The 46,645-nt window shown below is 70.6% G+C and carries 44 protein-coding genes, 1 rRNA gene and 1 riboswitch; of the genes, 31 read left to right on the top strand and 14 right to left on the bottom strand.

Features of this window, described 5'->3' with window-relative positions:
* The 11 genes from rrf to ABT127_RS36710 all read left to right on the top strand — a co-directional run.
* A 5S ribosomal RNA gene (gene rrf, locus ABT127_RS36660) occupies nucleotides 1-91 on the top strand; the annotation flags it as partial.
* Nucleotides 92-224: 133 nt separating this feature from the next.
* A complete protein-coding gene (gene clsA, locus ABT127_RS36665) occupies nucleotides 225-833 on the top strand; it encodes a cardiolipin synthase ClsA (RefSeq protein ID WP_351460054.1) in 609 nt (202 codons plus the stop codon).
* A gap of 115 nt (nucleotides 834-948) precedes the next feature.
* Nucleotides 949-3,444 (top strand): sugar phosphate nucleotidyltransferase, encoded by a 2,496-nt coding sequence (locus ABT127_RS36670; RefSeq protein WP_351460057.1) that lies wholly within the window; start codon nucleotides 949-951, stop codon nucleotides 3,442-3,444.
* A gap of 87 nt (nucleotides 3,445-3,531) precedes the next feature.
* The gene (locus ABT127_RS36675; protein WP_351460060.1) at nucleotides 3,532-4,434 is read left to right on the top strand and encodes a DUF881 domain-containing protein; all 903 of its coding nucleotides are present in this window, start codon (nucleotides 3,532-3,534) and stop codon (nucleotides 4,432-4,434) included.
* A complete protein-coding gene (locus ABT127_RS36680; RefSeq protein WP_111663691.1) occupies nucleotides 4,431-4,763 on the top strand; it encodes a small basic family protein in 333 nt (110 codons plus the stop codon). The genes ABT127_RS36675 and ABT127_RS36680 overlap by 4 nt, the downstream gene beginning before the upstream one ends.
* A gap of 5 nt (nucleotides 4,764-4,768) precedes the next feature.
* Complete coding sequence (locus ABT127_RS36685) at nucleotides 4,769-5,647, top strand: DUF881 domain-containing protein (protein WP_502971839.1); 879 nt, start codon at nucleotides 4,769-4,771, stop codon at nucleotides 5,645-5,647.
* A gap of 82 nt (nucleotides 5,648-5,729) precedes the next feature.
* Nucleotides 5,730-6,674, top strand: coding sequence for a zinc-ribbon and FHA domain-containing protein (locus tag ABT127_RS36690; RefSeq protein WP_351460158.1), 945 nt, complete (start codon nucleotides 5,730-5,732; stop codon nucleotides 6,672-6,674).
* Nucleotides 6,675-6,701: 27 nt separating this feature from the next.
* Nucleotides 6,702-7,436, top strand: a complete 735-nt coding sequence (ftsR, locus tag ABT127_RS36695) for a transcriptional regulator FtsR (protein ID WP_351460066.1) — start codon at nucleotides 6,702-6,704, stop codon at nucleotides 7,434-7,436.
* 86 nt (nucleotides 7,437-7,522) lie between these two features.
* Nucleotides 7,523-7,996, top strand: a complete 474-nt coding sequence (locus tag ABT127_RS36700) for a bifunctional nuclease family protein (protein WP_351460068.1) — start codon at nucleotides 7,523-7,525, stop codon at nucleotides 7,994-7,996.
* Between the two features lie 206 nt (nucleotides 7,997-8,202).
* Nucleotides 8,203-8,823, top strand: coding sequence for a MerR family transcriptional regulator (locus ABT127_RS36705; RefSeq protein ID WP_351460071.1), 621 nt, complete (start codon nucleotides 8,203-8,205; stop codon nucleotides 8,821-8,823).
* A 46-nt stretch (nucleotides 8,824-8,869) separates the two neighbouring features.
* Nucleotides 8,870-10,252 carry a DNA polymerase IV gene (locus ABT127_RS36710; protein WP_351460074.1) on the top strand — a complete coding sequence of 461 codons (1,383 nt, stop codon included), beginning with the start codon at nucleotides 8,870-8,872 and terminating at the stop codon, nucleotides 10,250-10,252.
* A 55-nt stretch (nucleotides 10,253-10,307) separates the two neighbouring features.
* Here ABT127_RS36710 and ABT127_RS36715 read toward each other — a convergent pair whose 3' ends face one another.
* Nucleotides 10,308-10,685: a PRC-barrel domain-containing protein gene (locus ABT127_RS36715; RefSeq protein ID WP_351460077.1), complete on the bottom strand. Its 378-nt coding sequence runs from the start codon at nucleotides 10,683-10,685 to the stop codon at nucleotides 10,308-10,310.
* A gap of 114 nt (nucleotides 10,686-10,799) precedes the next feature.
* Nucleotides 10,800-10,896: riboswitch (glycine riboswitch) on the top strand.
* Between the two features lie 185 nt (nucleotides 10,897-11,081).
* On the opposite strand from ABT127_RS36715, the gene gcvP reads away from it, so the two are divergent.
* Complete coding sequence (gene gcvP / locus ABT127_RS36720; protein WP_351460080.1) at nucleotides 11,082-13,970, top strand: aminomethyl-transferring glycine dehydrogenase; 2,889 nt, start codon at nucleotides 11,082-11,084, stop codon at nucleotides 13,968-13,970.
* A gap of 71 nt (nucleotides 13,971-14,041) precedes the next feature.
* Here gcvP and ABT127_RS36725 read toward each other — a convergent pair whose 3' ends face one another.
* A complete protein-coding gene (locus tag ABT127_RS36725) occupies nucleotides 14,042-14,242 on the bottom strand; it encodes a DUF5999 family protein (protein WP_351460083.1) in 201 nt (66 codons plus the stop codon).
* Between the two features lie 358 nt (nucleotides 14,243-14,600).
* Nucleotides 14,601-15,188, bottom strand: coding sequence for a hypothetical protein (locus ABT127_RS36730; RefSeq protein WP_351460085.1), 588 nt, complete (start codon nucleotides 15,186-15,188; stop codon nucleotides 14,601-14,603).
* A 531-nt stretch (nucleotides 15,189-15,719) separates the two neighbouring features.
* On the opposite strand from ABT127_RS36730, the gene ABT127_RS36735 reads away from it, so the two are divergent.
* A complete protein-coding gene (locus ABT127_RS36735; protein ID WP_351460087.1) occupies nucleotides 15,720-17,240 on the top strand; it encodes a glutamate-cysteine ligase family protein in 1,521 nt (506 codons plus the stop codon).
* Between the two features lie 13 nt (nucleotides 17,241-17,253).
* Here ABT127_RS36735 and ABT127_RS36740 read toward each other — a convergent pair whose 3' ends face one another.
* Nucleotides 17,254-19,026 (bottom strand): substrate-binding and VWA domain-containing protein, encoded by a 1,773-nt coding sequence (locus ABT127_RS36740; protein ID WP_351460090.1) that lies wholly within the window; start codon nucleotides 19,024-19,026, stop codon nucleotides 17,254-17,256.
* Nucleotides 19,027-19,215: 189 nt separating this feature from the next.
* On the opposite strand from ABT127_RS36740, the gene ABT127_RS36745 reads away from it, so the two are divergent.
* Entirely contained in the window at nucleotides 19,216-20,016 is an 801-nt protein-coding gene (locus ABT127_RS36745) for a CPBP family intramembrane glutamic endopeptidase (RefSeq protein ID WP_351460092.1), read from the top strand.
* A 42-nt stretch (nucleotides 20,017-20,058) separates the two neighbouring features.
* On the opposite strand, the gene ABT127_RS36750 is transcribed toward ABT127_RS36745, so the two are convergent.
* Nucleotides 20,059-20,874 (bottom strand): PhzF family phenazine biosynthesis protein, encoded by an 816-nt coding sequence (locus ABT127_RS36750; protein ID WP_351460093.1) that lies wholly within the window; start codon nucleotides 20,872-20,874, stop codon nucleotides 20,059-20,061.
* Between the two features lie 176 nt (nucleotides 20,875-21,050).
* Between ABT127_RS36750 and ABT127_RS36755 the strand changes: the two genes are divergently transcribed.
* The gene (locus ABT127_RS36755) at nucleotides 21,051-21,662 is read left to right on the top strand and encodes a PadR family transcriptional regulator (RefSeq protein WP_351460096.1); all 612 of its coding nucleotides are present in this window, start codon (nucleotides 21,051-21,053) and stop codon (nucleotides 21,660-21,662) included.
* A gap of 171 nt (nucleotides 21,663-21,833) precedes the next feature.
* Here ABT127_RS36755 and ABT127_RS36760 read toward each other — a convergent pair whose 3' ends face one another.
* Both ABT127_RS36760 and ABT127_RS36765 read right to left on the bottom strand, forming a co-directional pair.
* On the bottom strand, nucleotides 21,834-22,262 hold the full coding sequence (locus ABT127_RS36760) for a type II toxin-antitoxin system Rv0910 family toxin (RefSeq protein ID WP_111663677.1): 429 nt from the start codon (nucleotides 22,260-22,262) through the stop codon (nucleotides 21,834-21,836).
* Between the two features lie 109 nt (nucleotides 22,263-22,371).
* Nucleotides 22,372-22,560, bottom strand: a complete 189-nt coding sequence (locus ABT127_RS36765; RefSeq protein WP_351460099.1) for a hypothetical protein — start codon at nucleotides 22,558-22,560, stop codon at nucleotides 22,372-22,374.
* A 199-nt stretch (nucleotides 22,561-22,759) separates the two neighbouring features.
* On the opposite strand from ABT127_RS36765, the gene ABT127_RS36770 reads away from it, so the two are divergent.
* From ABT127_RS36770 to ABT127_RS36780, 3 genes are all read left to right on the top strand, one after another.
* Nucleotides 22,760-23,272, top strand: coding sequence for a Clp protease N-terminal domain-containing protein (locus ABT127_RS36770; protein ID WP_351460101.1), 513 nt, complete (start codon nucleotides 22,760-22,762; stop codon nucleotides 23,270-23,272).
* A gap of 97 nt (nucleotides 23,273-23,369) precedes the next feature.
* Nucleotides 23,370-24,392, top strand: a complete 1,023-nt coding sequence (locus ABT127_RS36775) for an EamA family transporter (RefSeq protein WP_351460104.1) — start codon at nucleotides 23,370-23,372, stop codon at nucleotides 24,390-24,392.
* Between the two features lie 292 nt (nucleotides 24,393-24,684).
* Nucleotides 24,685-25,614 (top strand): DMT family transporter, encoded by a 930-nt coding sequence (locus ABT127_RS36780; RefSeq protein WP_351460160.1) that lies wholly within the window; start codon nucleotides 24,685-24,687, stop codon nucleotides 25,612-25,614.
* Nucleotides 25,615-25,616: 2 nt separating this feature from the next.
* On the opposite strand, the gene ABT127_RS36785 is transcribed toward ABT127_RS36780, so the two are convergent.
* Together ABT127_RS36785 and ABT127_RS36790 are read right to left on the bottom strand one after the other, a co-directional pair.
* Nucleotides 25,617-26,258 (bottom strand): FMN-binding negative transcriptional regulator, encoded by a 642-nt coding sequence (locus tag ABT127_RS36785; protein ID WP_351460106.1) that lies wholly within the window; start codon nucleotides 26,256-26,258, stop codon nucleotides 25,617-25,619.
* Nucleotides 26,258-26,947 carry a pyridoxamine 5'-phosphate oxidase family protein gene (locus ABT127_RS36790; protein ID WP_351460109.1) on the bottom strand — a complete coding sequence of 230 codons (690 nt, stop codon included), beginning with the start codon at nucleotides 26,945-26,947 and terminating at the stop codon, nucleotides 26,258-26,260. Before ABT127_RS36790 ends, ABT127_RS36785 begins: the two co-directional genes overlap by 1 nt.
* 37 nt (nucleotides 26,948-26,984) lie before the next feature.
* Here ABT127_RS36790 and ABT127_RS36795 point away from each other — a divergent pair, with 37 nt between their 5' ends.
* Nucleotides 26,985-28,316, top strand: coding sequence for an aminotransferase class I/II-fold pyridoxal phosphate-dependent enzyme (locus tag ABT127_RS36795; RefSeq protein WP_351460111.1), 1,332 nt, complete (start codon nucleotides 26,985-26,987; stop codon nucleotides 28,314-28,316).
* 206 nt (nucleotides 28,317-28,522) lie between these two features.
* Nucleotides 28,523-29,440, top strand: a complete 918-nt coding sequence (locus ABT127_RS36800; RefSeq protein ID WP_351460114.1) for a LysR family transcriptional regulator — start codon at nucleotides 28,523-28,525, stop codon at nucleotides 29,438-29,440.
* Between the two features lie 9 nt (nucleotides 29,441-29,449).
* Here ABT127_RS36800 and ABT127_RS36805 read toward each other — a convergent pair whose 3' ends face one another.
* Complete coding sequence (locus ABT127_RS36805; protein WP_351460117.1) at nucleotides 29,450-29,917, bottom strand: pyridoxamine 5'-phosphate oxidase family protein; 468 nt, start codon at nucleotides 29,915-29,917, stop codon at nucleotides 29,450-29,452.
* A 144-nt stretch (nucleotides 29,918-30,061) separates the two neighbouring features.
* Between ABT127_RS36805 and ABT127_RS36810 the strand changes: the two genes are divergently transcribed.
* Nucleotides 30,062-30,694, top strand: coding sequence for a cysteine hydrolase family protein (locus tag ABT127_RS36810; RefSeq protein ID WP_351460120.1), 633 nt, complete (start codon nucleotides 30,062-30,064; stop codon nucleotides 30,692-30,694).
* A gap of 33 nt (nucleotides 30,695-30,727) precedes the next feature.
* Here the strand turns inward: ABT127_RS36810 and ABT127_RS36815 are convergent, their stop codons facing one another.
* Nucleotides 30,728-31,201, bottom strand: a complete 474-nt coding sequence (locus ABT127_RS36815) for a Rieske (2Fe-2S) protein (RefSeq protein ID WP_351460123.1) — start codon at nucleotides 31,199-31,201, stop codon at nucleotides 30,728-30,730.
* A gap of 515 nt (nucleotides 31,202-31,716) precedes the next feature.
* Here ABT127_RS36815 and ABT127_RS36820 point away from each other — a divergent pair.
* Nucleotides 31,717-34,266, top strand: a complete 2,550-nt coding sequence (locus ABT127_RS36820; protein ID WP_351460126.1) for a pectate lyase-like domain-containing protein — start codon at nucleotides 31,717-31,719, stop codon at nucleotides 34,264-34,266.
* An 88-nt stretch (nucleotides 34,267-34,354) separates the two neighbouring features.
* Here the strand turns inward: ABT127_RS36820 and ABT127_RS36825 are convergent, their stop codons facing one another.
* Complete coding sequence (locus tag ABT127_RS36825; protein ID WP_351460128.1) at nucleotides 34,355-36,541, bottom strand: CLIPPER-2 domain-containing protein; 2,187 nt, start codon at nucleotides 36,539-36,541, stop codon at nucleotides 34,355-34,357.
* A 241-nt stretch (nucleotides 36,542-36,782) separates the two neighbouring features.
* Between ABT127_RS36825 and ABT127_RS36830 the strand changes: the two genes are divergently transcribed.
* Nucleotides 36,783-36,974: a DUF6417 family protein gene (locus ABT127_RS36830; protein ID WP_351460131.1), complete on the top strand. Its 192-nt coding sequence runs from the start codon at nucleotides 36,783-36,785 to the stop codon at nucleotides 36,972-36,974.
* A gap of 109 nt (nucleotides 36,975-37,083) precedes the next feature.
* Here the strand turns inward: ABT127_RS36830 and ABT127_RS36835 are convergent, their stop codons facing one another.
* A complete protein-coding gene (locus tag ABT127_RS36835) occupies nucleotides 37,084-38,664 on the bottom strand; it encodes an aspartate:alanine exchanger family transporter (RefSeq protein ID WP_351460134.1) in 1,581 nt (526 codons plus the stop codon).
* 270 nt (nucleotides 38,665-38,934) lie between these two features.
* On the opposite strand from ABT127_RS36835, the gene ABT127_RS36840 reads away from it, so the two are divergent.
* From ABT127_RS36840 to ABT127_RS36870, 7 genes are all read left to right on the top strand, one after another.
* On the top strand, nucleotides 38,935-39,747 hold the full coding sequence (locus tag ABT127_RS36840) for a HipA family kinase (protein ID WP_351460136.1): 813 nt from the start codon (nucleotides 38,935-38,937) through the stop codon (nucleotides 39,745-39,747).
* Nucleotides 39,744-40,136, top strand: a complete 393-nt coding sequence (locus ABT127_RS36845) for a DUF3037 domain-containing protein (RefSeq protein ID WP_351460138.1) — start codon at nucleotides 39,744-39,746, stop codon at nucleotides 40,134-40,136. The genes ABT127_RS36840 and ABT127_RS36845 overlap by 4 nt, the downstream gene beginning before the upstream one ends.
* 135 nt (nucleotides 40,137-40,271) lie before the next feature.
* A complete protein-coding gene (gene fabG, locus ABT127_RS36850; protein WP_351460141.1) occupies nucleotides 40,272-41,033 on the top strand; it encodes a 3-oxoacyl-ACP reductase FabG in 762 nt (253 codons plus the stop codon).
* A 17-nt stretch (nucleotides 41,034-41,050) separates the two neighbouring features.
* Nucleotides 41,051-41,806 (top strand): SDR family oxidoreductase, encoded by a 756-nt coding sequence (locus ABT127_RS36855; protein ID WP_351460143.1) that lies wholly within the window; start codon nucleotides 41,051-41,053, stop codon nucleotides 41,804-41,806.
* A gap of 127 nt (nucleotides 41,807-41,933) precedes the next feature.
* Nucleotides 41,934-43,517: an ABC transporter substrate-binding protein gene (locus ABT127_RS36860; protein ID WP_502971840.1), complete on the top strand. Its 1,584-nt coding sequence runs from the start codon at nucleotides 41,934-41,936 to the stop codon at nucleotides 43,515-43,517.
* Between the two features lie 119 nt (nucleotides 43,518-43,636).
* The gene (locus tag ABT127_RS36865; protein WP_351460149.1) at nucleotides 43,637-44,320 is read left to right on the top strand and encodes a uracil-DNA glycosylase; all 684 of its coding nucleotides are present in this window, start codon (nucleotides 43,637-43,639) and stop codon (nucleotides 44,318-44,320) included.
* 90 nt (nucleotides 44,321-44,410) lie between these two features.
* The gene (locus tag ABT127_RS36870; RefSeq protein WP_351460152.1) at nucleotides 44,411-44,968 is read left to right on the top strand and encodes a hypothetical protein; all 558 of its coding nucleotides are present in this window, start codon (nucleotides 44,411-44,413) and stop codon (nucleotides 44,966-44,968) included.
* A 25-nt stretch (nucleotides 44,969-44,993) separates the two neighbouring features.
* On the opposite strand, the gene ABT127_RS36875 is transcribed toward ABT127_RS36870, so the two are convergent.
* Nucleotides 44,994-45,461 (bottom strand): hypothetical protein, encoded by a 468-nt coding sequence (locus ABT127_RS36875; protein WP_351460154.1) that lies wholly within the window; start codon nucleotides 45,459-45,461, stop codon nucleotides 44,994-44,996.
* A 163-nt stretch (nucleotides 45,462-45,624) separates the two neighbouring features.
* Between ABT127_RS36875 and ABT127_RS36880 the strand changes: the two genes are divergently transcribed.
* Nucleotides 45,625-46,521 (top strand): Gfo/Idh/MocA family protein, encoded by an 897-nt coding sequence (locus tag ABT127_RS36880; RefSeq protein ID WP_351460156.1) that lies wholly within the window; start codon nucleotides 45,625-45,627, stop codon nucleotides 46,519-46,521.
* The last annotated feature ends 124 nt before the right edge of the window (nucleotides 46,522-46,645 follow it).

Consider the following 46,645-nt stretch of genomic DNA (forward strand, 5'->3'; position numbering starts at 1 on the left):
GCCCGGTTACATTCCGAACCCGGAAGCTAAGCCTTACAGCGCCGATGGTACTGCAGGGGGGACCCTGTGGGAGAGTAGGACGCCGCCGAACAAATCTTGAGAAAACCCCCGTGCATTGCGCACGGGGGTTTTCTGCGTTCAGGGGGGACCCCTCGCGTCCGTCGGGCAGCGCTGAGGGTAAAGTCAGGGGGCATCGTTGGCTTAATTACCCAGGAGGCCCCCGGGTGGAGGTCCAAGAGACCCGTGTCCAGACAGACCGGGTCCTCACCATCCCGAACATCCTCAGCATGGCGCGGCTCGTCGGCGTACCCCTGTTCCTGTGGCTGATCCTCAGGCCGGAGTTCGGTGGGCCGAAGAGTGATGGATGGGCGCTGCTCGTGCTCGCGCTGAGCGGCGTCAGCGACTATCTCGACGGGAAGCTCGCGCGTCGTTGGAATCAGATCAGCAGCCTCGGCCGGCTGCTCGATCCCGCCGCCGACCGGCTCTACATTCTGTCCACCCTGGTCGGATTGACCTGGCGCGACATTCTGCCCATTTGGTTGACGGCTGCACTGCTTGCGCGAGAACTGGTTCTTCTGGTGATGGTGGGGATCCTCAGGCGGCACGGCTATCCGCCGCCCCAGGTGAACTTCCTCGGCAAGGCGGCCACCTTCAACCTGATGTACGCCTTCCCGCTCCTGCTGCTCAGCGATGGAAGCGGCTGGATCCATGAACTCGCTGCTATTTTCGGATGGGCGTTCGCTGGATGGGGTACAACGCTGTATTGGTGGGCAGGGATCCTCTACGTGGTCCAGGTCCGCCGCCTTGTCACAGCGGACTCCACGGCCGATTGAGCTCGCCATCCAGCGTTGGGTGAGGACGGGTCGCTCCCGCTGTTCATCCTGGTGAGCGATACTTGACGAGCACAGTCGGCTAGACCGTCGTCTCTTCAAGGAGGACGCTTCCGACATGAAGGCCGTCGTGATGGCCGGAGGCGAAGGCACACGCCTTCGCCCCATGACCTCGAGTATGCCCAAGCCGCTCCTGCCGGTGGCCAATCGGCCGATCATGGAGCATGTGCTGAGGCTGCTCAAGCGGCATGGGCTCAGCGAAACCGTAGTCACCGTTCAGTTCTTGGCGTCGCTCGTCAAGAACTACTTCGGAGACGGCGAAGAGCTCGGAATGGAGCTCACCTATGCCAACGAGGAGAAGCCACTCGGCACCGCCGGCAGCGTGAAGAACGCTGAGGAGGCGCTGAAGGACGATGCCTTTCTCGTGATCTCCGGTGATGCTCTGACCGATTTCGACCTCACCGAGCTCATCAACTTCCACAAGGAAAAGGGCGCGCTCGTCACCGTATGTCTGACGCGTGTGCCCAACCCCCTCGAATTCGGCATCACGATTGTCGATGAAGAGGGCAAGGTGGAGCGGTTCCTGGAGAAGCCGACGTGGGGGCAGGTCTTCTCGGACACCGTGAACACGGGCATCTACGTCATGGAGCCCGAGGTCTTCGACTACGTCGAAGCCGATGTGCCCGTCGACTGGTCCGGTGACGTCTTCCCGCAGCTGATGAAGGAAGGCAAGCCGGTCTACGGCTACGTGGCCGAGGGGTACTGGGAGGACGTCGGCACCCACGAGAGCTATGTGAAGGCCCAGGCCGACGTGCTCGAGGGGAAGGTCGACGTCGAGCTCGACGGGTTCGAGATCTCGCCGGGAGTGTGGGTCGCCGAGGGCGCCGAAGTGCATCCCGACGCCGTGCTCCGCGGGCCGCTGTACATCGGCGACTACGCCAAGGTCGAAGCCGATGTGGAGATTCGCGAACACACCGTCGTGGGCTCCAACGTCGTCGTGAAGAGCGGGGCCTTCCTGCACAAGGCCGTCCTCCACGACAACGTCTACATCGGGCAGCACAGCAATCTGCGCGGCTGCGTCGTCGGGAAGAACACCGACATCATGCGGGCCGCCCGGATCGAGGACGGTGCCGTCATCGGCGACGAATGTCTCGTCGGTGAGGAATCGATCGTCCAGGGCAATGTGCGGGTCTATCCGTTCAAGACGATCGAGGCCGGCGCCTTCGTCAACACCTCGGTGATCTGGGAGTCGCGCGGGCAGGCCCACCTGTTCGGGGCCCGTGGCGTCTCCGGAATCCTCAACGTCGAGATCACTCCGGAGCTGGCCGTGCGGCTCGCGGGGGCGTACGCCACGACCCTGAAGAAGGGGTCCACCGTCACGACCGCCCGTGACCACTCCCGTGGCGCGCGGGCGCTGAAACGCGCCGTCATCTCCGCCTTGCAGGCCAGCGCCATCGACGTACGCGACCTGGAGAACGTGCCCCTGCCCGTGGCCCGGCAGCAGACCGCCAGAGGCAGCGCCGGCGGGATCATGATCCGGACGACACCCGGGGTACCGGACTCCGTCGACATCATGTTCTTCGACGAGCGCGGAGCCGACCTCTCGCAGGGCAGCCAGCGCAAGCTCGACCGCGTGTACGCACGTCAGGAGTACCGTCGCGCGTTCCCGGGCGAGATCGGGGATCTGCACTTCCCCTCCAGCGTCTTCGACTCGTACACCGGATCGCTGCTCAGGAACGTCGACATCACGGGGATCGCCGACGCGGGCCTCAAGGTCGTCGTCGACGCCTCCAACGGCAGTGCCGGGCTCGTGCTGCCCAGTCTCCTGGGGCGGCTCGGCGTCGACTCGCTGACCATCAACCCGGGGCTCGACGAGTCGCGGCCCACGGAGACCGCCGACGCACGACGGTCCGGGCTCGTCCGGCTCGGGGAGATCGTCGCCTCGGCACGGGCCGCCTTCGGCGTCCGGTTCGACCCGGTCGGCGAGCGGCTCTCGCTCGTCGACGAGAAGGGCCGGATCGTCGAGGACGACCGGGCGCTGCTCGTGATGCTCGACCTCGTGGCCGCCGATCGCCGCAGCGGACGCGTCGCGCTGCCCGTCACCACCACCCGGATCGCCGAGCAGGTCGCCGCGTACCACGGGACGCAGGTGGAGTGGACGACGACCTCGCCCGACGACCTCACCCGCGTGGGGCGCGACGACGGGACCATCTTCGGCGGCGACGGGCGCGGCGGATTCATCGTGCCCGAGTTCAGCAGCGTGTTCGACGGGACCGCCGCGTTCGTCCGGCTCATCGGTCTTGTCGCCCGGACCCAGCTGACCTTGAGCCAGATCGACGCGCGGATCCCGCGGGCGCACGTGCTCAAGCGGGACCTGGCGACCCCGTGGGCCGTCAAGGGACTCGTCATGCGGCGGGTCGTCGAGGAGGCCGGTGACCGGTTCGTGGACACCACGGACGGGGTACGGGTCGTCGAGGCCGACGGACGCTGGGTCATGGTGCTGCCCGACCCGGCCGAGGCCGTCACCCACCTGTGGGCCGAGGGCCCCGACGACGCCTCCGCACAGCAGCTCCTCGACGAGTGGACGGCCGTCGTGGACAGCGCCGGCCGCTGAGTCCTGGACGAGCCGGTCACCCTCCGGTGGAGCGGTGGCCGGTTCGTCCGTGGGGCCATTCGGAGGTAGCGGGCACGTCGTGCGACGATGTGCGGCATGCCGCAGCAGCCCCCCGTTCGGAGCAGCCCCAAGCGCCCCAGGCGCCCCGACGCGTCCATGTCGCTGCTGACGAACGTGATGGACCACAGCCTCGACGACGGGTACGCGGAGGCCGCGGCCCGCAAGCGGGCCCAGGGTCAGAGCGGGCTGCCGAAGACCCTGCGGGCGAAGCTGGGGCTCGCGGCGGGTCTGGTACTGGCCGCGCTGGTCGTCACCGTGGGGGCCGCGCAGGCCCGCATCGCGGCGCCGGTCGTGGCCAAGGAGCGCGAAGAGCTGATCGACCGCATCGACCAGGAGAGCGATTCCGCCGACCGGCTCGAGGGCCAGGTCGACTCGCTCCGCACCGACGTGGGGAACAAGCAGCGCGAGGCGCTGAAGAAGCACGGCGGTGAGCAGGGCGAGTTGGTGGGGATGCTGTCCGGGGCCGTCGCCGTGCACGGGCCGGGCGTCAAGCTCGTCGTCGACGACGCCAAATCCGCGCAGAGCGGCACCGGAGGACCTCGGGAGAGCGCGGACTTCTCCGACACGGGGCGGGTGCGCGACCGGGACATGCAGCGCGTCGTCAACGGCCTGTGGGAGTCCGGGGCCGAGGCCGTGAGCATCAACGGGCAGCGGCTCACCGCCCTGTCCGCCATCAGGGCCGCCGGTGACGCGATACTGGTCGACAACAAACCGCTGGTGCCGCCGTACACGGTGCTCGCGGTGGGGGACGGGCAGCGGCTGAGCACCCGGTTCCAGAACAGCTCCGACGGGTTGTACCTGCATGCCCTCACGGAGAACTTCGGGATCCGGAACAGCATTTCCACGCAGGACGACGTCAAGATTCCTGCCGCGCCCAGCGTGATCGTACGTACAGCACAGCCGAGAGCAGAGCAGAAGGGCACATCGTGATCGCCGTACTGGGCCTCGTCGTGGGAGTCGTGGTCGGGTTGTTCATCCGTCCCGAGGTTCCGGCGGTGGTGGAGCCTTATCTTCCGATCGCCGTCGTCGCGGCGCTCGACGCGGTGTTCGGCGGGCTGCGCGCCATGCTGGACGGGATCTTCGACGACAAGGTGTTCGTCGTGTCGTTCCTGTCGAACGTCGTCGTGGCCGCGCTGATCGTCTTCCTGGGCGACAAGTTGGGCGTGGGCGCGCAGCTGTCGACCGGCGTCGTGGTGGTGCTCGGCATCCGGATCTTCTCCAACGCCGCCGCCATCCGGCGGCACGTCTTCCGGGCGTGAGGCCGATGAATCCGGACGAGACTCCGCGGAACCCCGGGCCCGACGGGACGCCGGAGGGTGCCGAGCCCCCGTACCGGCTGCGCAAGGAGCTTCCGGCGGAAGTACGGGCGACCGCGCCGGACGAGGCATCCCTGCCGGAGCCGGCGGGCGAACCGCAGCTGACCGGCCGTCAGCGGCTGGTGAAGGGACTGTGGCCGCCGCGCGTGTCACGCGCTCAACTCACCGTCGCCGTGCTCTTGTTCGTCCTGGGCCTCGGACTCGCCATCCAGGTGCGGTCCAACAGTGACAACAGCGCGCTGCGCGGTGCGCGCCAGGAAGATCTTGTGCGCATCCTCGATGAACTCGATGACCGCACTCAGCGTCTGGAAGATGAGAAGCAAGGTCTCGAGGACCAGCGCACCGAGCTGGAGAACAGTTCGGACCAGGCCGAGGAGGCCCGTAAGCAGACGGTCGAGAAGGAACGTCAACTCGGCATTCTGGCGGGCACCGTGGCGGCGCAGGGCCCGGGGATCACGATGACCGTCAGGGACCCGAAGGGTGCCGTCGAGGCGGACATGCTGCTCGACGCGATCCAGGAGCTGCGGGCGGCCGGTGCCGAGGCGATCCAGGTGAACGGGGTGCGGGTCGTCGCGAACACGTACCTGACGGACGGAACCGGAGGGAAGGGGGTCAGCGTCGATGGACACAAGATCACTCAGCCGTACACCTTCAAGGTCATCGGCAAGCCGCAGGACCTCGAACCGGCCCTCAACATCCCCGGAGGTGTCGTGCAGACGCTGGAGAAGGAGCAGGCCACCGTGGAGGTGAGCCGTTCGGAGAAGATCGTTGTGGACGCCTTGCGAGCGGCGCGACAGCCTGATTACGCTCGGTCGTCCTCCCAGTGAGGCGTATGTGCATGGGGGATGTAGTGCGAGGGCATGAGCTTGCGGGGGGTCGGCGCACCGTAGGCGGGGTGCGTGGTGGAAACTGTTTGGCGGATACGGACGTTGTGAGGATGTCCGTGTTCGTGATGTACGCCGATGTGTGCAGTCAGGGTTCGTCCTGCCCCACGGGCGGGTCTGTTTCGGTCAAGGGGAATCGCCCGTGAAGTTGTTTGCGAAGTTGTTCGGCAAGAGCGCACGTGAGGATGGTCGTCACCGTGCGTCGCGCCAGGGAGACGTGCCGGAGACGCAGGTGGGCGAGCGCCCGCTGTTCCGGGACCAGGTCGGTGGTGACAATTCGGGCGGACAGGGCGCGTCGGCTGTTGACCCTGCCGGTTCCGGCCGCATAGGTTTCGGGGAACCGTCAACCTCAAGTACGGGTGGAGGGTTTGGCCCTGGCCCGTACGCGTCCCAAGCCCCCGCGGGGCAGCCGCGGCAGGAGGATCCGTCCATGTCGGCTCTGGTGTGTCAGAGGTGCGGGAACCGGAACGGCGAGAACAGCCGGTTCTGCTCCAACTGCGGTGCGCCGCTGCGGGGCGGGATGGCGGCCGAGGGGCCGTCGGAGACCACCTCCACGATCTCCATCTCCGGTCTCGAGTCCTACGACCCCGAGGCCACCGGTCAGACGCAGCTTCCGACCCTGTCGCCCGAGGCGCAGGCCGCGGTCGATGCCCTGCCTCTGGGCTCGGCGCTCCTGGTGGTTCGGCGCGGTCCGAACTCGGGCAGCCGCTTCCTCCTCGACGGCGAGCTGACCACGGCGGGCCGTCACCCGCAGAGCGACATCTTCCTGGACGACGTGACCGTGTCGCGCCGCCACGTGGAGTTCCGTCGCCTTCAGGACGGCTCGTTCACCGTCGCCGACGTCGGCAGCCTCAACGGCACGTACGTGAACCGTGAGCGCATCGACTCGGTGACGCTGAACAACGGCGACGAGGTGCAGATCGGCAAGTACCGGCTGGTCTTCTACGCGGCGACCCAGCGAGGTATCTGACCCACCAGCGAACCGTCAGGAAGGTCCATGCTTCACACACCGAGGGGCGGTGCCGGCAGCGGCACCGCCACCGCGGACAGTCGGCTGATGAGCATCGGCACCGTACTGAACGTGCTGCGCGACGAGTTTCCCGAAGTGACGATCTCCAAGATTCGGTTTCTGGAGTCGGAGGGGCTCATCGAGCCACAGCGGACGCCCTCGGGCTACCGCAAGTTCAGCCCGGAAGACGTCGAGCGACTCGCCCACGTCCTGCGGATGCAGCGGGACCACTACCTGCCGCTGAAGGTCATCAAGGAACAGCTCGACGCCCTGGAGCGGGGCGAGTCCCTGCCCGTGCCCGCGCCGGGGCGGCCCGGTGACGCGCTTGCGGACGAGAGCGGCGACGCTCCGACCGCCGCCCGCGTCGGCCGGGACGAGCTGCTCGCCGCCGCCGGGATCGACGAGGCGGAGCTCGACGAGTGGGAGTCCTACGGGCTCCTCGCTCAGTTGCCCGACGGCGGCTACGACGCCTCGGCGGTCCTGGTCGCCGAGCTGGTGGGCGAGCTCGGGCGGTTCGGCATCGGCCCGCGCCACCTGCGGGTCATGCGGGCCGCCGCGGACCGCGAGGCCGGTCTGGTGGACTCCGTCGTCGCTCCCCTGAAGGTGCACCGCAACCCGCAGACCAGGACGCTCGCGCAGGCGCGCGCCAAGGAGCTGGCGGGGCTCACGGTGAAGCTGCACGCGGCACTTGTGCAGACCGCCCTCGGGGTGCGTCTTCCCTGATCGCAGGGGCGGGTGAGCGCCGCCGGCCCGGCATGCGGCGCATGCCCGACTACCCAAACCTGCCGGGCACGTCCTAGGGTTGCTGTGTGAACGAGCTCGACGTCGTAGGTGTCCGGGTCGAAATGCCCTCCAACCAGCCGATCGTGCTCCTGCGTGAAGTGGGAGGCGACCGCTACCTCCCCATCTGGATCGGACCGGGGGAGGCGACGGCCATCGCCTTCGCCCAGCAGGGCATGGCCCCCGCGCGTCCGCTGACGCACGACCTCTTCAAGGACGTGCTGGAGGCGGTCGGACAGGAGCTCACGGAAGTACGCATCACGGACCTGCGGGAAGGCGTCTTCTACGCGGAGCTGGTCTTCGCGAGCGGGGTGGAGGTCAGTGCCCGCCCGTCGGACGCCATAGCCCTCGCGCTGCGCACCGGAACGCCGATCTTCGGCAGTGACGAGGTGCTGGACGACGCCGGGATCGCGATTCCGGACGAGCAGGAGGACGAAGTGGAGAAGTTCCGCGAGTTCCTCGACCAGATCTCGCCCGAAGATTTCGGGACGAACAGTCAGTGATCAGCAGATTGTGACCTGCGGGTCGTGAAGAGAGGCGGTCGCCTGATGGCGGCCGCCTCGGCGCATTCGGCTAGCCTTTCCCCGCGGTGGGGTACGGGAAACCACTCTTAGGGTGATTATCACTCGGCGTGGCGAGTGTGGCGTTCGTTGACGCACCCCCAGTGACTGCCTACCGTCGAGAAGGCAGGTCATAAGAGGAGGTCGGCGTGAGAAGCAGCGGCGACGGTACGGCTACGGGCGGTCCGTACACGTTTCACGGCAGCGCGGCCGATCACACTCCGCAGCGCCCGCAGGCGGTGCCTGTGGCGGCGGGAGCGGACGGCGACGCGACTTCCGAAGAGATCGGATACCGGGGACCGACCGCGTGCGCGGCGGCCGGAATCACCTATCGGCAGCTCGACTACTGGGCCAGAACCGGCCTGGTCGAGCCCAGTGTGCGGCCCGCGTACGGGTCCGGGACGCAGCGGCTCTACAGCTTCCGGGACGTCGTCGTCCTGAAGGTCGTGAAGCGGTTCCTCGACACGGGGGTGTCCCTGCAGAACATCCGGACCACGGTGCAGCATCTGCGGGAGCGGGGCTTCCGGGACCTGGAGCGCATGACCCTGATGAGCGACGGCGCCACCGTGTACGAGTGCACGTCGCCGGACGAGGTCCACGATCTGCTCCAGGGCGGGCAGGGGATCTTCGGCATCGCCGTGGGGGTCGTCTGGCGGGACGTGGAGAGCGCGCTGTCGCAGCTGCACGGGGAGCGGGTGGACACCGGCGAGACCATCGTCAGGACCAACCCCGCGGACGAACTCGCGAGGCGGCGCAACCGGGCCGTGTGACGGTCGTGCCGCCGCGTTGTCAGTGGCGTAGGGCAGCATCGGTGGTGTGAGAACCGCACCGACGATTCTGCATCTCGACATGGATGCCTTCTACGCCTCCGCGGAGCAGGCGGCGAAGCCCAGCCTGCGCGGGAAAGCGGTCGTCGTGGGCGGTCTCGGGCCGCGCGGGGTCGTGGCCACCGCCTCGTACGAGGCGCGGAGATTCGGGGTGCACTCCGCCATGCCGATGGGGCAGGCGCGGCGGCTCGCGCCGAACGCCGCGTACCTCGTGCCCCGGTTCCGGCTCTACCGGGAGATCAGCGAGCAGGTGATGGCCCTTCTGCGGGAGCTTTCGCCGCTGGTGGAGCCCCTGAGCCTCGACGAGGCGTTCGTCGATCTGGAGGCCGGTGAGAGGGCCTGGGACGCGCGTTCCGCGGAAGCCGTGGGGCTGAAGTTGCGCGGTGACATCAGGCGGGTGACCGGGCTGAGCGGATCCGTGGGGCTCGCCGTCTCCAAGATGCTCGCCAAGATCGCCTCCGAGGAGGCCAAGCCGGACGGGCTGCTGCTGATACCGCCGGGCACCGAGCGGCAGCTGCTGGGCCCGAAGTCCGTGCGGATCCTGCCGGGCGTCGGTCCTGCCACCGGGGACCATCTGCGCCGGGCCGGCATCCACACCGTCGAGGAGATCGCCGAGGCGGGCGAGGACGAGCTCGTACGGATGCTGGGGAAGGCCCACGGAAGCCATCTGTACGCGATGGCGCTCGCGCGGGACGAGCGGCCGGTCGTCGCCGAGCGGGACTCCAAGTCCGTCTCCGTCGAGGACACGTACGACGTCGACATCCATGACCGGGTGCGGGTCCGCATGGAGGTGCAGCGGCTCGCCGACCGGTGTGTGGAGCGGCTGCGGGCCGCCGGGAGGTCCGGGCGGACCGTGGTGCTGAAGGTGCGCAGATACGACTTCTCGACCCTGACGCGGTCCGAGACGCTGCGCGGGCCGACCGACGACCCCGGGGTGGTCCGGGAGGCCGCCGCACGGCTGCTCGAGGGTGTGGACACCACCGGGGGCGTGCGGCTGCTCGGAGTCGGGGTCACTGGGCTCGCCGATTTCACGCAGGAGGACCTGTTCGCGCAGGCCGCTGCGGCCGCCTCGGAGGAGGCGGCGACTGCGGGGGCCGTCGAGGAGGAGGCGGCTGCCGAAGCTACGGCCGAGGACGTCGTCGAGGAGCCGGCCGCGCGGCGGTGGATGGCGGGGCACGACGTGCGCCATGCCGAGTTCGGGCCCGGGTGGGTGCAGGGCAGTGGGCTCGGGCGGGTCACCGTGCGGTTCGAGACGCCCTACTCGGTCGAGCCGGGGCGGGTGCGGACGTTTTCCGTCGATGATCCGTCGCTGGAGGCCGCTGATCCGTTGCCGCTCGTCGACAGTGGTGTGCGGTCGGCGTCTGCCGGGTGAGGTGTGCGGGCGGGTGCGCGTGCGTCGTGGCCGGTCGCGCAGTTCCCAGCGCCCCTTACGGGGCTTCGGGGTCCGGGGTGCCCGCGATGTGGCCGAAGGTCAGGTCCGGTTCGGAGGGGGCAGAGATGTCGAGGCCGTAGTGGTGGTAGAGCTGGAGTTCCTGCTCGGGGGAGAGGTGGCGGCCCACGCCGAAGTCGGGGGCGTCCTTGATCAGGGAGCGTTCGAAGGGGACGCGCAGGGTGCCGTCCACCAGTTCGCTCGGCTCCAGGGGGACGAAGGCGTCCCGGCTGAACAGGCCGGTCCGTATGGCCGCCCACTCCGGAACGCCCGTGGCGTCGTCGAGGTAGACCTCGTCGATGGTGCCGATCTTCGTTCCGTTGCGGTCGAGCGCCTTGCGGCCGATCAGGTTGCGCGGATCGATGTCGGTCTGCACGGGCCCTCCAGCTGGTCGCAACTCGTCTGTAAGCACTACGAAAGAGCACATTCGAGAAGGCGGCCACTCGAAGCTGGTGCTCAAGTCGCCGCTGGTAGGCTGGCAAGCGGCTGCTGACCCCGTGCGGGAGAGTCCTCCGACCGTCGTCGGGGGGCGCCGAAGGAGCAAATCCTCCCCGGAATCTCTCAGGCCCCCGTACCGCACGGACGAGGTCACTCTGGAAAGCAGGGCGGGGTGCACGTTCCTCGCCCTCACCGACGGTGAAAGCCGGTGTGTCCTCGCGATCGTGCGGGGCGGCCGGTGAAGCTCTCAGGTTGAGATGACAGAGGGGGAGGCCGTCCGGGCACCAGCGCCGTGGTGCCCCTCGCAGGTCGTACTGACCAGGAGGCCTCCGCCATGACCGCCAACCGCATTCCGCTCGCGCAGCTGGAGCAGGGAATTCCCTTCGAACAGCGCCACATCGGTCCCGACGACGCAGCCCAGGCCAAGATGCTCGCGCAGGTCGGCTACGGCTCGCTCGACGAACTGACGGCGGCCGCGGTGCCGGACGTGATCAAGAGCGCCGAGGCGCTGGATCTGCCCGCGGCCCGCACCGAGGCCGAGGTGCTCGCCGAACTGCGCTCCCTCGCCGATCGCAACCAGGTCCTCGGATCGATGATCGGGCTCGGGTACTACGGGACCTTCACCCCGCCCGTCATCCTGCGCAACGTCATGGAGAACCCGTCCTGGTACACGGCCTACACGCCGTACCAGCCGGAGATCTCCCAGGGCCGCCTGGAGGCGCTCCTCAACTTCCAGACCATGGTCGCCGAGCTGACCGGGCTGCCGACCTCCGGCGCCTCGCTGCTCGACGAGGGCACGGCCGCCGCCGAGGCCATGGCGCTGTCGCGGCGCATCGGCAAGGTCAAGAACGGCGTGTACGTCGTCGACGCCGACGCGCTGCCGCAGACCGTCGCCGTGATCGAGACGCGGGCCGAGCCGACCGGCGTCGAGATCGTCGTCGCCGACCTGAGCGACGGCATCCCCGCCGAGATCGCCGAGCGCGGTGTCGTGGGCGTGCTCGTGCAGTACCCGGGTGCCTCCGGCGCCGTGCGGGACATCAAGCCCGTCATCGACCAGGCGCACGAGCTGGGCGCCGTCGTCACCGTCGCCGCCGACCTCCTCGCGCTGACGCTGCTGACCTCGCCCGGCGAGCTGGGCGCGGACATCGCCATCGGCACGACGCAGCGATTCGGTGTGCCGATGGGCTTCGGCGGACCGCACGCCGGATACATGGCCGTACAGGAGAAGTTCGCGCGGTCCCTCCCCGGACGCCTCGTCGGAGTCTCCGTCGACGCCGACGGCAACAAGGCGTACCGCCTCGCCCTCCAGACGCGTGAGCAGCACATCCGCCGGGAGAAGGCGACCAGCAACATCTGCACCGCGCAGGTGCTCCTCGCCGTCATGGCCGGCATGTACGCCGTCTACCACGGGCCCGACGGGCTGAAGGCCATCGCACGGCGCACCCACCGCTACGCCACCCTGCTGGCCGCAGGTCTGGCAGCGGGCGGCGTCGAGGTCGTGCACCAGGCGTACTTCGACACCGTCACCGTGCGGGTGCCGGGCAGGGCCGCCGCCGTGGTGAGCGCCGCGCGGGAGAACGGGGTGAACCTGCGGCTCGTCGACGCCGACCAGGTCTCGGTCGCCTGCGACGAGACCACCACCCGGGCCCAGCTGGGCATCGTCTGGGAGGCCTTCGGCGTCGAGGGCGCCGACCTCCAGGCGCTGGACGCCGCGACCGAGGACGCGCTGCCGGACGCGCGGCTGCGCGGCGACGCGTATCTGACCCACCCCGTCTTCCACCAGTACCGCTCCGAGACCGCGATGCTGCGCTACCTGCGCCGCCTCGCCGACCGCGACTACGCGCTGGACCGCGGCATGATCCCGCTCGGCTCCTGCACGATGAAGCTGAACGCGACGACGGAGATGGAGCCGGTCACCTGGCCCGAGTTCGGCCAGCTGCACCCCTTCGCGCCGGCCGAGCAGGCCCAGGGCTACCTCACGCTCATCCGTGAGCTGGAGGAGCGGCTCGCCGAGGTCACCGGATACGACAAGGTCTCCCTCCAGCCGAACGCCGGATCGCAGGGCGAACTCGCCGGGCTGCTCGCCGTACGCGCCTACCACCGGGCCAACGGCGACGACCAGCGGACCGTCTGCCTCATCCCGTCCTCGGCCCACGGCACCAACGCGGCGAGTGCGGTCATGGCCGGCATGAAGGTCGTCGTCGTCAAGACCGCCGACGACGGCGAGATCGACGTCGAGGACCTGCGCGCCAAGATCGAGCAGTACGCCGATCAGCTCGCCGTGCTCATGATCACGTACCCGTCGACGCACGGCGTGTTCGAGGAGCACGTCGCCGACATCTGCGGCGCCGTGCACGACGCCGGCGGTCAGGTGTACGTCGACGGCGCCAACCTCAACGCACTCGTGGGGCTCGCCAAGCCGGGGCACTTCGGCGGCGACGTCTCGCACCTGAACCTGCACAAGACGTTCTGCATCCCGCACGGTGGCGGCGGCCCGGGTGTCGGTCCGGTCGGTGTGCGCGCGCACCTGGCGCCGTACCTGCCGAACCACCCGCTGCAGCCGAGCGCCGGTCCCGAGACGGGGGTCGGGCCGATCTCCGCCGCGCCGTGGGGCTCCGCCGGGATCCTGCCGATCTCCTGGGCGTACGTCCGGCTCATGGGCGGCGAGGGGCTGAAGCGCGCCACCCAGGTGGCCGTGCTGTCGGCGAACTACATCGCCAAGCGGCTCGAACCGCACTTCCCGGTGCTGTACACCGGTCCCGGCGGGCTCGTCGCGCACGAGTGCATCATCGATCTGCGGCCGCTCAGCAAGGCCACCGGGGTCAGCGTCGACGACATCGCCAAGCGGCTCATCGACTACGGGTTCCACGCGCCGACCATGTCGTTCCCGGTCGCCGGGACGCTGATGATCGAGCCCACCGAGAGCGAGGACCTCATCGAGCTCGACCGGTTCTGCGACGCGATGATCGCGATTCGGGGCGAGATCGAGCGGGTCGCCTCCGGCGAGTGGCCGGCCGACGACAATCCCCTGCGGAACGCTCCGCACACGGCCGGGATGCTCGGCGGCGAGTGGGAGCACGCGTACAGCCGCGACGAGGGTGTCTTCCCGGCGGGGGTCGTGGCGTCCGACAAGTACTGGCCGCCGGTGCGGCGCATCGACCAGGCCTTCGGTGACCGGAACCTGGTGTGCTCGTGCCCGCCCATGGACGCCTACGAGGGGTGATCCGACGGGGGTTGCGCGGCAGGCCGTTGTCCGTGGCTGGTCGCGCAGCTCCCCGCGCCCCTTACGGGGCTTCAGGCCGCTGTCACCACCGTGCCCAAGGGGCGGTGCGGGGCGATGATCGTGCCGTTGGGGAGCAGCTCACCGGTGTCCTCGAAGAGGAGGACTCCGTTGCACAGGAGGCTCCAGCCCTGCTCCGGGTGGTGGGCCACTGGAAGGGCGGCTTCCCGGTCCGCGGAGTCTGCTGTCGGGCACGGTGACTGGTGCTGGCACATGGATGGGATCTTTCGCTGCGTAGTGATGTCGATGACGGTGCTGTCGCTGTCCGTGCTGCGGCGTGAAGGCGTATTCATGGCCGCACCCCCGTTTGTCGGTCGGTCGGAACCCAGTGTTGCCCTGTGGGCGTCAATCCGCAGGGATTTCGTAGCAGCGGTCCTCACAGGTTGGAGACGCGTCACCCGTGCGGACGGTTCAGCTCAACGGCACTGTCCCTTCGGGTGGTTCGGGGTGGCCGGATGGGGCTAGTCCGGCCGGGGCGGACGGGTACGGACAGGGCTGTGCCCCGCGACCGGACGGCGGGCGGTGCGGGGCACAGGTCTTCGGGCGGGTCGAGCGGGATGGTCTCCGGCCGCGTCAGGCGAGCAGGGTCGTGGCGCGCGCGGGTGTCAGCCGGTGGGTGAGTACCGGGAGCAACTCGGCGACGCGGTGCGGGCGGTGGGCGGCGATGCCGGGCGGGGCCGGCGCGAGCGGGACCAGGATGTCGTCGGCCGCCGGATGACCGGTCGCCGCGTCGGCGGTGTGGTCCCCGTGCAGCCACAGGGTGAGCATGTACAGCTCGGGCACCGAGAGCAGCCGGGGCTGGTAGTGCCTGGTCAGCGTCTCGGCCTGGCGCAGGGCGCGTTCGGTGGACGCGATGTAGGGGCCCTCGAAGAAGTGCGAGAAGGCCCAGCCGTCGGGGGTGAGCATGGTGTCGGCGGCGGCCACCGCCCGCTCCCCGGAGCGGATCAGGAATCGCCAGCCGGTGAGACGGGCACGCGAGGGGCCCGTGGTCTCGGTGATGTGGTCCAGGACGTGGACGGGAAGCGGGAGTTCGGGGCTCGCGGGTCCGTGGATGGCACGCAGTGACGGGGTGCGGGCCTCGCGGACGGCGGTGGGGGAGCCGAGAGCCGTGAGAACGGTGCGCAGGGCGGGCGCGGGGGCCGGAGGGACATGCAGCGGCATGGTGGGTCGCCTCTCATTCGACAGGCACATGGTGCTGGGGGCGGTGCGGGAGAGCGGACGGCGCTGTCTGCTGCTGGGGGCACGTGAGTACACAGAAGGTGCGTGGCGGGCCAGAGAGGGCGGGGGCATCGGCCTCGGGCGCCCACACTCTGTCTCGTTCGCGGAGTTTATACGACGTATGTTCACTCTATGTTTCGGCTACCAGATGCCGTGGCGCCGACAAGGGCTTAATCAGCCGCAGTTCTGGGGCTATTTTGCGGGTATTTCCCGCGGTTTCCGCGAGTGACCCTGCTGTGACCTCGATGTCTTTAGGTCAAGCGGTCGGCCGGTTCTCGTCGGCGTTTTTCACCAGATCCCGGCCCGGTGAATCTGCGCGGGGCCGCATGCCTAAGGAATGTGCCTCGGGGTAACTGCGTGGAGCGTACTGCCCCGCGGGCCCGAGCGGGGCGTTATCGATCACATTGCCTGGGCATCATCCACCGTGACATGCGGCCGGGTGGGCGGGCTGCCCATGCGAGGAGGGACGCTTCCATGGGGGAGAAGGTCGTTGCGGGGACGGTCGACATGGCTGACCGGCGGCGCTACCGGGACAAGCACAGGGAGTGTCTCGAGGGGCTCCAGAGGCTGCTGGACGAGAAGCGGTTCGACCGGCCCAAGAATCTCATGGGCCTGGAGATCGAGCTGAATCTCGCCGGGCCCGACGGACTGCCGAGAATGATGAATGCAGAAGTACTGGAGAGGATCGCGAGCCGCGATTTCCAGACGGAACTCGCCATGTTCAATCTCGAAGTCAATATCGCGCCGCACCGGCTCGGCGGGCGGGTGCTCGACCAGCTGGCGGAGGAGCTGCGGACCGGTCTCGGCTATGCGCACCGCAAAGCCAATGAGGTCGCTGCGGGAATCGTGATGATCGGCATTCTGCCGACGCTGAGCGCGGAGGACCTCGTCTCCGCGAACCTCTCGGACGTCGACCGCTACACCCTGCTCAACGACCAGATCGTGGCCGCGCGGGGCGAGGAGTTCTCCCTCGACATCGACGGCGTCGAGCGGCTGAGCTGCACTTCCGCGTCGATCGCCCCGGAGGCGGCGTGCACCTCGGTGCAGCTGCACCTCCAGGTCACACCGGGACGTTTCGCCGCTGTGTGGAACGCGGCGCAGGCGGTCGCCGCCGTGCAGATTGCACTCGGTGCCAATTCGCCGTTCCTGTTCGGGCGGGAGCTGTGGCGGGAGTCGCGGCCGCCGTTGTTCCAGCAGTCGACGGACACCCGGCCGCCTGAACTCGTCGCGCAAGGAGTACGGCCGCGGACCTGGTTCGGGGAGCGGTGGATCGATTCCGCGTACGACCTCTTCGAGGAGAATCTGCGCTTCTTCCCGCCGCTGTTGCCCCTGCTCGACGACGAACGGCCGCTGGAGGTCATCGAGAAGGGCGACACACCGAGCCTCGCCGAACTCGTGCTGCACAACGGCACCGTCTACCGCTGGAACCGGCCCGTGTACGGGGTGGCCGACGGGGTGCCGCACCTGCGGGTGGAGAACCGGGTGCTGCCGGCCGGGCCGACCGTCACCGACGTGATCGCCAACGCCGCCTTCTACTACGGCGTCGTACGGGCGCTCGCCGAGGACGCGCGGCCCGTGTGGTCGCGGCTCTCCTTCGACGCGGCATCCCGGAACTTCGACGCCGCCTGCCGGTACGGGATCGAGGCACGTCTGGAATGGCCGCGCCGGGGCCGGTTCGGCGGCACGGAGGAAGTGGCGGCCGTGGCGCTCGTCCAGGACGAACTGCTGCCGCTCGCGGCCGCCGGGCTCGACGCGTGGGGTGTCGAACCCGCCGACCGGGACTTCTACCTGGGGGTCATCGAGCAGCGCTGCGCCCTGCGGACGAACGGGGCGCAGTGGCAGGCGGCGACGTACCACCGGGCGCTGGAGAGCGGCCTCGCCCGGGACGCGGCGCTCGCGGCGACCACCCGTCGGTACGCCGAGCTGATGCACCTCGGTGAACCGGTCCACACCTGGCCCGTCGGACTGCCGGAGCCCGCCGTGCCGCTGCGCTGATCCGTCGGTGCGCTCAGTTGGTGCGGGCGCCGGCCTCCATGATGGCCTTCAGGATGACCTGCTGGATGTCGGCGGGGTCGCGGACCTGGTGGCCCGATCCGCCGGTGGCCTCGGCGATCTGCTCGATCTCGTCCTTGTCGGTGTTCGGACCGACGGCGATGCCGATCAGCGGCACGGGCTGCTCGGCGTCGGTCAGCGACTGCAGCTGCTGGACCAGGTTGCTGCGGGAGATCGAGCCGGGGTCCTCGTTCACGCCGTCGGTCACCACGACCACGGCGTTGAACTTGCCCTTCTTGTAGGAGGCCTTGGCGTCCTTGTAGGCGGCGAGCGTCGTGTCGTACAGGCCCGTCGCGCCGTCCGCCACCGGCTGCAGCGAGGCGAACGCGGCGGAGAGGCGCTCGCGCTGGGTGCCGGAGGCGGTGCGGTCGCCGAGGCGCGCGGTCGGGACCAGCTTCTTGTAGTCGCGATCGCCGTCCAGCTTGGTCGAGAACTCCCACAGGCCGATGTCGTCCTCGTCGGTGAAGGAGGTGGACAGGGCCGCCAGCATGGACGCCTTGGTCACCTCCATCCGGGACTCGGTGCGGCCCGGCGCCGGGTTCGCCATCGAGCCGGACGCGTCCACGACGACGAGGACGCGGGCGCTCTGCACCGTGATCGTCCACATGCCGAGCGTCTGCTCCAGCTGCTCGTCCGTGGCCGGTTCCGTGACGGCGTCGGCGTACGGCTGCGGGGCGCGGCCGCCGGCCCCCTCGGCGACCGACTTGTCGACCGAGTCGTCCTCGTTGCGGAATCCGTACTTGCTCAGGATCCGGTGGCCCTCGGAGGTGTTGAGCAGTGTCATGAAGCGGACGGCGGCGCGGCTCTCCTCCGTGCTCAGGGAGGACTCGTCGACCAGCGTGAAGGGGTAGTTCAGCTCCGGCGAGCCGTCCTTGGGGTAGAAGAGGTCGAGGGCGCCGGAGTCGCCCACCTCGGCGTTGTGCGCGAAGGCGGCCTGTTCGGAGAGGACCAGTGCCTCGTTGCGCTTCGGGTTTCCCCGCTCGGTGCCGGAGTCGTCACGGGCGACCGTGTCCATCAGCTGCCCGTCGCTGTCGGACGTCCGCTGGGAGAGGATCTTCGCCATGGCGGCGGCCTGGGTTCCGTCGTCACCCGACTTCGCCGAGGCCGCCGCGAGTCTGGTCAGCGCGAGCAGGCCCGTGGCGCTGCGGGCCGGATCGGCGGCGCCGAGACGGAGCTTGTTCTCCTGGAGGGCGGCGCCCGCCAGCTCCGTCCAGCTGTACTTGTTGTCGGGGAAGCCGAAGGACTTGGCGGCGGACGCGACCATGCCCACGCCGATCGGTGACGTGGCCACGGTGCCGGTCGGCGACACGCTCGTGGCCTTGTCGTTCTGCTCGACCCGCTTGATCCAGAGCTCCGCGTCCGGCACCCAGACCTGGAAGTCCTCGCCGCCCTTTCCGCTGCGCAGGCTGTCGGCGACCTTGTACGAGTCGCGGGCGGAGACGGCCACGTCGAGGCAGGACCCGTCCGAGGTCAGCTCCTGGTCCCTGGCGTGCGTGGCGGCGGCACGCAGCGCCGGGGCGATGTCCGGGGAGGCGGCCACGTCGAGATGGACCGTCTTTCCGCAGGAACCGCCCAGGCCGAGCAGATCGCTGCGGAGCGCCACGGCCGTGCCCGCCGCGACGACGAGGACCAGGGCCGTCGCGATCGCCACCGTGCGGCCGCGTGATCGCGGCCGGTGGTCGGCCGTGGCCGTCCCGTACTCGTCGGGCATGCTGCTGTGACGTCCCATGACGTTGGAGCCCCTCCCTGAGCCGTAAAGGCAGTTGCGATATAAGCGGTGAAGCAAGAGAGGGGAGCGGTTCGCCGGACTGCGGCGCCCCGTCCCCCTCGGCCTGTCGCGCGCGATCTTCGTACCTGCATTCGAGACCCTAGCGGGGCGACGTGAGGGATGAGGCGGGAATACACAACTAAGGCAGGTGTGCAGGTGGAACCAGGGGCGGTGGCCGGATCTTTTCCCGGCGAGCGGCTTTCACGACGATTCCTACGGGACGAGACGCTGCTCGTTCTGGGGCTTTCGCTCGGTGCGAGTGGCGTGTCCGCGCTGATCAGCTTTGTCGGATCGGTCACCAAACCGGGTGGTCTGAAGGACCAGGCGGCGACCCTCAACGCCTCGGCGGCTCCCGGGCGTCCGTGGCTGGATCTGGCGTGGCAATTGTTCGGGATCGCCAGTGCGCTCGTGCCCGTCGCGCTCGTCGCGCACCTCCTGCTCCGGGAGGGCGGAAGCCTGCGCACGATCGGCTTCGACCGGACCCGGCCGTGGTTCGACTCGGCGCGCGGCGCCGCGATCGCCGCCGTGATCGGCAGCTGCGGGATCGCCTTCTATCTGGCGGCCCGCGGGCTCGGGTTCAACCTCACCGTGGTGCCCGAGGCGCTGCCCGACGTGTGGTGGAAGTACCCGGTGCTGATCCTCTCGGCGGCGCAGAACGCCGTCCTCGAGGAGGTCATCGTCGTCGGCTACCTGCTGCGCAGGCTCGGCCAGTTGGGATGGACGCCCGGCACGGCGCTCGTCGCGTCGTCCGTGCTGCGCGGCTCGTACCACCTGTACCAGGGCATCGGCGGCTTCTTCGGGAACGTCGCGATGGGCGTCGTCTTCGCCTGTCTGTACCGGCGGTGGGGGCGGGTCGGGCCCCTGGTCGTGGCCCACACCCTGCTGGACGTCGGCGCGTTCGTCGGATACGCGCTGCTCGCGGGGAAGGCGGACTGGCTGCCCACCGCCTGACCGTGCCCGCCGTCCTGTCACCCCGGCCGTCCGGCACACGCCCTAGGGGCGGCTGTGGAGCTCGCCGTCGATCACCGTCACCGCTGATCCGGTGAGCAGCGTGCGCTCGCCGCGCAGGGCCACCCTGACCAGGCCGGTGCGGGCCGACGCCTGGAGGCCCGTCAGGTCGGTACGGCCGAGGCGTTCGGCCCAGAACGGGGCGAGCGCGGTGTGCGCGCTGCCGGTCACCGGGTCCTCGTCGACGCCGACGTTCGGGAAGAAGCAGCGGGACACGAAGTCGTAGCCCCGCGCCGGGTCCTCGGCGGGAGCGGTGGCGATGACACCGCGCGTGGAGTGCGCGCCGAGCGCCTTGAGGCCCGGGGCGAGCCCCAGGACCGTGCGCTCGTCGGGGAGTTCGACCAGCAGGTCGCCGACCGCGGGGCCGGTGTCGCGCACGGAGAGCGGCCGCGCGCCGAGCGCCTCGGCGAGGCCGTCGGGCACCGGCTCCTCGGTGAGCGGCGCGGTGGGGAAGTCCAGGGTGAGTGAACCGTCCTCGTTCGGGGCGGCCACGAGGACCCCGCTGAGAGTGGCGAACCGGACCGGCCCCTTCGTGGTTCCCGTGGAGTGCAGTACGTGCGCCGTCGCGAGGGTCGCGTGACCGCACATGGCCACTTCGGTGGCGGGCGTGAACCAGCGCAGGGCCCAGTCCGCGTCGCCGCCCTCGGGCAGCGGGTGCGCGAAGGCCGTCTCGGCGTGGTTGACCTCCCTGGCCACGTTCTGCAGCCAGGCGTCGTCGGGGAAGGCGTCGAGGAGCAGGACGCCCGCGGGGTTGCCGGCGAAGGGGCGGGAGCTGAAGGCGTCGACGATTCGAATGCGCATATCAGGGACGGTAAGGGACCTTGCCGAGCCTTCGCACGTCGCCTGACCTGCACGGACACGACCACAGTCGCCGACTGTTGCCAAACGAACTGTTCCGATATATCGTTGAGGCATCGCGATCGGTCAATGATCGCGGTCATAGAAAACCCCGATCAGTTGTGAAAGGACTGATTCCCATGCGTACCCACGGACACGACCACGGACATGGACACTACGGACCCGGCCATCACGAAGGCCGGCCCGGATTCGAGGAGCGGCGGGCGTTCGGGCCCTTCGGGCCGGGCTTCGGCCCCGGACCCGGCGGCCCCTGGGGCGGTCGCGGCGGACGCGGCGGCGGCCCGCGCGGCAGGGCCCGGCGCGGCGACGTGCGCGCCTCGATCCTGGCGCTGCTCAAGGACCGCTCGATGCACGGCTACGAGATGATCCAGGAGATCGCCGAGCGCAGCGGCGGCGCGTGGAAGCCGAGCCCCGGCTCCGTCTACCCCACGCTGCAGCTGCTGGAGGACGAGGGTCTGATCGCCAGCGCCAGTGAGGGCGGCAAGAAGCTGTTCTCACTGACCGACGCGGGCCGCACCGCCGCCGAGGAGGGCCCCGAGGCCCCCTGGGAGGAGGCCGGCCGAGGCGTCGACTGGGAGGCCATGAACGAGATCCGGCAGGCCGGTTTCGGCCTGATGGAGGCGTTCGGCCAGGTCTGGAAGACCGGCAGCAAGGGGCAGCGCGAGAAGGCCCTTGCCGTCATCAACGACGCGCGCAAGAAGCTGTACCTGATCCTCGCCGACGAGGACTGAGCCCCGTGCGGGCCCGGGCCGACGCCGGGGGCAGACAGTCGAAGAGGCGTCCCGTACGAGATGTGCGGGGCGCCTCTTCGTGTGCGTACGGACAGCCGCGTACAGGCATGCCTGCGGGTGCGTCTGCGGGTCCTGCGGGTGCGTCTGCGGGTACGGAGAAGGGTGGCGGCGTCAGGTCACCAGGCCGGCCAGCTTGCGCAGCGACTCGTTGAGCGCCGCCGTGGCCGAGTCCTTCAGCTTGCCCGCCATCAGGGAGACGGCCGCGCCCGTGAACTCGCCGTCGACGCGGACCGTCGTCGCGTCGCCGTCCGCGGTCAGGGTGTAGCGCGTGCCGACGTTCACGCCCATCGGGCCCTTGCCCCGGATCGCCAGCGTGCGGGCGTCCGCCAGGTCCTCGACGGTCCAGGTGACCTCGGCCGGGAAGCCCATCAGCTTCATGTTCTCCTCGAACTGGCCGCCCACCTCCAAGGACGTCGGGGGTCCCTTCGGGAAGCTGGTGTGGGTGGCGTTCCACTCTCCGTACACGGAGAGGTCGCTGAGCGTGGCCCAGACCTTCTCGGCCGGTGCCTCGATGCGTGCTTCCGCGCTGACTTCGGCCATGCGGCCACCCCTTACGAGTAGTGAGCCATGATGCGTCGTCGCGGAACGTAGCCGGGCGGCCTCGAACATTCAATACTGATGAACCGTCAGAAATGCGGGATCCGTGGACTCAGCCCATCAGCTGGATCTCCGCCGCGTCGAAGAGGTCGTACGCGCGCGGGTGCGGACCTTCGTCGTGGCAGTGCCAGGCGTCCCAGAACAGGTCCGCGGGCAGCGCGTCGTCCGGGGCGTACACCCGGTACACGTAGAGCCTGCCGTCCGTAGCGGGCAGGGCCACGAGCCAGCACCTGCTCTCCATGACTGTGACGGACGAGAGGCGCGGGGGGTGCGGTTGCGTTCGGGGAGCACCGCGGAAGAACTCACGCCCCTCCGGGTGGAACTCCGCGATGTCATCCGCAAGGAGGAGACGGCGCTCGTCCGTGCCCACCTTGTGTCGGACGCCAAGATGCTCCCCTCCGGGGATGCTCCGGTGCATCGGGGCTGATGAGGTGGGGTACGTGCAAAGTTCTCTCCCGTCCGGCGCCGACGCGTGCGGCCACCTCCCGACCGATCCCGACGACGCCCCGCTCAGCGACGAGCTGGCCCTGGTCGTCGCGGGGGCCCGGCGGCGCGCGGTGCGGGACGGGGACCGGCAGGTGGACTCCGCGCACCTGCTGCACTCCCTCCTGGAGACCGACCCGGACGTGCGCGCCGCCTTCGCCGACGGCGGGCAGGTCGCCCGGCTGCTCGGCTACCTCGTGCAGCGCAGCATCGGCTACGGACTCCAGTGGCAGGGAAGCGTGGAGGACTCCGGCGCCGTGCCCGTGGTGCGCGGTGGCGTTCCCGGCTGGTCGCCCGTCGCGGCCGCCGCCATGGAGGCAGGCACCCGGCGGGCCGTGGCGCGCGGTGACGAGCGGGCGCGCGGTGTCGACGTACTGGCCGCGCTGACGACGGACGAGGAGTCGCGGGCCGTGGAGGTGCTCGGCCGGGTCGGAGTGGACGTCGACGGGCTGCGCCGACGGCTGAACTGACCTGTTATGGACGGGTATCGAGGGATACCGGCGTCCGCGCCGTGAGACAGGGGTCATCGGGGGTGACGGTCATGACCGGCCCTGTCATGATGTGCCGATGCACGGGTCACAGGGATCTCAGGGCTCCACGGGGGCACAGGAGAGCAGGGGGCCGGCCGGGCGGGGTTTCGGGCTCGGGCTCGCCCTGGTCTCCGCGCTCGCCTTCGGCGGTTCGGGAGTCGCGGCCAAGCCGCTGATCGAGGCGGGGCTCGACTCGCTGTACGTGGTGTGGCTGCGGGTCGCCGGAGCCGCGCTCGTCATGCTGCCGGTCGCCTGGCGGCACCGCGCGCTGGTCCGCGAACGCCCGCTGCTGCTGGCCGGATTCGGGCTGCTCGCCGTCGCCGGTGTCCAGGCCTGCTACTTCGCCGCGCTCTCCCGCATCCCGGTCGGCGTCGCCCTGCTCATCGAGTACCTGGCGCCCGCGCTGGTGCTCGGCTGGGTGCGGTTCGTGCAGCGCAAGCCGGTGACCCGGGCCGCCGCGCTGGGCGTGGTCCTCGCCGTGGGCGGCCTCGCCTGCGTCGTCGAGGTCTGGTCGGGGCTCAGCTTCGACGTGCTCGGGCTGCTGCTCGCGCTCGGCGCAGCCTGCTGCCAGGTCGGCTACTTCGTCCTGTCCGACCAGGGCAGCGACGCCGACGCCCACGGGCGGGCCGTCCCCGATCCGCTCGGCGTGATCGCGTACGGGCTGCTGGTCGGCGCCGCGCTGCTCACCGTCATCGCCCGGCCCTGGGGCATGGACTGGTCGGTCCTCGCGGGCAGCGCCGACATGAACGGCACGGCCGTGCCCGCCTGGCTGCTGCTGTGCTGGATCGTGCTGCTCGCCACCGTCGTCGCGTACGTCACCGGGGTGGTCTCCGTGCGGCGGCTCTCGCCGCAGGTGGCCGGGGTGGTGGCCTGCCTGGAGGCGGTCATCGCGACCGTGCTCGCCTGGATCATGCTCGGGGAGCACCTCTCGGCGCCGCAGTTGTTCGGCGGTGCCGTGGTGCTGGTCGGGGCGTTCATCGCGCAGTCGTCGAAGACGGCCGCGCCGCCCGCGGCCGTCGAACCGGAAACGGTGTTGTCCTCCACGAAGAGTCCTGTCTAAGCTGCCGATCATGCATACGCACTGGCTGGTTCTTCCGCCGCCGACCGTCGGCTAGGGCCCTTTCCGGCACCTCGGTGGCACAGGGACGCGTGTACGCGCGTGATCGCCGCCGGGGCGGCTCGTCGGGCCCTGCGCGAGTGGTCGGTGTTCTCCCGGCTCGTCCCCGGGGCACGGCCGCTCGCTGACGACGGTCCGTGTCCTTCGGCCCCGTGATGTTTCCGGGGCCCGCCCTTTCGTGGAGAACCACGTGTCGAATGCTGTCCGGGCCGGCTCTGCCGCGCCCGCTGTCTCCGTGCTGCCCGCCGACGGCCGACTGCCGGTCGCCCGCGGCCTCGTGTATCTGGTCGTCGCCGGTCTCGCCTGGGGCACCGCGGGTGCCGCCGCCTCGCTCCTGTTCCGGGTGAGTGATCTCGGGGCCGGTGCCCTGTCGTTCTGGCGGTGCGCCGGAGGGTTTCTGCTGCTGCTCGCGGCACGCCTGCTGCGCGGTCCCGCGCCGCGCGCCGCGGTGCGGGAGCCGAGGGGGCGGGCGGCCGTCCGGCTCGGCGTCCTCGGGCTCTCGCTCGCCGTCTTCCAGACCGCCTACTTCGCCGCCGTGCAGGCGACGGGGCTCGCGGTCGGCACCGTCGTCACGCTCGGCGCCGGGCCCGTCCTGATCGCGGTGGGCGCGCGGGTCACGATGGGGGAGCGGCTCGGCGGGGGCGGACTGCTCGCCGTCGCCGGTGCGCTCGGCGGGCTCGCCGTCCTCGTCCTGGGCGGCGGAGGCGCGACGGTGCGGCCCACGGGTGTGCTCTGGGCGCTGGTGTCGGCGGCCGGGTACGCCGTGATGACGCTGCTCACCCGATGGTTCGGCCGTGACGGGCGAAGCGGGGACGGGCTCGGGACGACCGCGGGGACCTTCGCCGTCGCCACGGCCCTGCTGCTGCCGTTCGGGGCGGCCGCGGGATTCGTCCCGCACACGGATCGACTCCTCGCCACCGTCGCCCTGTTGGTGTACATGGCGTCGGTGCCGACCGCGCTCGCCTACGGCCTGTACTTCGCGGGCGCCGCCGTCGTGCGCTCCGCCACCGTGTCCGTGGTCATGCTGCTCGAACCGGTGGGCGCGGCGGTCATCGCCGTGACGCTGCTCGGCGAGGAGCTGACCGCGGCCACCGTCACGGGCACAGCCCTGATGCTGGTCGCGGTGGCGGGCCTCGCCGTCGCGGAGGCCCGCTCGGCCCGCTGAGGCTAGCTCTCCCGACGCCGCCGCTGTGCCGCGAGCGCGGCGGCGTCACGGGGCTCGCCGCGCTCGGCGAGCCCCCGGGCGATCCGGTCCTGGACCTCCTCGGGCTTGTGGCCCGCGTACTTGAACTTGGCGCGCACCTCGGTGACGTCCAGCCGGAGCCCCCGGATGCCGGAGAGCAGCCGCCCGTACGGGGCCTCGCCGACGGCCGCGGTGGCGGACATGCCCGGCGGCTGGAACCGCCCCACCTGGCGGTTGAGGAGCGCGGCCTTCTCCTCCGGGTCGTCCAGGATCCGCGCGGTGCAGCGGAGCTGGACGGCCGTGTAGACGCTGGTCGGCGTGCCGTGCTCGGGCGGGGTGCCGGGCAGCGCCTGCCACGGTCCCTGGACGAAGGCGTAGTCGTCGACGACGCTCAGCACCACCTCGGGATTCGCCTCCAGCGCGGGCCACATCGGGTTCGGGCGGGCCAGGTGGGCCACGACCTCGCCGTGCTCGCCGCGCCCGGCCTCGTACGCGAAGTGCATCGGCTGGACGAACGGGGGCTCGCCCGGCAGTCCGTTGACCGCGAGCTGGCCGAAGTCGTGCCCAGTGAGCCACTGCTGCCACTCGGTGTCGGTGCGTGCCGCGTCCCAGGGGTGGATCAGCATCACAGCTCCCGGAGGTAGTCCGGGACGTCGATGCCGGCGGCGAGGTCGGACGACGGGACCAGCGGGCCGTACCCCTTCTGGAGCGGGACCACGCCCGACCAGTGCGGCAGGTCCATGTCCTCCGGCTCGTCGTTCGGCCCGCCGGTGCGCAGCTTCGCCGAGACCTCCGCCAGATCGAGGCTCAGCACGGCGGTCGCGGCCAGCTCCTTGGCGTTGGCCGGGCGGGAGTCGGCGGCCCGGCCCGGGACCACGTGGTCGACGAGGGCGTCGAGCGCGCGCCGCTTCTCGTCCGCGTCCGTGACCTGGTGCGCCGTGCCGTGGATGACCACCGAGCGGTAGTTGATGGAGTGGTGGAAGGCCGAACGGGCCAGGACCAGGCCGTCGACATGCGTCACCGTCAGGCAGACCGCGAGACCCGGGTCCTGCTGTCCGGCCATGCGCAGCGGACGCGAACCGGTCGAGCCGTGCACGTAGAGGCGGTCGCCGACCCGGCCGTAGAGGGTGGGCAGTACCACCGGGGCGCCGTCGCGCACGAAGCCGAGATGGCACACGTACGCCTCGTCGAGTATCGCGTGCACCAGGGAGCGGTCGTACGAGGCGCGTTCCTTGGACCGGGTGGGAACGGTGCGGTCCGTGGGGGTGTAGGCGTCGGGCTGGGACTGCGACTGCTGCTCGGCGGCCGTGCTCATGTTGCGAACTCCATTGCACTAGTGCAAACTGCTGTTTGTGCTAGGAGAGTATCCGATCAGAGGGCGTCGCGCAGTGGAGATTTCCGCGAGCGTCGAGCAGGCGGTGGCCGACGGTGGCCTGGAGCCGGGACAACTGCTGCCGCCGATGCGGGAGTTGGCCGAGCGGCTCGGAGTGAATCCCAATACGGTCGCGGCCGCCTACCGGACCCTGCGCGAGCGCGGGGTCATCGAGACGGCCGGGCGGCGCGGCAGCCGGGTGCGACCGAAGCCCGGCATCACCGCCCGCGAGCACATCCGTGTGGACGTCCCGCCCGGAGTGCGGGACGTCTCCGACGGGAATCCGGACGTCGCGCTGCTGCCGAAACTGGCGGAGGTGTTCGCCGCGGCGGCCGCGGCCGGTGACGCCGACCCCGTGCTGTACGGCAGCGACTCGCTGGAGCCCGGGCTGGTGCGGCAGGCCCGTGCGGCGTTCGACGCGGACGGGGTGCCCGACGGTCCCGTCGCCGTGACGTCCGGGTCGCTCGACGCCATCGAGCGGGTCCTCGCCGTGCACCTCAGGGCCGGGGACGCGGTCGCCGTCGAGGATCCCGGGTGGGGCAGCATGCTCGATCTCGTGCCCGCGCTGGGGCTGCGGATCGTGCCGGTCGGCGTGGACGACGACGGACCGCTGCCGGACGACGTGGAGCGGGCGCTGCGCGAAGGTGCCCGGGCCGTCGTCGTGACCTGCCGGGCGCAGAATCCGACCGGGGCGGCCGTGAGTGCCGCGCGGGCGGCGGAGCTGCGCGCGGTCCTCGCCGGGTACGAGGACGTCCTGCTCGTGGAGGACGACCACGGTCACGGCATCGTCGATCTGCCGCTGCATCCGCTGGCCGGGGTCACCCGGCGCTGGGCCTTCGTGCGCTCGGTCGCCAAGGCGTACGGGCCCGACCTGCGGCTCGCCGTCCTCACCGGTGACGCCGGCACCGTCGACCGGGTCCGCGGGCGGCAGCGGCTCGGGCCCGGCTGGGTCAGCCGCCTCACGCAGCGCGCCGTGGCCGGGCTGTGGGCGAGCGGTGCCGTCGACGCGCGGGCCGTCGCCGCCTCGTACGGGGAGCGGCGGGACGCGTTGATCGCGGCGCTGGGGGAGCGCGGGGTCGTGGCGTACGGGCGCAGCGGGATGAACGTGTGGGTGCCGGTGCCGGACGAGACCGGGGCGGTGGCGCGGTTGTTGCATGCCGGGTGGGCGGTGGCGCCGGGGGCGCGGTTCCGGATCGGGGCCGGGCCCGGGGTGCGGATCACTGTTTCCCGGGTTCGGGTGGATGAGATCGGTGGGGTTGCGGAGGTGGTGGCCGCGGCGGTTCGGCCCGGGGGTGCGCGGCGGTATGGGTGAGCGGGTGGTACGGGTGTCGGCGGGGTTGCGTGGGGCTGGGCGGGGGTGCGGCCGGGGGCCGGGTCGGGGCTGGGGCCTGATGGGCGCTTGCCCCGCGCCGGGGGCCGCCTTGCCCACCCTGCCGCCCTTGGCGGCAGATTGCCCGAGGCGGTGGGGTGGAGCGGCAGATTGCCCAAGGCGGCGGGCGGGGTGATTAGCATCGGGGCATGTTGAACCTGGAGCGGTTGCGGGTGCTTGACGCGCTGGCTCGGTACGGATCGGTCAGTGGTGCCGCCGACGCGCTGCACGTCACCACCTCCGCGGTCTCGCAGCAGATGGCCAAGCTGGAGCGTGAGGCGGGCCAGCGGCTGCTCGCCAAGCACGGTCGCGGGGTGCGGCTCACCGACGCGGGGCGGCTGCTCGCCGACCACGCGGCCCGCATCCTGTCCCAGGTCGAACTGGCCCAGTCGGACTTGGAGGCGCAGCGCGGACAGGTCGTGGGTGAGCTGCGGATCTCGGCGTTCCCGACGGCGGCGCGCGGACTCTTCCCGCGGGCCCTGGCCGCGCTGCGCGCCGACCACCCCCAACTACGCGTCCGGTCGGAGGAGTTGGAGCCCGAGGCGGGCGTCGCGGGAGTGCTGCGCGGTGACCTCGACCTGGCCGTCGCCCTCGACTGGTACAACAAGCCGATGCCCCTGCCCGACGGGCTGGTGAAGGCGAGCATCATGGACGACCCCGCCGATGTCGCCCTGCACGTGGGCCACCCCCTCGCCGACCGCGCCGAGGTGGGCCTCGAGGAGTTCGCGGACGACGAGTGGATCACCTGGGGCGAGGGCGAGTTCTGCCACGAGTGGCTGATGTTCACGCTGCGGGCCAAGGGCATCGAGCCGCAGATCGTCCATCGCGCCGCCGAGACCCACACCCAGCTCGGTCTCGTGGCAGCCGGGTTGGGGGTGTGCGTCGCACCGCTGCTCGGACGCGACCCCGTGCCGGAAGGCGTGGTCACCGTGCCGGTGCGTCAGCAGGTGCGGCGCCATGTGTACGTGGCGTGGCGGGCGGACGCCGACCGCCGGCCTTCCATCACGGCGGCCGTCGGCGCCCTGCGCAAGGCCGGGGCCGACCTCGGTCGCGTCGCCGGGGTGTGAGGGGCCGGGCTACAGGTCGGCCAGTTTCCGGAAGTCCCACGAGGTGATCTTGTCCGGGGTCAGCCGCGCCCAGGCGTGCCGCCCGTCGTACACCATGGTGGGCAGACCGAAGTTCTTCTCCGCGAACCGGCCCTCCGGTGCGTCGAGTTCGGGGCACGGCTCGCCCGTGCGCGGGGACTCGCCGACGAACTCGATGCGGCCCGACAGCTCGACACCGCGCAGCTCGCCGTAGTCGTCGCCCGCGTCGACCACCACGGCGACCCGCCCGTCCGCCCGCAGATCGGCCCAGCGGCGGCTGCGCGCAAGGGAGTACAGCCACAGCGAACCGCCGTCCCACAGGAACCACAGCGGGCTGACGTGCGGGGTGCCGTCGGCCGACACCGTGGCCACCCGGCAGGTGCGCTGCTCCGCGAGGAAGGCGTCCCGCTCGTCGGGACTCATCATGATTCTGCGGCCCCTGCGCTGGGCGACGGTCATGGGTGCTCCTCCACAATTGCTGACGGTGCGTCAGAAAGGCAGCATGGGGGCTCTTCCCTCCGGGCGCAATGGTGGCTACTCTCCAGCAGCCCCCACGGAACCGGCACGGCGCACGGACAGCACCGACGACGCGCAGGGAGAATCATGCCGACACACGAGAAGCTGCTCGACCTGCTGGCCCCTGCCCACACCGTACTGCTCACCGTCGAGTGCCAGCAGGGCGTGGTCGGCACCGACAGCGCGCTGCCCGAACTCGCCGACGAGGCACGGAAGTCGGGGGCCCTCGTCCGGGTCGCGCGGCTGGTGGCCGCCGCCCACGCGAGCGGGGCGCAGGTCCTGCACGCGGTCGCGGAGCGCCGCCCCGACGGCCGCGGCGCGAACCGCAACGGCCGCCTCTTCCGCGCCGCCGAGCGCCTGCCCGTCCAGCAGCTCACCGGCAGCAGGGCGGTGCGGATCGCCCCGCCCATCGAGGTCGCCGACGAGGACCTCGTCGTACGGCGGCTGCACGGGCTCTCCCCGATCGCGGGCACGGACGTGGACCCGCTGCTGCGCAACCTCGGCTGCCGCACCCTCGTCGTCACCGGGGTCTCCGCGAACGTGGCCATACCGAACGCGGTCTTCGACGCCGTGAACCTCGGCTATGACGTCGTCGTTCCCGGGGACGCCATCGCCGGGGTGCCCTCCGACTACACCCCGGCGATGATCCGCAACACGCTCGCCCTGGTCGCCACCGTGACGACGACTCAGGACGTGCTCGCCGCGTGGAAGCGCCGCTGACGCCTTCGGCTCGCGGCGGTCGTGGACGGCCCGTCAGGCGAGGCTGATCGAGTCCCCGCTGACCTTGATCTGTTTCGCGGGCAGCGGCTGGGTCGCCGGCGGGTTCTTGACGCTGCCGTCCTCGATGGAGAACTTGCTGCCGTGGCACGGGCAGTCGATGGTGCCGCCCTCGACCTTCGTCACCTTGCAGCCCTGGTGCGTACAGGTGGCGGTGAACGCCTTGAACTCGCCCTTCTTGGGCTGGGTCACCACGACCCCCTGATCGGCGAAGATCTTGCCGCCGCCCTCCGGGATGTCCGAGGTCTTGGCGAGCGCGTCACCGCCGGCGGCCGACGCGTTGCCCGAGGGCTGCGACCCGCCGTCGTCGCCGGAGCCGCACGCGGTGAGCGCCGCGGCGATCCCGACCGCGCCGACCGCCGCGACGACGCTGCGGCGGCACGGGCCGGAAGCGGTGGGGCCGGAGGGGACGGAGGGATCGGTAGGGGCGGACTCCTGCGAAACGGTCATGCCGTCGGTTCCTTTCGATCGAGCGGGCCGGGTCCGTGGGGGGTTCCCACTCCGGTACGTGCGGTCGCCCCGGAGTGTTCAACGCCTCGCTGATCTCTTAACTCGGTCCCGCACCCGTCGATGTCACCCTCACCGGCCATGTCATCCCATCGGGGTACACGTCAGGGGTCCGCGGCACTTGCCTCCATTCCCTGACAGCTCCCGGACCGTGCGGGAGGCAGGGTGTCCATGCGGACGTGCTGTCAGGCCAGGTGGGCGGCGTGTGCGGGCCTTCTTCGCCGTGCGTTCGATGATCGGTCCGTTCGAGTTGTGAAAAGAAGACGCTGCCGAGGTCTTGCCGTTCTCTTGCCTCGACCCTTAAATCAAACCGCGAACTAAGTTGTTTTCTCTGGCCGTTGAAAACTTCCGGACACGGTAGGAGTGCGCTCCACTACGCCCGTCCATCCAGACGTGCGCTCACTTGGTGAAGGCTGCTTCGGGCCCTTTCACCCTCACCCCCGCACGGAGTGACACGCATGAGACACAGATCCTTGGGGATCGCGCTCGCCACGGCGGCGGCGCTGCTGACCATCCCCGCCCAGGCCTCGTCGGCGGCGGCCGCCGACACCCCGCTCTCCCAGGGCAAGACCGCCACGGCCTCCTCCACCGAGAACGGCGGGACGCCCGCGGCGTACGCCGTCGACGGTGACAACGGCACGCGCTGGTCGTCCGCGGCCACCGACTCCCAGTGGCTCCAGGTCGACCTGGGGGCGTCGGCGACGCTCAGCAAGGTCGTCCTCGACTGGGAGGCCGCGTACGCGAAGGACTACAAGATCCAGGTCTCCGACAACGGAAGCACCTGGAGCGACCTCAAGTCCGTCACCGGCTCCGACGGCGGCACCGACACCATCGACGTCTCCGGCTCGGGCCGGTACGTGCGCATGACCGGTGTCACCCGCGCCACCCAGTACGGCTACTCCCTCTGGGAGTTCCAGGTCTTCGGCAGTTCCGGCACCACCCCGCCGGCCGACGGCTGCTCGACCGCGAACGCCGCGAAGGGCCGCCCCGCGACCGCCTCCTCCACGGAGAACGGCGGCACCCCGGCCTCGGCCGCGTTCGACGGCGACACCGCCACCCGCTGGTCGTCCGCCGCCACCGACCCGCAGTGGGTCCAGGTCGACCTCGGCTCCTCGCAGAGCATCTGCAAGGTGGACCTCAACTGGGAGGCCGCGTACGCCAAGGCCTTCAAGATCCAGGCCTCCGCGGACGGGCAGAACTGGACGACCCTGAAGGACGTCACCGGCGCCACCGGCGGCACGACCTCGTACGACGTCAGCGGCACGGGCCGCTACCTGCGGATCTACGGGACCACCCGCGCCACCGGCTACGGCTACTCGCTGTGGGAGGTCGGGGTGCACACCGGCTCCGGCTCCACCACCCCGCCCGTCGAGGGCGGCGGGGACCTCGGCCCGAACGTCATCGTCGTGGACCCGAACACCGCGAACCTTCAGGGCAAGTTCGACCAGGTCTTCGCCCAGCAGGAGTCGAACCAGTTCGGCTCGCAGCGCTACCAGTTCCTGCTGAAGCCGGGAACGTACAACAACATCAACGCCCAACTCGGCTTCTACACCTCGATCTCCGGTCTCGGTCTCAACCCCGACGACACGAAGATCAACGGTGACGTCACGGTCGACGCGGGCTGGTTCAACGGCAACGCGACGCAGAACTTCTGGCGCTCCGCCGAGAACCTGTCCCTCAACCCGGTGAACGGCACCGACCGCTGGGCCGTGGCCCAGGCCGCCCCGTTCCGCCGCATCCACGTCACCGGCGGCCTCAACCTCGCGCCGAACGGCTACGGATGGGCCTCGGGCGGCTACATCGCCGACTCCAAGATCGACGGCACGGTCGGCCCGTACTCGCAGCAGCAGTGGTACACCCGTGACAGCTCGGTGGGCGGCTGGACCAACGGCGTCTGGAACATGACGTTCTCCGGTGTGCAGGGCGCCCCGGCGACCAACTTCGACACCGGCCCGTACACCACCCTCGACAACACCCCGGTCTCCCGCGAGAAGCCGTTCCTCTACCTTGACGGCAACGACTACAAGGTGTTCGTCCCGGCCAAGCGCACCAACGCACGCGGCGTCTCCTGGCCCGCGAACGCGGGCACCTCGCTCCCGCTGAGCCAGTTCTACGTCGTCAAGCCCGGCGCGACCGCGGCCACCATCAACCAGGCGCTGTCGCAGGGTCTGAACCTGCTGTTCACGCCCGGCGTCTACCACCTCGACCAGACCATCAACGTCAACCGCGCCAACACCGTGGTGCTCGGCCTCGGCCTCGCCACGATCGTCCCGGACAACGGCGTCGACGCCATGCACGTCGCCGACGTCGACGGCGTGAAGCTCGCGGGCTTCCTCATCGACGCGGGCGCCAAGAAGTCCGACACGCTGCTCCAGATCGGCGGCGCCAACGCGAGCGCCGACCACGCCGCGAACCCGACCTCCATGCAGGACGTGTTCATCCGGATCGGCGGCGCGGGCCCCGGCCTCGCCACCAACTCCGTGGTCGTCAACAGCGACGACGTGATCGTCGACCACACCTGGATCTGGCGTGCCGACCACGGCGACGGCGTCGGCTGGGAGACCAACCGCGCCGACTACGGACTCGTCGTGAACGGTGACGACGTCCTCGCCACCGGTCTGTTCGTGGAGCACTTCAACAAGTACGACGTGCTCTGGAACGGCGAACGCGGCCGCACGATCTTCTTCCAGAACGAGAAGGCGTACGACGCGCCGAACGCCGCCTCCATCACCCACGACGGCATCGTCGGCTACGCGGCCTACAAGGTGGCCGACACGGTGAACACCCACGAGGCGTGGGGCCTGGGCAGCTACTGCAACTTCACCTCGGACCCGAGCATCGTGCAGCAGCACGGCTTCCAGGTCCCGGTGAAGTCGGGCATCAAGCTGCACGACATCCAGGTCATCTCGCTCGGCGGCAAGGGGCAGTACGCCCACGTCGTCAACAACACCGGTGCCCCGACCTCGGGCACCAGCACCGTCCCGTCCAAGATCACGTCATTCCCGTAACCGTGATCCCGACGCACTGAAGCGTCCGTGCGGGGCACCCCGGCCAGGGGTGCCCCGCACGGGCATGCGTGGTGCCCGCCGCGGATCGTCAGCTCCGGCGGCGGCGCTGCCTGTGGGAGATCGCGAACACGCCCGCGCAGATGGCGGCCAGAGCGGCTCCGAAGGCGTACACCACGGTCGTACCGGTGTCGGCGAGATGGCCTCCGCCGCCGTGCTGCGGATGGCCGGTGGGCGGCACGCTTCGGGTCGGCCCGCCGGTCGGCGTGGGCGACGGCTCCGGCGTCGAAGAGTCCGTCGGACCGGGGGACCCGGTCGGGGACGGACTGTCGGTCGGGCTGGGAGAGTCCGTCGGCGACGGACTGTCGGTCGGGCTCGGTGAGTCGGTCGGGCTCGGTGAGTCGGTCGGCGACGGCGAGTCGGTGGGGCTCGGTGAGTCGGTCGGGCTGGGGGAGTCCGTCGGCGACGGGGTGACGACCGGGACCTCGGTGGAGCAGGCGTCCCCCACGCCGCGACGCGCCGCCGGCGACGCCGTGTCGGCGCAGCCGCCCCCTTCGGCGTCCGTGGTCACCGCGTTGCGCAGCGTCCCGTCCCCGTCCGCCGGGTCGTGCACGGTGACGCTGTAGACGATCGTGGCCGTGTCGCCCGGATCGAGATTCCCGGTCCAGTCGAGGTGGTCACCGGTGTGCGTGACGGCTCCGGTGGAGGCCATGGCGTCGTCGTTGTAGTCCGCGTCGTCCAGGACGCCGCTCAGATCGTCCGTGAGGCGTGCGGGCGTGTAGGGGCTGTTCCCGCTGTTCACCGCCTTCACCGTGTACGTCACCTTGTCGCCGGGCCCGGCCTTCGAGGGGGAGGCGGTCTTGGACAGGGTCAGACGCGGGTTCGGGGTGAACACCGGGACCGTGGCGCTGGACGGGTTCGAGGGGACCTCCGAGCCGCCGGGGCTGAGGCCCTGGGCGTTGGCCGTGTTCACGATCGTCCCGCGCGCGGCGTCGTCCTCGGTGACCACGTAGCTGCCGGTGCACTCCATGGAGGCGTCCGGGCCGCCGGCCGGGCCGAGTGTGGTGCGGGGGCACGCGATGTCCTGGACGAGCGGGTCGGCCACCGTGACCGAGGTCAGTTCCTCGGGCGAGGTGTTGGTGACCAGGAACTGGTAGGGGACGGTGTCGCCCACGTGGTACGGCGTGTGTGCCGGGGGCGGGGTGGAGGCCACCGACTTGACCAGGTTCAGACTGTCGAGACTGTCCACCGACCGGGCCTTCAGGCCCCGCAGCAGATGGGTGTCCGTGAGGCCGCCGGTCGATCCCGAGAAACCGAACTTGTAGGTCTTGGGCGCCGCGGTGGGCATCCGGCGGGTCAGGACCGTCTGGAAGCCCTTGCCGTCCTTGAAGTCGATCTCCACGGTCACCAGTGGCCGGAGCTCGGGGCTGACGGTCACCCGCGCGGTGCGCAGGGCCTGTTCGGGATCGTCGGTGGAGGCCCGCAGCGGTCCGGGCAGGTTCGACGTGTAGCCACCGGGCTTCGAGCTGTCCCGTACGAGCGTGCCGGCGAGGTAGCAGTATCCGTCCAGGCCCTGTCCGGGACCGCGCAGGGCGACGATGTCGGGCACGATGTTGAAGCCCTCCACGGGGGAGGCGCTCGAGTCCGTACAGCCCATGCCCCGGTTCTCGGCGTCGTTGGCGTAGTTGCCGTAGGCGTCCAGGCCGACGCCGAGGTAGCCGCCGTCGACCCCGGGCGTCAGATTGCGCTGGGCGTAGCCGAGAGAGCCGCCGTCCGCGCCCGCGGAGGTGAGGTCCACGGAGCCGTCGACCAGGAAGAAGCCGATGCCGTCCGCGCCGTTTCCGCCGTACTGGAACTGGTCGAACGTGACCTGAAGCCCGCCGTTGCCCGGCAGCGGCCGGTTGTAGAGCAGGCCGCCGCGCCGGTAGTTGCCCTGGTCCGTCAGCTGCAGCCAGCCCGGCGTGCGGCCGGCCTCGGGAACGGGCTGCGTCTGCTGGTCGGGGTCCGAGCAGGGCCCGGTGGCCGACTGGTCCGCCGGCGGTTCTTCCGTCGCGCCCGTCAGGCACACCGTGTTCAGCGGAATGAACCCCGGATCCATCACCGAGGTGCCGGTGAACGTCTCCTGCAGCAGGTCGGAGCCTCCCTCGGACGGGGCGGCGGCCAGCGAGGAGGCTGCGGGCAGGGCGGCCGCCACGGCGGCCAGCAGACATCCGGTGGCCGCGGCGCTCAGAGCGGCCCGCCGCCTGACGGGACGCTCGCCATCTGTTCTTCTGGTCATTTTCTGACGGTATGTAAGTTCTCTCCGCATCAATCGTCATGCGGGCGGGGTGCCTGCGCGGTCACCGGGCTGCCTCACCCCGGTGACCCGTCCGGCCCAACCCCGTCCGCTCGCTCGGCCCGCGGCGGCACAGGCGGCCCCGGGCACCCGCTCCCGCTTCGCGGAGGCGGGGCTGACTCCGTACGGATGGTTCTGCCCGTGTCTGGCACCGGAGGCGGCCGCGGCGGCTGATGATCGGAGCATGAGCCACGACATCACCTCGGTCATTCCCGCCCAGGACGCCGTACGCCGCCTGGAGGTACTCACCCTCGAAGAAGCCCACGACCTGCTGCGGCTGCTGCAACTGGTGGCGGGGGAGGGGCTGGAGGAACTGTCGGAGGAAGCGGGCTGGTTCGCCCGGGAGATCGCCGCACGGATCCCGTCGGAGAACTGAACCCGGCCTCCGTGCCTTCACGTGGGGAGACGAAGCGGAGAGCTACCTGCTGGAGACCTGGCCCCTGCCCGGGGGAGTCGCCGCTAGACCGGGTGCGCGGCGCGCGTGATCAGAGGCCCACGATGAGCTGGATGCAGACGATCTTCACGAGGATGGCGAGGGCGAAGAGGGTGGAGTATCCGGCGTTGACACGGCTGTCGGTGGCCCGGCCGTTGGCGTAGGCGAGGATCGCGGGGTTGCCGACGTAGCCGGCGAGCAGCCCCATGGTGCGTTCCCGGCTCTGGCCGAGGAGACGGGCGACCAGGATCATCAGGGCGTAGCTGACGACGGCTCCGATGGCCAGGACCGCGAGGAGCTTCAGCCCGAAGAGGGAGAAGGCGTTCTGCCGGAAGGAGTATCCGGAGGTGAGGCCGACGACCGCGAGGAAGAGCAGCAGGCCGATCTGCCGGAGGGTGAGGTTGGCGCGGGTGGGCAGCGTCCACACGAGGGGCCCGGTGCGGCGGCGCCAGCCGAGGATCATGCCCATCACGAGCGGTCCGGCACCGGTGCCGAGAGCCAGGGTGGTGCTGCCGAGGGTCAGCGACGGGATGCCGATGAGGAAGCCGAGGGCGAGACCGAGGCCGAGACTGACCGCGCTGACCTCGCTGACCCTGGTCTCGGTGTCGCCGAGGTAGGCGCTGACGGCCGGGGACTCCTCGCGGGGCATGACGACCCTGAGCCGGTCGTCGAGCTGGAGGACGAGATCGTCGTGGGCCAGCATGTCGAAGTCGCCGCGCCTGACCCGGCTGACGAGGGCGCCGTAGCGCTCCTTGAGACCCAGTTCGGCGACGGTGTGGCCGGCAAGGGCGGGGTCGGTGAGCAGGATGCGGCGGTAGTCGACCGTGTGACGGTCCTCGAGAAGGTCGTGCGCGGCGGGGACACCGAGATATGTGGCGGCGGCTTGGAGATCGTTCTCGCCGCCGACCAGGACGACCTGGTCGCCCGGGGCCAGGCGGTCGAGGGTGTGGGCGACGACGGTCTCGCCGCCGGCCGGGCGGAGTTCGGTCGCCATCACGCGCCGGCCGGCGATGCCCGGCACCTCGGCCCAGCGGGCGTCGCGGGTCACCTCCACCGTGCGGTAGACCAGCTTCGACGGAAGGCCGGAGTCGGGGTCGCGGCGGGCCTTCCACGTGCGGCGGGCGGCGATCGCCGCGACGAACACGATGGTGATGACGACGGCCAGGGGGTAACCGATCGCGTAGCCGACCGCCGGCTGGGCGGGGTCGTCGGACGCCGCCTGCGCGGCGGCGAGACCGGGAGTGGTGGTTCCGATGCCGGCGTAGCCGCCGGCGAGGAAGGGGCCGCTGATCCCGAAGCCCTGGTGGCCGACGAATCCGACCACGACCGCGGTGAGGGCGAGGGCCACGATCGCACCCGCCATCACGGCGAGCTGGCCGCGCAGTTCGCGGAAGAACGCCGGGCCCGACTCCAGGCCGACCGTGTAGACGTACAGGGCGAGTCCGAGAGCCGAGACGCCCGCGGGGACGGCCGGGCCGATGTCCGGATCCAGCGCCCCGACGAAGAGGCCCACGAACAGCACTCCCGCCGCGCCCAGCTTCACCGGTCCGAACCGGACCATGCCCAGCAGCGCACCCACCGTGATCACGGCGAAGACGGTCACCCACGGGTTGTCCGCGAAGAACTGCCACACGGCCGGGCCCTTCCCCTGCTGCGAAGCGCATGTGCCTGACCAGGTCATGATCTTTCAGACCGGGAAGGGCCGCCATTCGGACCGCGGGGAAGCCACCACCGACGAGCCGATCACGGTTCCTCACCGCCGGGGCCCGTGGCTGAGGCACGGTGGCTCGGCCGCTCCTCGCTCGCGATCACCCTCGGTTACTATGCTCACTCCATGCCGGAGGCCGGACGTACGAGGGCCGACCGTGGACCAGAGGGCTGAAGAGATGGGTGACCTGGGGACATGCTGAAAGAGGTCACCGCGACCCGCTACATCACGCCCCTGCGCGAGGGCGGCTCGCTGCCGGGACTCGTCGAGGCCGATGACCTGGGCACGTACGTCATGAAGTTCACCGGCGCGGGACAGGGCCGCAAGACGCTCGTCGCGGAAGTGATCTGCGGGCAGATCGCGCGGCGCCTCGGGTTCCGGGTGCCCGATCTGGTCACGCTCGACCTCGATCCGGTGATCGGCCTCGGCGAACCCGACACGGAGGTGCAGGGGCTGCTCAAGGGCAGCGGCGGCACCAACCTCGGGATGCGGTTCCTGCCGCGTGCGCTCGGCTTCGACCCGCTCGCGTACGCCGTCGACCCGGTCCAGGCGGGCCGGATCGTCTGGTTCGACGCGCTCATCAACAACGTCGACCGCTCCTGGCGCAATCCCAACATGCTCGTGTGGCAGGGCGAGTTGTGGCTCATCGACCACGGGGCGAGCATGATCTGGCACCACAACTGGCGCGGCGCCCCGGCCTGGGCCGGCAGGCCGTACGACGCCACCGACCACGCCCTCGCCCCCTTCGGCCCCGACGTCGCCGCGGCCGCCGCCGACCTCGCGCCGCGCGTCACCGAGGACCTGCTGGCCGAGGCCGCGGCCGACGTGCCCGACGTGTGGCTGACCGACGAGCCCGGGTTCGACGGCCCGGACGCCGTGCGCCGCGCGTACGTGGAGACCCTGCTCGAACGCGCCCCGGGCATTCACGAACGGATCGAGCTGCCGGAGCCCGCCGCGTCCGCGCCGCGGACCACCGGCTGGATCACGCACCGAGGAGCAGGACAGTGAGCACGCGCGACGCCCGTGACGTCTTCGAGTACGCCCTGCTGCGCGTGGTGCCCCGCGTCGAACGCGGCGAGATGATCAACGCCGGGGTCGTCGTGTACTGCCGCGCCCGGTCCTACGTCACCGCGCTCACCCATCTCGACGAGGCGCGGCTGCTCGCCCTCGACCCCGAGGCGGACGTGGCGGGCGTGCGGGCACTGCTCGGCGCCGTCGAGCGGCACTGCGCCGGGGGAGCCGGCGCCGGACAGGCCGGTGCGGACGACGCCGGGCGGCGCTACCGCTGGCTCGTCGCGCCGCGTTCGACCGTGGTGCAGCCGGGTCCCGTGCACACCGGTCTGACCAGCGATCCGGCCGCCGAGGCGGAGCGGCTGCTCACCCTTCTGGTGCGCTGAGTGATCAGGGGCACCCGGTGGGTACGTTGACACCGGGTGCCAGGACTTCTAGCGTCACACGCACAGGGTACTAAGCGGTTGCTCAGCGATTTCGCAGCCGAGCAGCCGACCTCTAGGGCGAGGAGACCGAAGAGCATGTCCACCACTGAGCAGCGCGTAGCGATCGTCACCGGAGCCGCGCGCGGCATCGGCGCCGCCACCGCGATCCGTCTGGCCGAAGAGGGCCGCGCCGTCGCCGTGATCGACCTCGACGAGGCCGCCTGCAAGGACACCGTCGAGAAGATCACCGCCGCCGGTGGCAAGGCCCTCGCCGTGGGCTGCGACGTGTCCGACGAGGCGCAGGTCGAGGCCGCCGTCGCGCGCATCGCCGAGGAGCTCGGCGCCCCGACCATCCTGGTCAACAACGCGGGCGTGCTCCGCGACAACCTGCTGTTCAAGATGAGCGCCCTGGACTGGGACACCGTCATGAACGTGCACCTGCGTGGCGCGTTCCTGATGTCGAAGGCCGTCCAGAAGCACATGGTGGACGCCAAGTTCGGCCGCATCGTCAACCTGTCGTCGTCCTCGGCGCTCGGCAACCGCGGCCAGGTCAACTACTCCGCCGCCAAGGCCGGTCTGCAGGGCTTCACCAAGACCCTCGCCAAGGAGCTCGGCAAGTTCGGCGTCACCGCCAACTCCGTCGCCCCGGGCTTCATCGTCACCGAGATGACCAAGGCCACCGCCGACCGCGTCGGCATGGGCTTCGAGGACTTCCAGGCGGCCGCCGCCACCCAGATCCCCGTGCAGCGCGTGGGCCGTCCCGAGGACATCGCCAACGCCATCGCCTTCTTCACCGGCGAGGCGGCCGGCTTCGTCTCCGGTCAGGTCATGTACGTGGCCGGCGGACCGCTCAACTAAGTCTGGGGACAACGGACATGACTGCTGAACTCTCGGGCAAGGTAGCCCTCGTCACCGGCGCCAGCCGGGGCATCGGCTACGGCATCGCCGAGGCGCTCGTCGCGCGCGGCGACCGGGTCTGCATCACCGGCCGCGGTGAGGACGCGCTCAAGGAGGCCGTGGAGAAGCTCGGTTCCGACCGCGCGATCTACGTGGCGGGCAAGGCGCACGACGAGGCGCACCAGGCCGCCGCCGTCGAGCGCACCATGGAGGCTTTCGGCCGCGTCGACTTCCTCGTCAACAACGCCGGTACGAACCCCGTGTTCGGCCCGATCGCCGAACTCGACCTGAACGTCGCGAGGAAGGTCTTCGAGACGAACGTCGTCTCGGCGCTCGGCTTCGCCCAGCAGACGTACAGGGCGTGGCAGAAGGAGAACGGCGGAGCGATCGTCAACATCGCCTCCGTCGCCGGAGTCTCCGCCTCGCCGTTCATCGGCGCGTACGGCATCAGCAAGGCCGCCATGGTCAACCTCACGCTTCAGCTGGCGCACGAGTTCGCGCCGAAGGTGCGGGTCAACTCGATCGCTCCGGCGGTCGTGAAGACCAAGTTCGCCCAGGCGCTCTACGAGGGCCGGGAGGCCGAGGCCGCGGCCGCCTACCCGCTGGGCCGGCTCGGCGTGCCGGATGACATCGGCGGCGCCGCCGCGTTCCTCACCTCGTCCCAGTCGGACTGGATCACGGGGCAGACGCTCGTCGTCGACGGCGGCATCTTCCTCAACGCCGGCGTCTCCTGACGCGGCAGATTGCGGGCGTCATCAGACAATTTTCCCGCAGCTCAAGTGCCCCGGTAGATCAGGTAGTTGATCTGCCGGGGCTCTGCGATATGGTCGGCCGATCCCATGGCATGGCCGATCGAGGAGCGTGCGCGTGTTCAGACGGTTGCTTGCCCCCCGCGTGTTGGCGGCGACTACGTTCATCACCCTGCTGGCCGGATGCGGGGTGGTGAACGCGAGCGACTCCGAGGACGAGGATCCGATCGTGGTGGGTACCACCAGTGCACCGAGCACGCTGGATCCCGCCGCGTCCTGGGACGGCTCGTGGGAGCTGTTCCGGAACGTGTACCAGACGCTCGTCGCCTTCCCCTCGGGCGCCGCCCAGCCGAAGGCCGACGCGGCCGAATGCTCCTTCAAGGGCAACGGGAACACCGTCTACCACTGCCGGCTGCGGGAGGACATGACGTTCTCCGACGGGGACACCCTCGACGCCGCCGCCGTGAAGTACTCCATCGACCGGATCCGGACGATCGGGGTCAAGGGCGGTCCCGAAGGGCTGCTCGGCAGTCTCGACCGCGTCACGACCGAGGGCGACCGTGATGTGACGTTTCACCTGAAGAAGGCCGACGCCACGTTCCCGTACGTGCTCGCGACCCCGGCCATGTCGATCGTCGACCCCGACGACTATCCGGCCAAGTCCGTGCGCAAGGACCGGGAGGTGTCCGGCTCGGGGCCGTACGCGCTCAAGTCCTACAGCCCCGGCGACAAGGCCGAGCTGGTCAAGAACGACTCGTACAAGGGCTTCGCGGACCGCAAGAACAGCGCCGTGACGATCCGCTACTTCACGTCGTCGTCCGACATGGTCGCCGCCCTGCGGGCGAAGAAGATCGACGCCACCTTCCGCGGCCTCGCCGCCTCCGACGCGGTGAAGCTCCAGGACAAGAAGAACGAGAAGGAGCTCCAGCTCGTCGAGGGCGCCGGTATGGAGACCAGCTATCTGGTCTTCAATCCCAAGGATCCATGGGCGGGGAAGAAGGCGGTGCGCCAGGCCGTCGCCCAGATCGTCGACCGCGGCGCCATCGCCCACTCGGTGTACCAGGACACCGTCACCCCGCTCTACTCCATGGTCCCGGCGGGGCTCGTCGGGCACACCACCGACTTCTTCAACGACTACGGCGACCCGAGCGCGGCCAAGGCCGCGCAGATCCTCTCCAGGGCGGGCATCCACGCGCCCGTGCCGCTCACCCTCTGGTACACCACGGACCGGTACGGATCGGCGACAAAGCCCGAGTTCGAGGAGCTGAAGCGGCAGCTGGAGGCGTCCAAGCTGTTCGAGGTGAAGCTGGAGAGCCGGCCCTGGAACACGTTCGAGGCCGGGTACCGCAAGGGCGAGTACCCGGTGTTCGGGCGCGGCTGGTTCCCCGACTTCCCCGACGCGGACAACTTCATCGCGCCCTTCGTGGGCCGGGAGAACGCGGTCGGTACGCCGTACATCTCGCCGGAGATCACCGACGAGCTGCTGCCGCAGTCGCGCCGGGAGAGCGACCGCGGCGCGGTGGTGCGGCAGTTCGCACGGGCCCAGCAGATCATGGCCGAGGACGTCCGGCTCCTGCCGCTGTGGCAGGGCAAGCAGTACATCGCCGCGAGCGAGGAGATCGCCGGTGGCGAGCGGGCCCTCGACCCGTCGACGATCATGTTGATGTGGGAGCTGGAGCGCAAGACCAGCTGGTGAGCGGGGGGCCGGCCCGGATTGTCAGTGGCCGCCGGTAGGTTCTTGGGTGTCGATGCGGCCGCGCGTGTCATGACGGCGCGCGCGGCCGTGCAAGTGCTCGTACCCCGGAGGTTGTTGACGTGACCGACACCGCGATGCTGCCCGAGTCCTGGCGCGGCGTCCTCGGCGAGGAGCTCCAGAAGCCCTACTTCAAGGAGCTCACCGAGTTCGTCGAGGAGGAGCGCGCCCGGGGTCCCGTCTACCCGCCGCGTGACCAGGTCTTCGCCGCGCTCGACGCCACGCCGTACGACCGGGTCAAGGTCCTCGTCCTCGGCCAGGACCCCTACCACGGCGAGGGCCAGGGGCACGGCCTGTGCTTCTCGGTGCGCCCCGGGGTGAAGACACCGCCCTCGCTGCGCAACATCTACAAGGAGATGCAGGCCGAGCTCGGCACCCCCATTCCGGACAACGGCTATCTGATGCCGTGGGCCCAGCAGGGCGTGCTGCTGCTGAACGCCGTGCTCACGGTGCGGGCGGGCGAGGCCAACTCGCACAAGGGCAAGGGCTGGGAGAAGTTCACGGACGCCGTGATCCGCTCCGTCGCCGACCGGCCCGACCCGGCGGTCTTCGTGCTGTGGGGCAATTACGCGCAGAAGAAGCTCCCGCTCATCGACACCGACCGGCACATCGTCGTGAAGGGCGCGCACCCCTCGCCGCTGTCCGCGAAGAAGTTCTTCGGCTCGCAGCCCTTCACGCAGATCAACGAGGCGGTGGCGGCCCAGGGCCACGAGCCGATCGACTGGCGCATCCCGGACCTCGGCTGAGGCCGCGCCTGCCCTGGATCGCCGTCGGCGGCGGCTAGCGTCGGAAGCCGTGACCGGTGGGCGAGCCGGTTTCCGAGCTTGGAGGCACCAGTGGCACAGCAGCGCGAGCAGGCGGCGGACGACGCGCTGCCCACCCGGATCGGGCAGCTGGTCATGCTGCACCACGCCGGAGACCGCGAAGAGGCGAGGGACCGCCTCCTCGGTCTGTGGGCGGAGCTGGGCGAGGAAGGCGACCCGCTGCACCGCTGCACGCTCGCGCACTACCTGGCCCGCACCCAGACGGATCCGTCCGACGAACTGGCTTGGGACCTACGGGCGTTGACGGCCGCCGACTCCTGCGGCGAGCCTCGATCGGCGGCGCTGCGGGCCCTGTACCCGTCGCTGCACCTGAGCCTTGCGGGCGACTACGTGAAGCTGGGCCGCCCCGGCGCGGCCCGCGGCCAGCTGACCCGGGCACGCGCCGCGTCCGCCGCGCTCGGGGGAGCGGCGGACGACGGACACGCGGTCGGGGTACGGGCCGCGCTGATGCGCCTCGACCGGGAGGTGGCGGGACTGCCGGGCGACGACGGCAACAGCGACGACGGCGAGGGCGGGGGACACGGCAGGCCCGGCGGTGAGCCGCTCGGGCCGCCGCGGACCGGCTCGTGAGGGGAACAGGACCCGACCAGGGGGATCAACTGCCGTACGTGTCCTTGCAGATGGTCGCCTGAGGGCTGTCCGGGGACCAGCCGCCGTACTGGCGGCCGAGGGCGCAGACGTCGGTCTTCGGCGGCGCGGGGACGGCCGGGCGCTCGATCCGTGGCGCACGGGTGTGCGGGGGCGCCACGGTGTCCGGCGCCTTGCGCGGTGCCGGTACGGCGCGGCGCACGGGGGCGCGGGGTGGCTCGGCGGGCCGCTGGGCGGCGGGGGAGCGGTGGGGTGACGGTTCGGACCGCTGCAGGGCCTCGCGGGCGGGGCCCTGGACGAGCGGCCGGTCGTCGGCGTGGCCCTCCGGGCGTGGCGCGGGAGCCGTGGCGGACGGGGTGGGCACGGCCGGAGCGGGCGGCGCATGGACGCTCACACATCCCGAGGCGGTGGCGGCGGTGACGGCCGCGGCCGCCGCCGTCAGCAGAAGCGTGGCTGAGCTGGTGGTTCTGAGCACCCGCGCCACTCTGGCGGACCGCGGGGCGACGAGGGAACCGTTATCGGCGAGGTTGCCCCACACGGGTGATGGAGCGCGCCGGGGCGGACGGGTGGAGCGTGCCGTCCCCGCCGTATGCTGCCCAGACGCACACGACGGGGACGCACACAGAGGAGTACGGGACGTGAAGGTCGGCTGCATCGGACTCGGCGACATCGCCCAGAAGGCCTATCTGCCCGTGCTCGCCGCACAGCCCGGCATCGAACTGCATCTGCAGACCCGCACCGCCGCGACCCTCACCCGCGTCGCCGAGCAGTACCGGGTTCCGGTCGCCCAGCGCCACTCCGACCTGGACGCGCTCCTCGCGCAGGGGCTCGACGCCGCGTTCGTGCACGCGCCGACGGCCGTGCACCCCGAGATCGTGACGCGGCTGCTCGAAGCCGGTGTGCCGACCTACGTCGACAAGCCCCTCGCCTACGAACTCGACGCGTCGGTACGCCTGGTGGAGCTCGCCGAGGAGCGCGGGGTCAGCCTCGCCGTCGGCTTCAACCGGCGTTACGCGCCCGGGTACGCGCAGTGCGTGGAGCATCCTCGCGAGCTGATCCTGATGCAGAAGAACCGGGTCGGGCTCCCCGAGGAGCCGCGCACGATGATCCTGGACGACTTCATCCACGTCGTGGACACCCTGCGCTTCCTGGTGCCCGGCACGATCGACGACGTCACCGTCCGCGCCCGGGTCGAGGACGGTCTGCTGCACCATGTCGTGCTGCAGCTCGCCGGGGACGGATTCACCGCGCTCGGGGTGATGAACCGGCTCAGCGGATCCACCGAGGAGATCCTCGAGGTCTCCGGGCAGGACACCAAGCGGCAGGTCCTCAATCTCGCCGATGTGGTCGATCACAAGGGGCAGCCGTCGGTGCGGCGGCGGGGGGACTGGGTGCCGGTGGCTCGGCAGCGGGGGATCGAGCAGGTGGCGCTGGCGTTCCTGGATGCCGTGCGGGCCGGGAAGGTCGTCAGCGGACGGGATGCGCTGGCCACGCATGAGTTGTGCGAGCAGGTGGTGCGGGGCGTTCTGCTCTGAGTCGGCTCCGTCGTTGGCGGCCGCGGCTTTCGTCGTGGCTGGTCGCGCAGTTCCCCGCGCCCCTGAGATGCGCACTTCGTGCGGCATCTCATCAAGAGGAGCGCCGCCTCAGGGGCGGCGCGGG

This window comes from Streptomyces sp. NPDC001904 (assembly GCF_040297005.1).
Lineage (GTDB): Bacteria > Actinomycetota > Actinomycetes > Streptomycetales > Streptomycetaceae > Streptomyces.

Coding starts and splice junctions, on each gene's coding strand:
- ABT127_RS36725 (WP_351460083.1), bottom strand. CDS start 14,242: ATGTGCCAGCACCAGTCACCGTGCCCGACAGCAGACTCCGCGGACCGG.
- ABT127_RS36685 (WP_502971839.1), top strand. CDS start 4,769: ATGAATCCGGACGAGACTCCGCGGAACCCCGGGCCCGACGGGACGCCG.
- ABT127_RS36730 (WP_351460085.1), bottom strand. CDS start 15,188: ATGCCGCTGCATGTCCCTCCGGCCCCCGCGCCCGCCCTGCGCACCGTT.
- ABT127_RS36765 (WP_351460099.1), bottom strand. CDS start 22,560: ATGGAGAGCAGGTGCTGGCTCGTGGCCCTGCCCGCTACGGACGGCAGG.
- ABT127_RS36755 (WP_351460096.1), top strand. CDS start 21,051: ATGCGTACCCACGGACACGACCACGGACATGGACACTACGGACCCGGC.
- ABT127_RS36760 (WP_111663677.1), bottom strand. CDS start 22,262: ATGGCCGAAGTCAGCGCGGAAGCACGCATCGAGGCACCGGCCGAGAAG.
- ABT127_RS36800 (WP_351460114.1), top strand. CDS start 28,523: ATGTTGAACCTGGAGCGGTTGCGGGTGCTTGACGCGCTGGCTCGGTAC.
- ABT127_RS36750 (WP_351460093.1), bottom strand. CDS start 20,874: ATGCGCATTCGAATCGTCGACGCCTTCAGCTCCCGCCCCTTCGCCGGC.
- ABT127_RS36820 (WP_351460126.1), top strand. CDS start 31,717: ATGAGACACAGATCCTTGGGGATCGCGCTCGCCACGGCGGCGGCGCTG.
- ABT127_RS36825 (WP_351460128.1), bottom strand. CDS start 36,541: ATGACCAGAAGAACAGATGGCGAGCGTCCCGTCAGGCGGCGGGCCGCT.
- ABT127_RS36815 (WP_351460123.1), bottom strand. CDS start 31,201: ATGACCGTTTCGCAGGAGTCCGCCCCTACCGATCCCTCCGTCCCCTCC.
- ABT127_RS36810 (WP_351460120.1), top strand. CDS start 30,062: ATGCCGACACACGAGAAGCTGCTCGACCTGCTGGCCCCTGCCCACACC.
- gcvP (WP_351460080.1), top strand. CDS start 11,082: ATGACCGCCAACCGCATTCCGCTCGCGCAGCTGGAGCAGGGAATTCCC.
- ABT127_RS36775 (WP_351460104.1), top strand. CDS start 23,370: ATGCACGGGTCACAGGGATCTCAGGGCTCCACGGGGGCACAGGAGAGC.
- fabG (WP_351460141.1), top strand. CDS start 40,272: ATGTCCACCACTGAGCAGCGCGTAGCGATCGTCACCGGAGCCGCGCGC.
- ABT127_RS36785 (WP_351460106.1), bottom strand. CDS start 26,258: ATGCTGATCCACCCCTGGGACGCGGCACGCACCGACACCGAGTGGCAG.
- ABT127_RS36740 (WP_351460090.1), bottom strand. CDS start 19,026: ATGGGACGTCACAGCAGCATGCCCGACGAGTACGGGACGGCCACGGCC.
- ftsR (WP_351460066.1), top strand. CDS start 6,702: ATGCTTCACACACCGAGGGGCGGTGCCGGCAGCGGCACCGCCACCGCG.
- ABT127_RS36805 (WP_351460117.1), bottom strand. CDS start 29,917: ATGACCGTCGCCCAGCGCAGGGGCCGCAGAATCATGATGAGTCCCGAC.
- ABT127_RS36790 (WP_351460109.1), bottom strand. CDS start 26,947: ATGAGCACGGCCGCCGAGCAGCAGTCGCAGTCCCAGCCCGACGCCTAC.
- ABT127_RS36675 (WP_351460060.1), top strand. CDS start 3,532: ATGTGCGGCATGCCGCAGCAGCCCCCCGTTCGGAGCAGCCCCAAGCGC.
- ABT127_RS36670 (WP_351460057.1), top strand. CDS start 949: ATGAAGGCCGTCGTGATGGCCGGAGGCGAAGGCACACGCCTTCGCCCC.
- ABT127_RS36735 (WP_351460087.1), top strand. CDS start 15,720: ATGGGGGAGAAGGTCGTTGCGGGGACGGTCGACATGGCTGACCGGCGG.
- ABT127_RS36840 (WP_351460136.1), top strand. CDS start 38,935: ATGCTGAAAGAGGTCACCGCGACCCGCTACATCACGCCCCTGCGCGAG.
- ABT127_RS36830 (WP_351460131.1), top strand. CDS start 36,783: ATGAGCCACGACATCACCTCGGTCATTCCCGCCCAGGACGCCGTACGC.
- ABT127_RS36855 (WP_351460143.1), top strand. CDS start 41,051: ATGACTGCTGAACTCTCGGGCAAGGTAGCCCTCGTCACCGGCGCCAGC.